The organism is Neobacillus sp. SRL179 (genome assembly GCF_984799095.1).
Genome location: NZ_OZ481792.1, coordinates 92,672 through 149,686, shown reverse-complemented (window position 1 = coordinate 149,686; position 57,015 = coordinate 92,672). Strand labels below are relative to the sequence as shown.

Genomic DNA, 57,015 nt, shown 5'->3' with positions numbered 1-57,015 from the left:
CAATTGGCTGATCTTCCCTTTTGTTCTGTTCAGCTGGTGTATACCCACGACCGCGTCTTGCTGTTAATCGCATGCGAAGATGACCATTTGAAGCCAATGTAGCGATATGAAGGTCTGGATTTAGAATCTCAACATCACTGTCGTGTGTAATGTTACCTGCTTTAACAGGACCTTCACCCTGAACATCAATTTCAAGTGTTTTCTCTTCATCAGAGTAGATTTTTAAAGCTAATTTCTTAATGTTTAAAATGATGGATGTTACATCCTCTACGACGCCTTCAATTGTTGAGAACTCATGAAGCACCCCATCGATTTGAATCGATGTAACAGCGGCACCTGGGAGTGAAGATAGTAGGATACGACGTAAGGAGTTACCCAAAGTGGTACCATATCCACGCTCAAGTGGCTCTACGACGAATTTCCCGTACTTGGAATCATCGTTGATCTCAATCGTTTCGATTTTTGGTTTTTCTATTTCGATCATCAAATAACCCTCCTTCAAAACGTCGAAACCTCAATTAGATTTAGTCACTAATTGAAATTCCCCCATGTTTACGTTCCCGTTTTGTGCACAACAACTGGAATAAATCTTCTGTAATAGTGCAAAAAATTAATATCATATCCCATTATAGACATATGATACAAAATCTATACAGAAAAAATTAAACGCGACGACGTTTTGGTGGACGGCATCCATTATGAGGAACAGGTGTAACGTCTTTAATAGCAGTTACTTCAAGACCAGCAGCTTGAAGAGCACGGATTGCAGCTTCACGGCCTGCACCAGGTCCTTTAACAGTAACTTCTAAAGTTTTCATACCGTGTTCAATGGATGTTTTAGCAGCAGTTTCAGCAGCCATTTGGGCAGCGAATGGAGTAGATTTACGAGAACCTTTAAATCCAAGCGCACCAGCACTTGACCAAGAAATTGCATTACCATGAACATCAGTGATAGTTACAATCGTATTGTTAAAAGTTGAACGAATATGTGCGATACCTGATTCAATATTCTTTTTAACACGACGTTTACGTGTATTAGTTTTACGTGCCATTTAAATTAACCTCCTTTGCCGATTACTTCTTCTTGTTCGCAACAGTCTTACGAGGACCTTTGCGTGTACGAGCGTTGTTTTTCGTATTTTGTCCACGAACCGGTAAACCACGACGATGACGTAATCCGCGGTAGCAGCCGATTTCCATTAAACGCTTAATGTTAAGAGAAATTTCACGGCGAAGATCACCTTCGACTTTTAACTTGTCGATGATGTCACGGATTTTGTTTAATTCGTCTTCTGTTAAATCACGTACACGTGTTTCTTCAGAAACGCCTGCTTCTGCTAAAACTTTTTGTGCAGTAGCTTTACCAATACCATAAATGTAAGTCAAAGAGATAACTACACGCTTTTCACGTGGAATATCTACACCAGCAATACGTGCCATAATGAGCGCACCTCCTTAAAATTAACCTTGTTTTTGTTTATGTTTAGGGTTTTCACAGATAACCATAACTTTTCCGCGTCTACGGATAACTTTGCACTTTTCGCAGATCGGTTTAACAGATGGTCTTACTTTCATTATCCTAACCTCCTTAATAGTACGGAGTGCAAGCAAGCAGTTTATTTGAAGCGGTAGGTAATTCTGCCGCGAGTTAAGTCATATGGAGAAAGCTCAACAGTTACCTTGTCGCCAGGAAGAATTCGAATAAAATGCATACGAATTTTACCAGAAACATGAGCTAGCACAGTATGACCATTTTCTAATTCTACCTTAAACATGGCGTTTGGCAAAGTTTCAAGTACTTTACCTTCAATTTCAATTACATCGTCTTTGGCCATCGTCTCGTCTCCCTTCTCTTTCAAAAATAGTGTTGGAAAATACAAATACATCTTCAATCGTACAACAATAGCAACCTTATAATAGTAACATATTGTTTGTCTTCTGTCCGCAAGTAATTTCTACATAACTTGGAATAACCAATTCATCATGTAAGTCTTGCCCAACTCTCGGCCCTACATACTCAGTACAATAGAAAAGCTATTTTCTTCCACATACTTTTGACTTCTTTTGAAGAGTTGTTCGAGAGTCGCTCGCACGATTTGTACTAATGACCATTAATGTAAGTCCTCAAGTAATTGTTCGATATCAGCAAATACCTTTTTTATATCTTGCTGGCCATCAATCGTACGAAGATAGCCTTTTATTTCATAAAAAGTTAATAATGGTTCTTGTTGTTTGATATTAACGTCTAATCGTGTTTGAACGGTTTCAGCGTTATCATCTGCACGTTGGTATAGCTCTCCGCCACACTTATCACAGACACCCTCTTTTGCAGGAGGATTAAAAACTAAATGATAGGTTGATCCACATTCCTTACAGATTCGACGACCTGTCAAACGTTCCATTAAAATACTTTTATCAACATTGATATTAATGACATAATCAATCTTTTTATTTAAATCAGCTAAAAGATTTTCCAAAGCATCTGCTTGAGGTACAGTTCTAGGGAAACCATCTAGTAAGAAGCCTTTTTGACAGTCTTCCTTGCTTAACCGCTCACGAACAATACCGATTGTTACTTCATCCGGAACAAGTTCGCCTTTATCCATGAATGATTTAGCTTGTAATCCTAGTTCTGTTCCTTCTTTCATCGCTGCACGGAACATATCTCCAGTTGAGATATGAGGGATGCCGTATTGTTCGACGATTCTTTCAGCTTGGGTGCCTTTACCTGCACCTGGAAGCCCCATTAATACTAAATTCACACGTGTTCCCCCCTCGTGCTATTAATGGTTTCAGGGGCCAAAAAGGTCCCTAAAACCTTTTATTTTATAAAGCCTTTATAGTGACGCTTAACAAGTTGGGCCTCAAGTTGTTTATAGGTGTCAAGCGCAACGCCGACAACGATCAACAAACTTGTTCCTCCAATTTGAGCAGATTGCGGTAAATTCGCTATTTTAATAAAAATAGTTGGAAGTACAGCAATAATAGTAAGGAAGATTGCACCTACAAAAGTTAATCGATATAAAACGCGAGTTAAGTATTCCTGTGTGCTCTTACCTGGACGTATTCCAGGAATATAGCCGCTTTGCTTCTGTAAGTTCTCCGCTGCTTGTTCAGGGTTAACTTGGATAAAAGCATAGAAATAAGTGAACGCGATAATTAAAGCCGCATAAAGCGTCATCCCAATTGGATGAGAGTAATCTAAATTCTTAGTAATCCATAGCGTTACATCATTTGTTGGAAAGAATGAAGCAATCGTTCTTGGTGTTACAATAAACGAAACCGCGAAGATAACTGGAATTACACCTGCAGCATTAACTTTTAACGGCATGTGTGTAGACTGTCCACCAACAGGATTACGGCCTGCTACCATACGCTTTGCATATTGAATAGGGATCTTACGATTGGCTTGTTGAATGAAAATAACACCAACAACAATCGCAATCACCGCAATAGCGATGAGCAATACTGTTACAATACGTAAAAATAATGCTTCGCCAGCATTTTCAAACTGCTGTACATAGATTTGATTAATCGTACTAGGCATACCGGCAACAATACCTGCAAAGATAATGATAGAAATACCATTTCCCACACCTTTTTCAGTAATTTGCTCGCCAAGCCACATCAAAAATGAAGTACCTGCAGTTAAAGTTACTGCAATCAACAAATACGTACCAATACCAGGGTTTTCAATTAATTGGCCACTAGCTAGGTTGTTAAAACCATATGACATACCTAATGCTTGGATAAATCCAAGCACAACTGTGAAATAACGTGTGAATTGAGCAATCTTACGACGGCCTGATTCACCTTGCTTAGACCATTCCGTAAATTTCGGTACGACATCCATTTGTAAAAGCTGAATAATAATCGAAGCAGTGATATACGGCATAATACCCATTGCAAAGATGGAGAATTGTTTTAATGCTCCACCTCCAAAGGTATTTAAGATCCCAAACACACTTAGCTTATCTTGGCTTGCAAGAACATCGGCATTTACATTTGGTACCGGAATAAACGTACCTAGTCGAAATACTACTAACATTAAAAGGGTGAATATGATTTTACGTCTAATCTCACCCACGCGCATAAAATTGGAGATTGTCTGGAACATTAGATCACCTCAGTAGTTCCACCAGCAGCTTCGATCGCTTCCTTAGCAGCAGAGGAGAATTTGTTAGCTTTTACAGTCAACTTTTTCTCTAACGTACCTTTAGCAAGAATCTTGATTCCTGCTTTTTCATTACTAACCACTCCTGTTTCGATAAGAAGTTCTGGAGTAACTTCTGTACCTTCTTCAAAGCGGTTTAAAGCATCAAGATTCACAATAGCGAACTCTTTGCGGCTAATGTTGGTAAAACCACGTTTTGGTAAACGACGATATAAAGGTGTTTGTCCACCTTCAAATCCAAGGCGTACACCGCCACCAGAACGAGCGTTTTGACCTTTATGACCTTTACCAGCTGTTTTACCTTGTCCTGAACCGATTCCACGACCTAAACGTTTGCGTTCGTGACGAGAACCTTCTGCAGGTTTTAATTCATGAAGTTTCATATTGGCACCTCCTTATGAAAGAAAAGAATCAATTATTGTTCTTTAACTGTTACAAGGTGAGCAACTTTATTAACCATACCGCGAATAGCAGCGTTATCTTGATGCTCAACTGTTTGATTTAATTTGCGTAATCCTAAAGCTTTAACTGTTTCACGTTGGTCCTCAGGGCGACCAATTACGCTGCGGTTGAGGGTAATTAATAGTTTCGCCATTTGATTTCCCTCCTTATCCTAACAGTTCTTCTACTGATTTACCACGTAATTTCGCTACGTCCTCAGCACGTTTTAATTGTTTTAATCCATCAATTGTTGCACGAACCATATTAATCGGAGTGTTTGTTCCAAGTGATTTAGAAAGGATATCAGCTACCCCGCCTAATTCAAGTACGGCACGAACTGGTCCACCAGCGATTACTCCAGTACCTTCAGAAGCAGGTTTTAAGAGAATTTCACCAGCACCAAAGCGTCCAATTACTTGGTGTGGAATACTAGTTCCAACCATTGGTACTTCGACTAAGTTTTTCTTTGCATCTTCGATGGCTTTACGGATTGCATCTGGTACTTCTTGTGCTTTACCAGTGCCGAACCCGACATGACCGTTTTTATCCCCAACTACTACAAGAGCAGAGAAACGGAAACGACGTCCACCTTTAACAACTTTCGCAACACGGTTAACCGTAACTACGCGTTCTTCAAGTTCAAGTTTGTTTGGATCAATACGACGCATCTTTTTGTGTCCCTCCTTTGTCTATTAAAATTGTAAGCCGTTTTCGCGTGCTGCATCAGCTAATGCTTGCACACGTCCATGATAAAGGTATCCTCCACGGTCGAATACAACAGCAGAAATCCCTTTTTCAACAGCACGTTTTGCAACTAATTCTCCGACCTTTTGTGCAGCTTCAACGTTACTTGTAGATTCAAGACCGAAATCTTTTTCCATTGTAGAAGCACTTGCTAAAGTGACTCCATTCAAGTCATCGATCACCTGCGCATAAATGTGCTTGTTTGAACGGAACACATTTAGACGTGGACGAGCAGAAGTACCGCTAAGTTTCGCACGAACACGAGCGTGTCTTTTCTTGCGAGTAGCGTTCTTATCTTGCTTCGTAATCATTTACGTCACTCCTTTCGTTTACTTATGCGGCATTACTTACCAGTTTTACCTTCTTTACGACGAACAAATTCGCCTTCGTAACGGATACCTTTTCCTTTATAAGGCTCTGGAGGACGAACTCCGCGGATATTGGCAGCTAATGCACCAACACGTTCTTTATCAGTACCTTTAATAACAATCTTTGTATTTGCGGGTACTTCGATTTCAAGTCCAGCTTCTGGTTCAATTTCAACTGGATGTGAGTAACCTACGTTTAATACAAGTTTGTTACCTTGCTTTTGAGCACGGTATCCAACCCCGATTAACTCTAAGCCTCTTGTGAAGCCTGTAGATACGCCTTCAATCATGTTCGCGATTACTGCGCGAGTTGTACCGTGCAATGCGCGGTGTTCCTTCACGTCAGATGGACGAGTGATTGTTACTAGGTTTTCTTCAATGTTAATTGTGATATCAGGATTAAAAGTACGAGTTAATTCGCCTTTAGGCCCTTTAACTGTTACAGTACTACCGTTTAAAGTAACAGTAACTCCTGCTGGAATTTCAATTGGTTTTTTTCCTACGCGTGACATTTAAGTAGCACCTCCATTCATTCAAAAACTCGATTACCAAACGTATGCTAAAACTTCTCCGCCGATTTGTTTTGCACGAGCTTCTTTATCAGTAATAACACCAGTTGATGTTGAGACTAATGCGATACCAAGACCGTTAAGTACGCGTGGCACCTCATTTGATTTTGCATAAACTCGAAGTCCAGGCTTGCTTATGCGCTTAAGACCAGTAATAACACGTTCGTTATTTGCACCGTATTTTAAGAAGATACGGATGATTCCTTGTTTGTTGTCTTCGATATACTCAACATCACGAACGAAACCTTCGCGCTTTAAAATTTCAGCAATTTCTTTTTTCAAATTAGAAGCAGGCACTTCTAATTTTTCGTGACGCACCATGTTCGCATTTCTAATGCGAGTAAGCATATCAGCAATAGGATCTGTCATGACCATTATTTTTACCTCCTTCCCAAACTTCTAGTTTTACCAGCTAGCTTTTTTGACACCAGGAATTTGTCCTTTGTATGCTAATTCACGGAAACAAATACGGCAAAGCTTAAATTTACGGTATACAGAGTGTGGACGTCCGCAACGTTCGCAGCGTGTGTACTCTTGTACTTTGAATTTAGGCGTGCGTTGTTGTTTCGCAATCATTGACTTTTTAGCCACGTTTTCGCCTCCCTTTTATTTAACGATTACTTTTGGAATGGCATTCCAAATTGAGTTAAAAGTTCACGTGATTCTTCATCAGTGTTTGCAGTCGTTACGATAACGATATCCATACCACGAACTTTGCTTACTTTATCGTAATCAATTTCAGGGAAGATTAATTGTTCTTTAATACCCAATGTATAGTTACCGCGACCATCGAATGCTTTTTTAGAAACACCACGGAAGTCACGAACACGAGGTAAAGATACGGAAACTAATTTATCCAAGAATTCGTACATGCGCTCACCGCGAAGTGTAACCTTTGCACCGATTGGCATACCTTCACGTAGACGGAAGCCAGCGATAGATTTTTTCGCACGTGTTACAACAGGCTTTTGACCTGTAATAGTTGCTAATTCCTCAACTGCATTATCAAGTGCTTTAGCGTTTGCTACTGCATCGCCGACACCCATGTTGATAACGATCTTTTCAAGTTTTGGAACTTCCATAATTGATTTATAGTTGAACTTGCTCATTAGAGCAGGAGTAACTTCTTTAACAAATTTTTCTTTTAGGCGGTTCATGTAATTAGTACCTCCCTTCTTTTATAAACTATTTATCTAATACTTCACCGGATTTTGCTACGCGTACTTTTTTGCCATCAACCGTTGTGTAACCTACACGAGTTGGGTTACCTGATTTAGGGTCGATAGGCATAACGTTTGACACATGAATAGGAGCCTCAAAGCTGATAATTCCGCCTTGTGGATTCACTTGAGAAGGTTTAGAGTGTTTTTTCACAATATTAACACCTTCCACTAGTACACGGCTGTCTTTAGGATAAGCTGCTAGGATCACTCCTGTTTTACCTTTATCCTTGCCAGAAATAACTCTGACCTTGTCGCCTTTTTTCACATGCATCAGTAAGCACCTCCTTAAAGGCAATTGATTTTAAAATTATAATACTTCTGGAGCTAAAGATACAATTTTCATAAAGTTGTTGTCACGAAGTTCACGAGCAACTGGTCCGAAGATACGAGTTCCACGCGGGCTCTTATCGTCTTTGATAATAACACATGCGTTTTCATCAAAACGAATGTAAGAACCATCAGGACGACGAGCACCTGTTTTTGTACGGACAATAACAGCTTTAACAACGTCACCTTTTTTAACAACGCCACCTGGTGTTGCTTGTTTAACTGTAGCAACGATCACATCACCAATATTAGCAGTTTTGCGACCAGAACCACCAAGAACTTTTATCGTAAGTACTTCACGAGCACCAGAGTTATCAGCAACTTTTAAACGTGATTCTTGTTGAATCATGTGTGTAACCTCCCTTCGGAATGAACATAATCCGAACCATTAAATAATAACTGCTTTTTCTACTACTTCAACTAAACGGAAACGTTTAGTCGCTGAAAGCGGACGAGTTTCCATAATACGTACTACATCGCCGGTTTTCGCTGTATTTTGCTCATCATGAGCTTTAAACTTTTTAGAGTATTTAACGCGTTTACCGTATAACGGATGCTTTTTGTATGTTTCAACAAGAACAGTAATGGTTTTATCCATTTTGTCAGAAACTACGCGTCCAGTGTAAACTTTGCGCTGGTTGCGTTCACTCATAGTGTGAACCTCCTCTCAGGTAATTACTTATTAACGCTGATTTCTCTTTCACGAACAACAGTCTTCATGCGAGCAATCGATTTGCGTACTTCACGAATACGTGCTGTGTTTTCAAGTTGTCCTGTCGCCAATTGAAAGCGAAGGTTGAAAAGCTCTTCTTTTAATGATTTAACTTTTTGTTCAATTTCAGCAGTGGTAAGTTCACGTAGTTCATTAGCTTTCACTTGATTCACCACCAATTTCTTCTCGTTTTACAAACTTACATTTAACAGGAAGTTTGTGCATTGCAAGTCTAAGTGCTTCACGAGCTACTTCTTCAGGAACGCCCGCAATTTCAAACATAATTTTCCCTGGTTTAACAACAGCTACCCAGCCTTCAGGTGCCCCTTTACCGGAACCCATCCGTACTTCTAGAGGTTTAGCAGTGTAAGGTTTATGTGGGAATATTTTAATCCAAACTTTACCGCCACGTTTCATGTAACGTGTCATCGCAATACGAGCAGCCTCGATTTGACGGTTTGTGATCCAAGAAGCTTCTAAAGCTTGTAGGCCGTATTCACCGAAAGTTACTTCAGTACCGCCTTTAGCTTGACCACGCATGTTTCCGCGGTGTTGACGGCGATATTTTACGCGTTTTGGCAATAACATGATTATTTGCCTCCTTCCGCATTTTTCTTCTTAGTAGGAAGGACTTCTCCCTTATAGATCCATACTTTAACGCCTAGCTTACCATAAGTAGTATCAGCTTCAGCAGTAGCATAGTCGATATCCGCACGTAATGTGTGAAGTGGAACAGTTCCCTCACTGTAATGTTCAGCACGAGCAATGTCTGCGCCGCCAAGACGACCAGATACTTGTGTTTTGATACCTTTCGCACCAGCACGCATAGCACGTTGAATAACTTGCTTTTGAGCACGACGGAAAGATACACGGTTTTCTAATTGACGAGCAACATTTTCAGCAACTAGTTTCGCATCAAGATCAGCTCTCTTGATTTCAAGGATGTTGATATGAACTCGTTTGCCAGTTAATTGATTTAAAGCTTTACGAAGTGCTTCAACTTCAGTACCGCCCTTACCGATAACCATACCAGGCTTTGCTGTATGAATTGTAACATTCACACGGTTAGCAGCACGTTCGATTTCTACTTTAGAAACAGAAGCATCTTTTAAACGCTTCGTGATATACTCACGAACTTTAAGGTCTTCGTGTAAAAGTGTAGCGAAGTCTTTGCCTGCGTACCATTTAGATTCCCAATCACGAATGATTCCGATACGCATACCGACTGGATTTACTTTTTGACCCACGGCTTATCCCTCCTTCTTTTCTGTTAAAACGATTGTAATGTGGCTTGTGCGTTTGTTAATTTGGCTTGCACGGCCCATAGCGCGAGGACGGAAACGTTTCAATGTTGGTCCTTCGTCAACGAATGCTTGTGCTACAACTAGATTGTTAACGTCCATTTCGTAGTTGTGCTCAGCATTTGCCATAGCAGATTTTAATACTTTTTCCACGATTGGAGAAGCAAACTTAGGCGTAAGATTTAAAATAGCCACCGCTTCACCAACTTGCTTACCTCGGATTAAATCAACGACTAAACGTGCTTTACGAGGAGCAATACGAACTGTTCTTGCAACAGCTTTAGCTTGCATTTGGATGCCCTCCTCTCTTAACGTCTTGTTTTCTTGTCATCATTACCATGGCCTTTGTAAGCACGTGTTGGAGCAAATTCTCCAAGTTTGTGTCCTACCATGTCTTCAGTAACATATACAGGCACATGTTTGCGACCATCATAAACTGCGATAGTGTGGCCAATAAATTGTGGGAAAATCGTAGAACGGCGTGACCAAGTTTTAATAACTTGTTTGCCTTCCGTTTCATTTAATTTTTCGACCTTAACCATTAAATGATCATCAACAAATGGTCCTTTTTTCAAGCTGCGACCCATGAAGGAACCTCCCTTCGTGACTGTTCTACGGTTCTACTCGTGAACCGTAGCAAAGTCCCGTTATTTTTTACGACGACGTACGATAAATTTATCAGACTTATTTTTCTTTTTACGAGTCTTGAATCCAAGAGTTGGTTTGCCCCATGGAGACATAGGTGACTTACGTCCGATTGGTGAACGTCCTTCACCACCACCGTGTGGGTGATCGTTAGGGTTCATTACAGATCCACGTACTGTTGGGCGTTTGCCTAACCAACGAGAACGACCTGCTTTACCAATGTTGATAAGTTCGTGTTGTTCGTTACCTACTTGACCGATAGATGCACGGCACTCAGCAAGAATCATACGAGTTTCACCAGAAGTTAAACGTACTAATACGTATTTACCTTCTTTACCAAGTACTTGTGCGCTTGTTCCAGCAGAACGTACTAACTGGCCGCCTTTTCCTGGTTTTAATTCGATGTTGTGTACAACTGTACCAACAGGAATATTAGCTAGTGGAAGTGCATTACCCACTTTAATATCAGCCTCTGGGCCTGACATAACTTCCATACCAACTTCTAAGTTTTTAGGAGCTAAGATATAACGCTTTTCTCCATCAACATAATTAATTAATGCAATATTTGCAGAACGATTTGGATCGTACTCAATAGTAGCAACGCGTCCTGGAATGCCATCTTTATTACGTTTAAAGTCAATTAAACGATATTGACGCTTATGGCCGCCACCTTGATGACGAACAGTTAACTTACCTTGGTTATTACGGCCGCCTTTGCTCTTTAATGGAGCTAATAGAGACTTTTCTGGAGTGCTAGTTGTGATTTCTGCGAAATCAGAAGTAGTCATTCCGCGACGACCATTGGAGGTAGGTTTGTACTTTTTAATCGCCATTTTATTTCCCTCCTCTTCTTGTTAGCTTTTTACGCTTCAAAGATTTCGATTTCTTTGCTGTCAGCAGTTAATTTTACAATTGCTTTACGACGTTTGTTTGTGTAACCGCCGAATTTACCCATACGCTTGAATTTACCTTTGTAGTTCATGATGTTAACTTTTTCAACATCAACGCCGAAGATTTCTTCAACAGCATCTTTGACTTGAGTTTTGTTAGCTCTAACATCAACTTCAAACGTATATTTCTTTTCAGACATTAAGTCAGTAGAACGTTCAGTGATAACGGGGCGCTTAAGAATATCGCGTGCATCCATTATGCAAGCACCTCCTCTACTTTTTCAACCGCTGCTTTAGTCATGATCAATTTCTCATGATTTACAACGTCTAATACGTTAATTCCATCAGCAGTTACAACTGTTACACCAGGAATGTTACGTGCAGATAATGCTACGTTTTCATCTAGGTCAGCAGTAACGATAAGTGCTTTCTTCTCAACAGAAAGACCACCTAATACTGTTTTGAATTCTTTTGTTTTTGGTGCTTCAAAAGCTAGGCTTTCAAGTACCAAGATGTTTTCTTCTAACACTTTACTTGAAAGTGCAGATTTGATCGCTAAGCGACGAACTTTTTTCGGTAATTTATAGCTGTAGCTGCGTGGTGTTGGACCGAATACAGTACCACCCCCGCGCCATTGTGGTGAACGAATTGACCCTTGACGTGCACGGCCAGTTCCTTTTTGACGCCATGGCTTACGGCCACCGCCTGCTACTTCAGAACGAATTTTTGTTTTATGAGTACCTTGACGTAATGAAGCTCTTTGCATAATGATTGCTTCAAATAAAACGTGTTGGTTAGGCTCAATACCAAAAACTGCTTCATTAAGTTCGATATCACCAACTTGTGAACCGTTTTGGTTTAATAATGCTACTTTAGGCATTCCTTTGTTCCTCCTTTCTTACAAAGTTACTTATGCTTTAACCGCACCTTTGATTTTTAATAAAGCTTTTTTAGCTCCTGGAACGTTACCTTTAATTAAAATAAGATTGCGTTCAGCATCCACTTTAATTACTTCAAGGTTTTGAACAGTGATTTGGTCCCCACCAGTACGTCCAGGTAAGTTTTTACCTTTAAATACACGGTTTGGAGCAACAGGTCCCATTGAACCAGGACGACGATGATAACGTGAACCGTGAGCCATTGGGCCGCGTGATTGTCCGTGGCGTTTGATAACACCTTGGAAACCTTTACCCTTTGAGATTCCTGTTACATCTACGATATCGCCTGCAGCGAAAATATCAACTTTGACTTCTTGACCAACTTCATATGCTGCTAAGTCATCTCCGCGGAATTCGCGAACGAAGCGCTTAGGAGCAGTATTTGCTTTTGCAACATGTCCCTTTTCAGGTTTGTTTGATAACTTTTCACGTTTATCTTCAAAACCAACTTGAACTGCCACATATCCGTCGCTATCAACTGATTTCTTTTGAAGAACAACGTTTGGAGCTACCTCAACTACAGTTACAGGAATTAAGTTTCCGTTTTCTGCAAATACTTGAGTCATACCAATCTTTCTTCCTAAGATTCCTTTGGTCATGTAAGTCACACCTCCTAATTTTATAATTGTTTATTTGATTAAAGTTTAATTTCAATATCAACGCCAGATGGTAAATCTAAACGCATTAACGCATCAACCGTTTGTGGTGTTGGGTTAACGATGTCGATTAGACGCTTATGTGTCCGCATTTCAAATTGTTCACGAGAATCTTTGTACTTATGAACCGCACGTAGAATCGTGTAAACAGACTTTTCAGTTGGAAGCGGGATTGGACCCGAAACTGCCGCACCTGAACGTTTTGCTGTTTCAACAATCTTTTCAGCAGATTGATCAAGAATCCTGTGATCATATGCTTTTAAACGGATACGAATTTTTTGTTTTGCCATTATTTTCCCTCCTTTATTCGCCTATTTTCAAAATAGACATACTCTGTGGAAATTTCCCACACACGCGCCATGGCAAAGCGGCCGGGTGTGTCAGCAACCTCCCACATCATCGCAGTCAAAGACCAACATTGTCTATTATACATAAAACATAGAGCAAACGCAACACTTAATATGTTTTTTCTTTATGCTTTAGTTTTGAACACTTTTACTATTATAGCGGCTGTTACCGTCTTTTTCAACTGTTATTCATAATCTCCAATAATAACCTAAAGATAGCTTTGTTTATTTAATAAATAGAATTAATTTTATATAGAAGAAACTCGTCTTAATTAGGAGGGGAAAATTTCTATCAGTTATGTTGGGATTTTATAATGGGGTCGGTTTGAGGATCTATATGGAATTCTATTTTTAGGATTTTTGGACATTGGGTCGATTAGCGGTCCTATATGCAACTCTTGTCTGTGGTTTAATCATTTTTCGGTCGGTTAGAAGTTCTATATGCGACTCTTCTCTTTCGTTCAATCACTTTTCGGTCGATTAGCTGCCCTATATGCGACTCTTCTCTTTCGTTCCACCACTTTTCGGTCGATTAGCTACCCTATATGCGACTCTTCTCTTTCGTTCCATCACTTTTCGGTCGATTAGCAGCCCTATATGCGACTCTTCTCTTTCGTTCACCCACTTTTCGGTCGATTAGCAGCCCTATAATGCGACTCTTCTCTTTCGATCCATCACTTTTCGGTCGATTAGAAGCCCTATATGCATTTCTTCTCTTTCGTTCCACCACTTTTCGGTCGATTAGAAGCCCTATATGCGACTCTTCTCTTTCGTTCCATCACTTTTCGGTCGATTAGAAGCCCTATATGCGACTCTCCTCTTACAATTCATCACTACTCGGTCGATTAGCGGTCCTATATACTACTCATCTCTGTGGATCCCTTCCTACTCAGTCGCTTACAAGCCCTATATGCGACTCTCCTCTTACAATTCATCACTACTTGGTCGAGTAGACATCTTCTATCAACTCAATTCCAACTTCTATTCAAATCAATCACCCAGAGACATTAATAAAGCAAAAAAAAAGCAGATGGATCGTCACCCATCTGCTTTTTCATATATTAATTACTCAACGATAGTTGTAATTGAACCTGAACCAACTGTACGTCCGCCTTCACGAATAGAAAACTTAGTTTCTTTTTCGATCGCAACTGGAGCGATTAGTTCAACATCCATTTCGATGTGGTCGCCAGGCATAACCATTTCAGTACCTTCTGGAAGGTGAACAACACCAGTGATATCAGAAGTACGGAAATAGAATTGTGGACGGTAGTTTGAGAAGAATGGAGTATGACGTCCACCTTCTTCTTTTGATAATACATAAACTTGTGCTTTGAACTTTGTGTGTGGAGTGATTGATTTTGGTTTAGCCAAAACTTGTCCACGCTCGATTTCTTCACGAGCTACACCACGAAGAAGGGCACCGATGTTGTCGCCAGCTTCAGCAAAGTCAAGAAGCTTACGGAACATTTCTACACCTGTTACAGTAGTAGATTTTGGCTCTTCAGTGAAACCGATGATTTCAACTACGTCACCAACTTTAACTACACCACGCTCAACACGTCCTGTAGCAACAGTACCACGACCTGTAATTGAGAATACATCCTCAACAGGCATCATGAAAGGTTTGTCAGTGTCACGAGTTGGAGTTGGGATGAACTCATCAACTGCGTTCATTAATTCAAAGATTTTTTCTTCCCATTCTGCTTCGCCTTCTAATGCTTTAAGAGCAGAACCTTTGATAACTGGAGTGTCATCACCAGGGAAGTCGTATTCTGTTAATAGATCACGAATTTCCATTTCTACTAATTCAAGAAGTTCTTCGTCATCAACCATGTCACATTTGTTCATGAATACAACAAGGTATGGTACACCTACTTGACGAGAAAGAAGAATGTGCTCACGAGTTTGTGGCATTGGACCGTCAGTAGCAGATACTACTAAGATACCGCCGTCCATTTGTGCAGCACCAGTGATCATGTTTTTAACATAGTCAGCGTGTCCTGGGCAGTCTACGTGTGCATAGTGACGTGCATCTGTTTCATACTCAACGTGTGCAGTTGAGATTGTGATACCACGTTCTTTTTCTTCTGGAGCACCGTCGATTTGATCGTATGCACGAGCTTCTGCTTTACCAGATTTAGCAAGAACAGAAGTGATTGCAGCAGTTAAAGTAGTTTTACCATGGTCAACGTGTCCGATTGTACCAATGTTAACGTGTGGCTTTGAACGGTCGAATTTAGCTTTTGCCATTTGGAAAATCCTCCTTTGGATTATAAAAATTTAAGTATAGTTAAGAGGAAACTATGCCGAGGTGTCCCGGATTCACAGTTTCCATTCTTACATAAGTAGTTATACTTTAAAGAAAGGTGAAAATCAATTATTCACCTTTATTTTTTTTGATAATTTCTTCAGAAATTGATTTTGGAACTTCTTCGTAGTGATCAAAGTGCATAGAGAAAACTCCACGGCCTTGTGTACTTGAACGAAGTGCTGTAGCATAACCAAACATTTCTGAAAGTGGAACCATTGAACGTACCACTTGAGCATTACCACGTGCTTCCATACCTTCAACACGGCCACGGCGAGCAGTGATTTGTCCCATGATATCACCAAGATATTCTTCTGGGATAACCACTTCAACTCTCATAACAGGTTCAAGGATAACTGGTTGACATTTTGAAGCAGCATTCTTAAGTGCCATTGATGCAGCAATTTTAAACGCCATTTCAGAGGAGTCAACATCATGGTAAGATCCGTCGAATAATCTTGCTTTAATATCAACTAATGGATATCCAGCAAGTACACCACGTTGTAGGGCATCTTCAAGGCCAGCTTGTACAGCAGGGATGTATTCACGAGGAACAACACCACCGACGATACCATTTTCAAACTCAAAGCCTTTACCAGCTTCATTAGGTGAGAATTCAATCCAAACGTGACCGTATTGTCCACGACCACCAGATTGACGTGCAAACTTACCTTCAACTTGTGCTGAGCCTTTGAATGTTTCACGGTAGGCTACCTGTGGAGCACCTACGTTTGCTTCAACCTTGAATTCACGACGCATACGATCAACAATAATATCAAGGTGAAGTTCACCCATACCTGCGATAATAACCTGGCCAGTTTCCTGATCAGTATGCGCACGGAAAGTAGGATCTTCTTCTTGAAGTTTTTGTAATGCAGTTGTCATTTTATCTTGGTCTGCTTTTGATTTTGGTTCAACTGAAAGTTCAATTACTGGCTCAGGGAATTGCATTGACTCTAGAATAACAAGAGATTTCTCGTCACAAAGAGTATCACCAGTAGTTGTATCTTTCAAACCTACAGCAGCAGCAATGTCACCGGCATAAACCTTAGAGATTTCTTTACGGCTGTTTGCATGCATTTGCAGGATACGACCGATACGTTCACGCTTGCCTTTTGTTGAGTTTTGGACATATGATCCAGACTCTAAAGTACCAGAGTAAACACGGAAGAAAGTTAATTTACCAACATAAGGGTCAGTCATAACTTTGAATGCTAGGGCCGAGAATGGCTCTTCATCATCAGAATGACGTTCAATTACTTCTTCTTCATCATCGATTGCGTGACCTTTGATAGAAGGTACATCAAGTGGTGATGGAAGGTAATCGATAACTGCATCCAACATTAGCTGAACACCTTTGTTTTTAAATGCTGATCCACAGATAACAGGGTAGAATTCAACGTTAACAGTACCTTTACGAATCGCTGCTTTTAGCTCTTCTTTAGTGATTTCTTCACCGCCAAGGTATTTTTCCATTAACTCTTCATCAAGTTCTGCTACTGCTTCAACAAGTTTTTCGTGATATTCTTCAGCTTGAGCACGGAATTCTTCCGGAATTTCACGGACTTCAATATCTGTACCTAAGTCATTGCTGTAGAATACTGCGTTCATTTCGACAAGGTCGATGATCGCTTCGAATTGATCTTCAGCACCAATTGGTAACTGAATTGGGTGTGCATTCGCTTGTAAACGGTCATGGATTGTACCAACAGAATATAAGAAATCTGCGCCAATTTTGTCCATTTTGTTTACGAATACAACACGTGGTACACCGTAAGTTGTTGCTTGACGCCAAACTGTTTCAGTTTGAGGTTCAACACCTGACTGTGCATCAAGAACGGCAACCGCACCATCAAGCACACGAAGTGAACGTTCAACTTCAACTGTGAAGTCTACGTGTCCTGGGGTGTCAATGATATTTACACGGTGGCCTTTCCATGATGCTGTTGTTGCTGCGGAAGTAATTGTGATTCCGCGTTCTTGTTCCTGCTCCATCCAGTCCATCTGAGATGCACCTTCATGTGTTTCACCGATCTTATGAATACGACCTGTGTAATAAAGGACACGCTCAGTGGTGGTCGTTTTACCGGCATCAATGTGTGCCATGATACCGATATTACGAGTGTTTTCTAAGGAGAACTCTCTTGCCATTGGGTCTTTCTCCTTCCTAGTATGAAAGTTTTTATATTGAAGGTTAAATTACCAACGATAGTGAGCAAACGCTTTGTTTGCTTCTGCCATTTTGTGTGTATCTTCACGTTTCTTAACAGATGCACCAGTGTTATTAGCTGCATCCATGATTTCGTTAGCTAAACGCTCTTCCATCGTTTTTTCACCACGAAGACGTGCATAGTTAACTAACCAGCGAAGACCTAATGTAGTGCGGCGGTCAGGACGCACCTCAACTGGTACTTGGTAGTTTGCACCACCAACACGACGAGCACGAACTTCTAGTACAGGCATGATATTTTTCATAGCTGCATCAAAAGTTTCCATTGGCTCTTTACCAGTGCGTTCACGAATCGTTTCAAATGCAGAGTAAAGAATTTCTTGCGACTTACCTCTTTTACCGTCAACCATCATTTTGTTGATTAAACGAGTAACTAGTTTAGAATTATATAGCGGATCTGGCAAAACATCTCTCTTTGCTACAGGACCTTTACGAGGCATGTATGTTCCTCCTTTCAACGAAGCTTTTATTTAGTGTGATTATTTTTTTGCTGCTTTTGGTCTCTTAGTACCATATTTTGAGCGGCCTTGCATACGGTTGTTTACACCAGCAGTATCAAGTGCTCCACGTACGATATGATAACGTACCCCTGGTAAGTCTTTTACACGTCCTCCACGGATAAGAACAACACTGTGTTCTTGAAGGTTGTGGCCAATACCAGGAATGTATGCAGTCACCTCAATACCATTCGTCAAACGTACACGAGCATATTTACGTAACGCTGAGTTTGGTTTCTTTGGTGTCATTGTACCAACACGAGTACATACACCGCGTTTTTGTGGTGAAGATACATTAGTTTGTGATTTCTTGAAGCTGTTATAACCTTTATTTAGCGCAGGAGATTTTGACTTCTCTGTCAGTGATTGACGTGGCTTGCGCACTAGTTGGTTAATAGTAGGCATGTTTTGTTTCCTCCCTTCATTATTTGTAAGCCCACACATCCAGGTGGTTCATTTTTTTGCAAAAACAAAGTTTTTGCAGACTCTCTATCTACAAAAACAGTTTTTAACGGATAATGGCTACAGCTGCCGCACCCACTTCAATTCCACATGCTTTTCCGAGTTTTTTCATCGAATCTACATACAGAATCGGTACTTTATACAAAATCGCTTCTTCAACAACCTTTGCCGTAACCTTTGGTTCAGCATCGCTTGCGATAATCAATTCTTGTACATTTCCTTCTTTAAGTGCTTTGACTGTTTGTTTTGTTCCTATAACAACATTTTGTGCCTGAGATACTTTTTCATAAGACATAAATCATATCCTCCAAAGTATTCGTTGAATAGAAGCACCTTTGATATAATAACACCTTACCAAAAAGATGTCAACTAAGGATTTCAATTTTTATTCAATTGATCCTTTGGTAAATAATCTTAAAATAGGGTACTTGCCCTAAGGCAAGTACCTCACTATTTTTGTTAGTCAATTGTAACTGTTTCTTCGGAAGTAGTATCGCGAAGAATTGGCTCTGCCTTACGGTAACGCTGCATACCTGTACCAGCAGGGACAAGCTTACCGATAATTACATTTTCCTTCAAACCAAGCAACTCGTCACGTTTACCCTTGATTGCTGCATCCGTAAGAACTCTTGTGGTTTCTTGGAAGGATGCTGCTGATAAGAATGAATCTGTTTCGAGTGATGCTTTGGTAATTCCAAGTAATACCGGACGTCCTGTTGCCGGTAATTTACCCTCAAGCAATGCCTTTTCGTTTGCATCAGTAAACTGGTGAATATCAAGAAGTGTTCCTGGAAGAACATCTGTTTCACCTGCATCGCTGACACGAATTTTACGAAGCATTTGACGTACCATTACTTCGACGTGTTTATCGCCAATTTCTACCCCTTGCATACGGTAAACCTTTTGAACCTCACGCAATAGGTATTCTTGAACAGACGTAACGTCTTTTACTTTAATTAATTCTTTTGGATCAATTGATCCTTCTGTTAATTCTTGACCACGTTCAACATGGTCATTAACAGCTACTTTTAAGCGGGCTGTATATGGAGCATTGTAGGTACGAGTTTCAACCTCGCCTTGAACGACGATTTCATGTTGACGATCGCGGCCTTCATTAATACCAACAACAACACCTTCAATTTCGGTAATGTGTGCTTGACCTTTAGGATTACGTGCTTCAAAAATTTCTTGAATACGCGGTAAACCTTGGGTAATATCGTCCCCAGCAACACCACCGGTATGGAAAGTACGCATGGTTAACTGCGTTCCTGGTTCACCGATTGATTGAGCAGCGATAATACCAACCGCTTCCCCAACTTCAACCTCTTGACCAGTTGCCAAGTTACGTCCATAACACTTCTTACATACACCATGACGGGTGTTACATGTAAATGCAGATCGAATTTTCACTTCTTCAATACCGGCATTCACAATTACTTCAGCTAAATCTTCTGTTATTAAGCCGTTTTCAGGTACAATAACTTCTTTTGTTTCAGGATGGCGAATAGGCGTACGAGCATATCTTCCGACAAGACGTTCGTCTAGGCCTTCAATAATTTCAGTACCGTCTTTTAGGGCACGGATTAAGAATCCACGATCGGTTCCACAATCATCCTCACGGACAATTACATCCTGAGCCACGTCAACAAGACGACGAGTTAAGTAACCTGAGTCAGCTGTTTTAAGGGCTGTATCGGCAAGACCTTTACGAGCACCATGTGTAGAGATAAAGTATTCTAATACCGTTAAACCTTCACGGAAACTTGATTTGATTGGTAATTCAATAATCCGTCCAGCCGGGTTGGCCATCAGACCACGCATACCAGCAAGCTGCGTAAAGTTAGAGGCATTACCACGGGCACCAGAATCACTCATCATAAAGATTGGATTCGTTTTATTCAAGGACTTCATCAATTTTCCTTGGATGGTGTCTTTCGCAGCACTCCAAATTGCAATAACACGATCATAGCGCTCATCTTCTGTAATAAGACCACGTCTGAATTGCTTCATAACGTTATCTACTTTTTCTTGAGCTTCATGAAGTATTTGTTGTTTCTCAGGAAGTACGACGATATCAGCTACACCAACAGTAATACCTGCCTTAGTTGAATGTTTAAAACCTAAATCCTTCATACGGTCAAGCATCTTAGACGTTTCGGTAATTTTGAAACGCTTAAAGACTTCCGCGATGATATTACCGAGAATTTTCTTTTTAAACGGATCAATCAATGGCATTTCTTTAATTCTAGCTTTAATGTCTTCACCTTTTTCAACAAAATACTTAGCAGGTGTTTCGACTTCTAAGTTTTGTCTAGTTGGTTCATTGATATATGGGAATGATTTTGGCAGAATCTCGTTAAAAATAAGTTTACCAACTGTTGTAATTAATAACTTATTATTTTGTTCTTCTGTAAATGTCTCATTTTTCAATGACCCTGCATGAACAGCCACACGGGTGTGGTAATGAACAAAACCGTTCTGATAGGCAAGGATGGCCTCGTTTGTATCTTTGAAAATCATCCCTTCACCAATTGCATTTTCACGTTCTAAGGTTAAGTAATAGTTTCCTAATACCATGTCCTGTGAAGGTGTAACAACTGGTTTACCATCTTTAGGGTTTAGGATATTTTGCGCTGCCAGCATTAACAAGCGTGCCTCTGCCTGAGCTTCTGCTGATAATGGTACGTGAACCGCCATTTGGTCACCGTCAAAGTCAGCATTATATGCCGTACATACAAGTGGATGCAAGCGAATTGCACGTCCTTCAACAAGTGTTGGTTCGAATGCCTGAATTCCTAATCTATGCAATGTAGGGGCACGGTTTAGTAAAACCGGATGCTCTCTAATTACATCTTCAAGGACATCCCAAACATCTGGAGATACTCTTTCGATTTTCCGCTTAGCAGACTTAATATTGTGAGCCAGACCTTTTTCAACTAGTTCCTTCATAACAAACGGCTTAAACAGTTCAAGCGCCATTTCTTTAGGAAGACCACATTGATACATTTTTAGGTTAGGACCTACAACGATAACAGAACGACCAGAGTAGTCAACACGTTTTCCAAGCAAGTTTTGACGGAAACGACCTTGTTTCCCTTTTAACATATGAGAAAGCGATTTTAACGGACGGTTACCAGGACCTGTAACAGGGCGGCCGCGACGGCCGTTGTCGATTAATGCATCTACTGCTTCTTGAAGCATACGTTTTTCATTTTGCACGATAATACTTGGTGCGCCAAGATCTAATAAACGCTTTAAGCGATTGTTACGGTTAATAACACGACGATAAAGATCGTTTAAATCAGAAGTTGCAAATCTTCCTCCATCCAATTGAACCATCGGACGAAGTTCAGGAGGAATAACAGGAAGCACATCAAGAATCATCCATGAAGGCTCATTTCCAGAGTTACGGAATGCTTCTAACACTTCAAGGCGTTTAATGGCTCTTGTGCGTCGTTGACCTTGTGCTGTTTTTAATTCTTCCTTCAAAGTGTCTACTTCTTTATCAAGATCAATATCAGAAAGAAGCTTTTTAATAGCTTCAGCACCCATTGCAGCATGGAATTTATTTCCGTACTTTTCACGATAGGCACGATATTCTTTTTCAGACAATAGCTGCTTCTTATCAAGCGCTGTATCACCTGATTCTGTTACAACATAAGAAGCAAAATAGATAATCTCTTCTAATGCACGAGGGGACATGTCTAATACAAGACCCATTCGGCTAGGTATACCTTTAAAGTACCATATGTGTGAAACAGGTGCAGCTAACTCAATATGACCCATCCGTTCACGACGAACTTTCGCACGTGTTACTTCAACACCACAACGGTCACAAACGACACCTTTATAACGAACTCGCTTATATTTACCGCAATGACATTCCCAGTCCTTTGTTGGACCAAAAATTCGTTCACAGAACAAGCCGTCCTTTTCAGGTTTTAATGTACGATAGTTAATCGTTTCTGGCTTCTTTACTTCTCCGAAAGACCATGAACGGATTTTATCCGGTGAAGCGAGACCAATTTTCATAAACTCAAAATTATTAACGTCTAGCAAGGGGCCTACCTCCCTTTTAATCTCAGGTTTTACCCTTATCACGTACAAAGGTTAAAGCGCACGGCCCTGCGTGCGCTGCACCATAAAAATAGAGAAATTATTCTTTTGAACCTACTTTTTCTGACTCAAAGCTAGGCGCATCTGGAACGATGTTAAGCGTATCAACTTGTTGTAAGTCATCGTCATCTTCCGTATCGCGCATTTCTATTTCCTCTTCATCTCCAGACAGGATTTTAACATCCAATCCAAGACTCTGAAGTTCTTTAATTAATACTTTAAATGACTCAGGAACACCTGGTTCTGGAACATTTTCACCCTTCACGATGGCTTCATATGTCTTCACACGACCAACCACGTCATCTGATTTAACAGTAAGAATTTCTTGAAGTGTGTAAGCTGCACCATATGCTTCAAGTGCCCATACCTCCATCTCACCGAAACGCTGTCCGCCAAATTGAGCTTTACCGCCAAGAGGCTGCTGTGTAACGAGTGAGTAAGGACCTGTCGAACGAGCGTGTAGTTTATCATCAACCATGTGAGCCAGTTTAATCATATACATAATACCAACCGATACACGATTATCAAACGGTTCACCTGAACGGCCATCATAAAGAACCGTTTTGGCATCACGATCCATACCTGCTTCTTGGATTGTTCCCCACACATCTTCTTCACGGGCTCCGTCAAATACTGGCGTTGCCACATGGATGCCTAGGTATCTTGCCGCCATACCTAAGTGAAGCTCAAGCACCTGACCGATATTCATCCGCGATGGTACCCCTAGTGGATTTAACATGATATCAACCGGTGTGCCATCTGGTAAATAAGGCATATCCTCTTCCGGTAAAATCCGAGAAATTACCCCTTTGTTACCGTGACGACCGGCCATCTTGTCACCTTGATGGATTTTACGTTTTTGAACGATATAAACACGGACAAGTTGGTTTACTCCTGGTGGCAGTTCATCGCCATCTTCACGATTGAAGACTTTAACATCATGAACAATACCGCCGCCGCCATGCGGAACTCTTAGGGAAGTATCCCGAACCTCACGAGCCTTTTCACCAAAAATAGCGTGTAAGAGACGTTCTTCAGCAGTTAACTCGGTAACACCCTTAGGAGTAACTTTACCAACTAGAAGATCACCATCTTTAACTTCCGCACCAGTGCGAATAATACCGCGCTCATCCAAATTACGAAGAGCATCTTCACCAACGTTTGGAATATCACGGGTAATTTCCTCAGGTCCAAGTTTTGTATCACGAGACTCTGATTCGTATTCCTCAATATGAATAGAAGTGTATACATCATCTTTTACAAGACGTTCACTCATAATGATGGCATCTTCATAGTTATAACCATCCCACGTCATGAAGGCTACGAGAACATTACGTCCAAGTGCTAATTCACCTAGTTCCATTGATGGACCATCAGCAAGGATTTCTCCTTTCTTCACACGGTCACCAACTGCAACAATCGGGCGCTGGTTATAACAAGTACCTTGGTTAGAGCGAATGAATTTCAATAGACGGTACTTTTTCAAATCGCCTTTAACTTCTTGTCCATCCACTTCTTTTGTTGCACGTACCCATACTTCACGAGCTTCAACGTGCTCGACAATTCCATCTTGCTTACAGATTACAGCTGCACCTGAGTCTTTTCCTGATACATATTCCATACCAGTACCAACTCTTGGAGCTTCCGGCTGCATAAGTGGAACGGCTTGACGCTGCATGTTTGCACCCATCAAGGCACGGTTTGAGTCATCGTTTTCAAGGAACGGAATACATGCAGTTGCTGCAGATACTACCTGTTTTGGTGATACATCCATATAGTCAATGCGTTCACGTTTAACTACTGTGTTTTCACCACGGAAACGAGCGACTACTTCCTCATCAAGGAAGGTTCCATCGTCACCTAAACGGGAGTTTGCTTGTGCCACTACATAGTTATCTTCTTCATCCGCTGTTAAGTAATCGATACGGGCTGTTACTTTACCGGTATCCGGATCAACACGGCGATAAGGTGTTTCAATAAAACCGAAGCGATTTACCTTTGCATAGGAAGACAACGAGTTTATCAAACCAATATTCGGACCCTCAGGTGTTTCAATTGGACACATCCGGCCATAGTGGGAATAGTGAACGTCACGAACTTCCATTCCAGCACGTTCCCTCGTTAAACCACCAGGTCCTAATGCAGAAAGACGGCGTTTGTGTGTTAATTCCGCTAGTGGATTTGTTTGGTCCATGAATTGAGACAATTGTGAGCTTCCAAAGAACTCTTTAATAGAAGCAATAACTGGACGAATATTAATTAATTGCTGTGGTGTAATGGTTGCCGTATCTTGAATGGACATTCTTTCACGAACCACACGTTCCATACGCGATAAACCAATACGGAATTGGTTTTGGAGCAACTCACCAACAGAACGAAGACGTCTGTTACCTAAGTGGTCAATATCATCCGTATCGCCTACTCCATGCAATAAATTAAAGAAGTAGCTAATCGAAGCAATGATATCTGCCGGTGTAATATTTTTAATTGGCTCTGCCACATAGGCATTACCTAATACATTAATAACTTTTTCGCTTTCTTCCCCCGGCGCATAAATCTTAATGCCTTGAAGCGTGATTTCATCTTCTACTACACCGCCAACGGGATTAAAGCCTTTAAAGTTAACATTCTTTTCAAGAGCTGGAATAATTCTATCAAGGTTTCTTCTATCAAGAAGAGTACCCTTTTCAGCAATTATTTCGCCTGTTTCAGGATCAGCAAGTGATTCTGCTAAACGTTGATTAAATAAGCGATTTTTAATATGAAGCTTTTTGTTGATCTTATAGCGACCTACATTAGCAAGGTCATAGCGTTTAGGATCAAAGAAACGAGATACTAATAAACTCTTTGCATTATCAACTGTAGGCGGCTCACCTGGGCGAAGACGCTCATAAATTTCTAAGAGAGCTTTGTCTACACCTTCTGTGTTATCCTTCTCCAGCGTATTGCGGATGTACTCGTTATCTCCAATCAACTCAATGATTTCTTGATCGGATCCGAAGCCTAATGCACGCAAAAGAACCGTAACGGGCAGTTTCCGAGTACGATCTATTCTCACATATACGACATCTTTGGCATCTGTTTCATACTCCAGCCAAGCGCCGCGGTTCGGAATTACAGTAGCTGTAAATCCTTTTTTGCCGTTTTTATCCAATTTTCCACTAAAGTAGACACTTGGTGAACGCACTAATTGGGAAACAATAACACGTTCTGCGCCATTAATGACAAACGTCCCTGTTTCCGTCATGAGTGGGAAATCACCCATAAATACATCTTGGTCTTTTACTTCGCCTGTTTCTTTGTTCACAAGACGTACTTTTACACGTAATGGAGCTGAATATGTAACGTCCCGTTCTTTTGATTCTTCTACAGAATACTTTGGATCGCCAAGGCTATAATCAATGAACTCAAGTGATAGGTTACCAGTAAAGTCTTCAATTGGTGAAATATCTTGAAACATCTCACGCAATCCCTCATCCAGAAACCATTGATATGAAGAGGTCTGAATTTCAATAAGATTTGGTAATTCTAAAACTTCACTGATTCGTGCGTAACTTCTTCGTTGGCGGTGTCGTCCATACTGAACTAGTTGACCTGTCAACTGATTCACCCCTCAAATCAAGCGTTATTTATTAAATCTATTCAAATCTACAGGTGAACCTTTGGCTTACCTAGTAGACAAAAAGAAAAAGGGTTTTTTACTCAAAAACCACAATTTCACATTTGGATTATTATTTTGTCATCATTTCCTACTTATTCCGTTTTTATACTAGAAATTAAGTATTTAAAGGAATAATTCGGTAATTATTATGATGGCATTTTATAATGCTAACACAACCACCAAAAGGAGTCAACTATTTTATTGCTTTAATAATAAAATAACCTTTTGATTTGTCAATCGTCTCAACATTAGAGAATAGAGTGTTTAACTTTTCAATAGCAGAGGGTGCTCCCTGTTTCTTTTGAATAACAATCCACAGTTCACCTTTCTCTACAAGATGTTCGAAGCATTGCTCAAATATTTCATGAACTGTCTTTTTCCCAGCTCTAATGGGCGGGTTTGTTAAAATAGCAGCAAAGTTCATTTCTTTGACATTCAACAATCGATCACTTTCATATATTCGAACATTTTCAACCCGATTTAAAGCTGCGTTTTCTTTCGCTAATTCTAGTGCCCGTTCATTCACATCAATCATATGTACCAGCCGATCAACTTGATCTTTAGCAATAGATAAACCAATGGGACCATAACCGCAGCCTACATCTAAAATCGGACCAAGTGCATCAGGAACCTGAAACGACTCGATTAATAAACGTGAGCCAAAATCTACTTCTCTTTTGGAAAATACTCCATTATCCGTTTTAAAGCGAAAAAGGTTATTTTTTAATGTAAAGTCCCAAAATTTCGGGTCACTCTCAACCTTTTGGGAACGAGAAAAGTAGTGTTCAGTCATTAGACTCACCTCCTATTGGGGAGTGTTTGTAATTGAGGTATTCGAGGGATAACATTCATAAGGCAAAAAAAGCCCGCTTATAAAGCGAGCTTTTTTCAAATGGTTATTACTTAACTTCAACGTTAGCTCCAACTTCAGAAAGTTTAGCTTTAAGTTCTTCAGCTTCTTCTTTAGAAACGCCTTCTTTAACAGCTTTTGGAGTGTTGTCAACAAGGTCTTTTGCTTCTTTAAGTCCAAGACCAGTGATTTCACGAACAACTTTGATAACCTTGATTTTTTGGTCGCCAGGGCTTGCAAGGATTACATCAAATTCAGTTTGCTCTTCAACAGCAGCTGCACCAGCACCACCAGCAACAGCTACAGGAGCTGCAGCAGTTACGCCGAATTCTTCTTCGATTGCTTTTACAAGATCGTTAAGTTCTAAAACAGTCATAGATTTAACTGCTTCAATGATTTGTTCTTTAGTCATGATTAAGTTTCCTCCTTAGTTTTCAATACGTTTTATTTGTTTAGGCTGTTAGTTTTAACTTACGCGCCTTGTTCTTCTTTTTGTTCTGCAACTGCTTTTGTGACAAGAGCAAGATTGCGGATTGGAGCTTGTAGTACGGAAAGTAACATAGATAGTAAACCTTCGCGTGATGGTAGGTCAGCAAGAGCTTTAATTTCTTCAGCTGTTGCAACATTTCCTTCAATTACACCCGCTTTAAGTTCAAGCGCCTCGTGTTTTTTCGCAAAGTCATTCAAGATTCTAGCTGGTGCTACTACATCTTCAGTACTGAACGCGATTGCGTTTGGTCCTGTTAATGCTTCGTTTAAGCTAGAAAGCTCAGCTGCATCAGCTGCACGGCGTACCATTGAGTTTTTGTAAACTTTGAATTCAACGCCTGCTTCACGAAGTTGTTTACGTAGTTCAGTTACTTCCGCAACTGAAAGGCCACGGTAATCAACAACGACAGTTGATACACTTGCTTTTAACTTATCAGTAATTTCGTCAACTAATTGTTTCTTTAGTTCAATTACACTGCTCATCTTTACACCTCCTGTGAATATCTACATTTATACCAGGCAAGTAAAAACCTCCACATCGTTCAAGACATGGAGGCAGCATACAACAGCTGAATGATCAGCCAATTCTATCGCATTACCTCGGCAGGGAATTAAGCGTCGTAACGCACCTGCTGTCTACAGTACAAATGTTTATTATTTAAACAACAAAATAGATTATATAAAATGTAATCTAAAATGTCAATTGGTAAAAAATTACTTAACTGCTACAGAAGAAGGATCTACCTTCACACCAGGTCCCATTGTTGAAGCAACTGTTACGTTCTTCATGTAAGTTCCTTTTGCTGCAGATGGTTTTACTTTCACCATAGTTTCAAATACAGTTGTAAAGTTTTCAATAAGCTTTTCATTTTCGAAAGATGCTTTACCGATAGGAACGTGGATGTTACCAGCTTTATCTACGCGGTATTCAACTTTACCTGCTTTAATTTCATTAATAGCTCTTGTTACATCAAATGTAACAGTACCTGTTTTAGGGTTTGGCATTAAGCCTTTTGGTCCTAAAGTACGTCCAAGTTTACCAACTTCACCCATCATGTCAGGAGTTGCTACGATTACATCAAATTCAAACCAACCTTGTTGGATTTTGTTAATGTATTCAGTATCACCTACATAATCAGCACCAGCTGCTTCTGCTTCCTTCACCTTTTCACCCTTCGCGAATACTAAAACGCGTTGAGTTTTACCAGTTCCGTTTGGAAGTACAACTGCACCACGGATTTGTTGGTCAGCTTTCTTAGGGTCAACGCCTAAACGGAAAGCTACTTCAAGAGTTGCATCAAATTTTGTGAAATTTGTTTTTTTAGCAAGATCAATTGCTTCAGCAATTGGGTATGCTTTTAGGCGATCTACAAGCTTTGCAGCTTCTAAATACTTTTTACCTTTTTTAGCCATTTTAATTTCCTCCTAGAATGTGGTTTTAGCGAATGATTCTCCCACACTGAAAAGCAGAGGCGCCTTATTCTGCCCTATGAGGCTAGGCGCCATAGCTAGACAGCAGAAAGGTTGCGAGTGAATTCTCTCAGCTGCGCAACCCTCTCATTACAACAATAATCTTTACATGGATTAGTCTTCGATAACAATACCCATGCTGCGTGCAGTACCTTCAACCATGCGCATTGCTGCTTCAACGCTAGCTGCGTTAAGGTCAGGCATTTTTTGTTCCGCAATCTCGCGTACTGTATCACGCTTTACTGTTGCTACTTTATTACGGTTAGGTTCACCAGAACCTGACTGAATTCCAGCTGCTACTTTCAAAAGAACTGCAGCAGGAGGAGTTTTCGTAATAAATGTAAATGAACGGTCTTCAAATACCGTAATTTCAACAGGAATGATTAATCCAGCTTGATCTGCTGTACGAGCGTTAAATTCTTTACAGAATCCCATGATGTTAACACCGGCTTGACCTAATGCAGGACCAACTGGCGGCGCTGGGTTTGCTTTACCAGCAGGAATTTGTAATTTAACAACTTTAATTACTTTTTTAGCCACGAGACACACCTCCTTAAAGTCCGTGATGTGGTAATAGGGAACCTTAGGTACCCTCCCACTCAGGCATATGTCTTTATATGATAATCATAAAGAATCTAAACATTGGTCTAGTCTCATATTGGAGACATACTGACCTATGAAATATTAACACTTTTTAAAAATGATTTCAAGTTTTTTTACAATATCAGTTTATTTTTCTTCCATTTCGAAGATTAACTGTTCTACTTACAATTTCTCTATTTGGTTAAAATCAAGCTCTACTGGTGTATCGCGTCCAAACATATTTACAAGAACTTTTAGTTTAGAACGATCTTTATCCATTTCCTCAATAGATCCAGTGAAGTTTGAAAACGGACCTTCCTTGACCCGAACAGTTTCACCGATTTCATAATCGACGTCCACTCGTTTTTCTTCTACACCCATACGCTTCATTAACGCAGTTACCTCTTCCGGCAAGAGCGGTGTTGGTTTTGAACCTGCCCCAGCTGAGCCAACGAATCCGGTCACTCCAGGTGTGTTTCGAACCACATACCAAGAATCATCTGTCATAACAATTTCGACTAGTACGTATCCTGGGAATACCTTTCGTTTTACAACCTTTTTCTTGCCATTTTTAATCTCTGTTTCTTCTTCTTCAGGAACAACTACACGGAAAATCTTATCCGCCATTCCCATTGATTCTACCCGTTTTTCCAAGTTAGCTTTTACTTTATTTTCATAACCTGAGTAAGTATGAACTACATACCAATTCTTTTCCATTTAAGAGGACTAGTGTCCGTCCCTCCCTATTTTTTATATCAAAACTATTTTTTTCAAAATAAAAAACCCGATTATACGGGTTTTTTGCTGAAATTTCCTGTAGTGTTTACCATTATACCATGAATTTAGATTTATTATTCAAGAATTAAGCGAATCAATTTGGAAATTCCTAAATCTAATACCGCAAAGAACACTCCAAAAAAAACAACCGTAGACAAAACCGTAATGGTCATTCGAGTAAGTTCATTACGTTTTGGCCAGCTAACTTTTCTCATTTCGCGGAAAACTTCACTGAAAAACTTCTTTATACGTTGCATATCCTAACCCCCAACTATCTTAAGTAGCCATACGAATATCTATCTAGTATTATTTTGTTTCCCGGTGGATGGTATGGGTTGCGCAAGTCTTACAATATTTTTTCAGTTCTAATCGATCTGTTTGTGTCTGCTTGCTCTCTGTCGAATAATTCCGCGATCCGCAGTCAACACATGCTAATACTACTTTTTTGCTCATATTCGACACCTTCAACCATTTTTCTTGTGTATCTTTAAAAATGTATCATGACCCCTAATTATTGTCAATAACGCCTAAAACAGATTAATAATATAGACACTTATTACAAGGAAAACTCACGGATTTCCAGATATCTTTCTAGTTTTCTTTTCACTCGCTGCAGGGCATTATCAATGGATTTGACATGACGATTAAGCTCCTCAGAAATTTCCTGATAGGATTGTCCATCTAGGTATAACGCCAAAACTTTCCTCTCCAAATCGCTTAATAATTCGGTCATTTTAATTTCGATGTGGTCAAATTCCTCTTGATTAATAATTAACTCTTCCGGGTCCAATACCTTTGCACCTGACAATACATCCATCAAGGTTCTGTCAGACTCTTCATCATAAATAGGCTTGTCCAATGATACATAAGAATTTAGCGGGATATGTTTTTGCCGTGTGGCAGTCTTAATCGCTGTAATAATCTGGCGGGTTATACACAATTCAGCAAACGCTTTAAAGGAAGTGAGCTTGTCCTCACGAAAATCACGAATTGCTTTGTATAAACCGATCATACCCTCTTGAACAATATCTTCTTTATCTGCTCCAATTAAAAAATAGGATCTTGCTTTTGCACGCACAAAATTACGATACTTGTGGATTAAATAATCCAATGCTTCACTATCACCTTGGTGTACCAAATCGACTATTCCCTCGTCATCCATAGCGAAAAAATGCTCGTTAATCTTTGTTCCGAAGTCCGTACTCAAAGTAGATCCCCTCCACCGAACATCCATAGATATTTTTAGTATACAGTACAAATATTTTGAAGTCGAGTGCTCATTTCTCTCCTCTGCGCCATTTTTCAAAAATTTCTGCCATTTCTTCACTAATCGGTATTTTGGAGACTGGTTTTTTCTCTTGGATCTTCTTCACATTTTTTTCTATACCCTTTTCAATGGATGACATCTCAATTAGCAGTTCACGCGCAGAAATACGTAATGCCCCTTGTCCAAAAATGGCCCATTGCTCTGTAAAATCAGAAGTAGCGACATGAATTTGCGTTTTCCGGTTACTTAAACTGATCGCCATTTTTTCAATCCGCTCGTCCGCCGTTTCATTTTCTTTTGTAAAGATGACTTCTACTTTATGGTTTTTATATTTCTTCTCAATTCCTTGCACACCATAGGCATCGAATACAACAATTACACGGAAACCAGAAAAGGCTTGGTACTCTGCCATTCTTTCGACAAGGCGATCCCTTGCCGCAGGTAAATCGCGATCCCTTAATGCTCTTAACTCTGGCCAGGCTCCGATAATGTTATATCCGTCAACAAGCAGAATATCCATATCCTACCTCTCAAGGGGATTACGTTTTCGGTATACCTCGTACATGAGTAATGATGCAGCAACAGAAGCATTTAACGAGGTCACACGCCCGACCATCGGCAATTGAATAAGAAAATCACATTTTTCACGAATTAACCTTCCCATCCCTTTTCCTTCACTGCCTATTACTAAGCCAAGCGGAAGAGTGCCATCGATTTGGCGGTAATCTTCCTTACCTTTGGCATCTGTTCCAGCAATCCAAACGCCCCGTTCCTTTAATTCCTCAATTGTACGTGCCATGTTTGTGACGCGGACAACTGGAATATATTCAATTGCACCTGTTGATGCTTTGGCAACGGTCGCCGTTAAACCTACAGCCCTGCGCTTTGGAATAATAATTCCATGCGCCCCGACTGCATCCGCTGTCCTCATAATCGAACCAAGGTTATGCGGGTCCTCAATTTCATCTAACAATAGAAAGAAGGGTGCCTCGTTCTTCTTCTCTGCCGCAGTAAATAAATCGTCTATTTCTGCATATTGGTAGGCAGCGACATACGCAAGCACACCTTGATGATTTTCACCAGAGATTTGGTCAATTTTCTTCTTAGGAACGAATTGGACAAGAACATTTGATTCTTTTGCTAACTGTGTGATTTGTTGCATTTGGCCGCGCTGTGAACCTTCCGCAATTAATATTTTATTAATGTCTCGTTCAGATTTAAGTGCTTCAATCACTGGATTCTTTCCAACGATATATTCTTGCTCGTGATCTTGATTCATTCTGATGTTCCTCCTTTCGGCTCATCTACATAACTAAATGCCTTCTCTACAAGTTCTTCTAAGCGTTCCTTTTGATCCTCTAAAAATAAATAACCCATTAAAGCCTCAAAGGCCGTACTATAACGATACGTCTGAACATCTGTATTTTTTGGAACTGTGCCGGACTTGGCATTTCTGCCGCGCATAACCACAGCTGTTTCCTCTTCAGTTAAAAGTTGATCATCCATCATTTGAAAAAGAATTTTGCATTGTGCTTTCGCTGACACGTACCTTGTCGCTAAATGGTGCAATTGGTTTGGTCTAACTTTACCACTATACAAAAGGTGCCGTCTTACATACACCTCAAAGATCGCATCTCCCATATAGGCAAGGGCAAGACTATTCAATTGTTTGGCATCAACGTTGTTTTCATAATCAAGCATGAATTAGCCTCTTTTCCATCTTGTACCTTGTGGTGTATCTTCTAAAATTATATTCATTTCCTTAAGCTGATCTCTTATTTGGTCGGACAGTTGGAAATTTCGATCCTTTCGTGCTTGATTGCGCTTTTCAATCAAGGCATCAATTTCCTCATCTAACATTTCTTCTCCGCCAAGTGTTAATCCTAATACCCCGAATAACTCTTCAAATTTATTTGTAAAAGCATCAATAACCTCAACGGCTGTATTTTTCTCTAATAGATAATAGTTGGCAAGCTTGGAGAGTTCGAATAAGACCGAGATCGCTAAGGCTGAATTAAAATCATCATCCATTGCCTCAATAAATTGATTTTGTAAGACAGTAATTTTATCGAGCCATTCTTGATTATTATTCGTTAAATCTGTACTTGCTTCTTTTCGATGCTTTAGATTTTGATAAGATGTCGTTAAACGTTCATAGGCCGCTTTGGTACTCTCCAACAATTCCTCACTGTAGTTAATAGGATTGCGATAATGGACAGACAACATGAAAAAGCGCAGTACCTGTGGGTTATGCCGTTGAATGATGTCATGTACAAGGACAAAGTTCCCGAGTGACTTCGACATTTTTTCATTATCGATATTAATATAACCGTTGTGCATCCAGTACCTAGAAAAAAGTTTTCCCGAAAGGGCCTCAGATTGAGCAATTTCATTCTCATGGTGCGGGAACGTTAAATCCTGGCCGCCGGCATGGATATCAATTGTATCGCCAAGATACTTTTTCGCCATTGCCGAGCATTCAATATGCCAGCCTGGCCGCCCGTGTCCCCAAGGACTTTCCCAATTAATTTCCCCTTCTTTTGCCGCTTTCCATAAAGCAAAGTCTAAGTCATCTTCTTTTTTATCGCCGACTTCAATTCTTGCTCCGACCTGAAGGTCATCAATCGATTGATGGGACAGCTTTCCATATTCATCAAATTTTCTTGTCCTGAAATAAACATCACCTTCTGATTCATAGGCAAAACCTTTTTTCACTAATTGATCAATAAAATCAACGATTATGTCCATATTTTCCATAACACGTGGATGAACATCGGCTTTTTGGCAGCCTAATGCTGAAACATCTTCAAAATAAGCATGAATAAATCGATTGGCAATCGTTGGAACATCTTCACCTAACTGATTGGCCGCACGGATTAATTTATCATCGACATCGGTAAAGTTGGAAACATATTGGACATCGTAGCCCCGATATTCTAAGTAGCGGCGAACGGTATCAAAAACGATCGCTGGTCTTGCATTACCGATATGAATATAATTATAGACGGTTGGACCGCAAACATACATTTTTACCTTTCCTTCTTCGAGCGGTACAAATGTCTCCTTCTTACGTGTAAGGGTATTATAAAGTTGAATGGCCATTGAGTTGTATCCTTTCTTCTTTTAGTTCTTTCAGTTCTTGTCTTAACTGATTTACTTCATTTTGCATTTCCTTTAAGCGGTCAGCAATAGGGTCTGGAAGGTCACAATGGTTTAAATCCTTCGATTGATTAATCCGCTTTCCATCTTGGATGACCACCCTGCCTGGAATCCCTACTACTGTAGAGTTTGGAGGCACCTCTTTTAAAACAACAGAACCGCCGCCAATCTTGGAATTTTCACCGATCGTAATCGATCCCAGCACTTTTGCCCCAGTGGCAATTAAAACATTATCTTTAACGGTAGGATGCCGCTTCCCCTTTTCTTTACCAGTTCCACCCAGCGTTACGCCTTGATAGATAGTTACATTATTCCCAATTTCGCATGTTTCCCCAATCACAACCCCCATGCCATGGTCAATAAAAAATCTTCTGCCTATTTTTGCCCCAGGATGAATTTCAATTCCGGTAAAAAATCGGCTCACTTGTGAAATAAATCGGGCAAGAAAAAATAATTTTCGATTAAAAAGCGCATGTGCTATCCGATGTGCCCAAATGGCATGCAGGCCGGAATAAGTTAAAACTACTTCAAAATAATTTCTCGCCGCTGGATCTTGTTCAAAAACTACCTCGACGTCCTCCTTCATCTTTTTGAACATCGTCAATCCCCCTTGTTATGTGACGATAATCTCGTCAAAAAATGAATTTAAAAAAATAAAAGCGCCCCTGTCATATTGACAGAGACGCTTAATGCGTGGTTCCACTCTGATTAGACCTTCAGGCTCCTACCATACCAATATGGTGTTAGCAGCGCTTTATCAGGTCTCACTCTACCTTGTTAACGGATGAATCCGCCCAAATCTACTTGAAGTTGACTCCTTTCGAAATGGGGCTCAGAGGTGCATTTCAAAAAACGAGAGGCTTAAACCACTTTCAGCCGGTGATGGTTCTCTCTATAAAGCATCTTTTTTTTACTTTTCCTCATCTACGCTTTAGTTATATAAAATTCTTTCTTTTACTATATTACATTTTCGTAATAATGTTAACCAATAATTTTTTCAATTCTTTTTTGAACGGTATGTTTGCCTAAAAGTTCAATTGTCTCTGGCAGGTCTGGTCCATGTGTTTGGCCTGTTACAGCTGCCCGAATTGGCATAAACAGGTTCTTTCCTTTTTGGCCAGTGGACTTCTGGACAGCTTTCATAGCAGCCTTAATTCCATCCGCTTTAAAACGGTCCAATTGGTCAAGTTCCTGAGAAAATGCCTTCAACACTTCTGGAACAGTTTCCCCAGCTAATACTTCCTTAGCTTCTGCTTCATAAACCGCATCTTCTTGGAAGAATAAATCCGATAATTCTACGATTTCCGCACCATAGCTCATTTTTTCTTGTAAAAGTGCCACTAAGCTCCGTGCCCACTGATGCTCTTCGTCCGTCATGCTCTCACTTAAGCGTCCTGCCTTAACTAAGTGTGGAAGGGCGAGCTCCAATGCCCGGTCCACTTCAATCTTTTTCATATATTGATTGTTCATCCATGTCAACTTTTGTTTATCAAAAAGTGCCGGTGATTTTGAGAGGCGATGAGCATCAAAAATCTGAATAAATTCTTCTTTGGTGTATAGCTCCTCTTCACCTGCCGGCGACCAGCCGAGCAAAGTAATAAAGTTAAATAACGCTTCTGGAAGGAAGCCTAGTTCTTCATATTGTTCAATAAACTGAATAATTGATTCATCACGCTTACTTAACTTTTTACGGCTTTCATTGACGATCAAAGTCATATGACCAAAAATTGGCGGCTCCCAGCCTAATGCTTCGTAAACCATCAACTGTTTAGGTGTATTGGAGATATGATCATCACCACGAAGTACATGAGATATCGCCATTAAATGGTCATCGATGGCAACAGCAAAGTTATACGTAGGCGTTCCATCCTTTTTCGCCATTACCCAGTCGCCCATTCCTTCGGATTCAAAAGAGACAGTCCCTTTGACCATATCATCAAACGTATAAGTTTTCCCTTCAGGAACGGCAATACGAATGCTTGGCTGACGCCCTTCTTTTTCATATTGCTGACGTTGTTCATCCGTTAAGTGACGGCATTTACCTGAATAATGAGGTGTTTCACCTCGTGCCATCTGTTCTTCACGTTCTGCTTCAATTTCTTCTTCCGTACAATAACATTTATATGCATGGCCGCTTTCTAATAATTGCTTATAGTAGGTTTGATAAATATCATTTCGCTCTGATTGGCGATACGGGCCATATTCACCGCCGACATCTACTCCTTCATCCCAATCCATGCCAAGCCATTTTAAATATTTTAATTGGCTTTCCTCACCGCCAGCAATGTTACGTTTTTTATCTGTATCCTCAATGCGGAGAATGAATTTTCCACCTTGGTTACGAGCAAATAAATAATTGAATAATGCTGTACGGGCGTTTCCAATATGTAAATGTCCTGTTGGACTTGGAGCATACCTCACACGAACTTCATTTGACATCATAATGCCTCCATTGTAGAAAAGGGAAGCCCAATCCAGTGGGGCTAGACACTCTTCTTAGTTTAAATATTTACCTGATTCATTTTACCATTGTCTATTTCACTGTAAAAGGTTAATTGCTTGTCTTTTTCAACAAGACGACGGCCTGGGAGGCTATACCCTCGCCCCTGCCAGGAAAACCAAGTTTTTCTGTCGTTGTCGCCTTTACATTAATTTGGTCGATGGCAGCTTCGAGTAACTCAGCAATTCGTGCCTGCATTTGTCCGATATAGGGAGCCATTTTCGGTTTTTGAGCAATAATGGTACAGTCGGCATTCACCAGCTCATAACCTTTCTCCTTTACCAGCTTCCAAACATGCTCCATCAGTTTAGCCGAATCAGCATCCTTAAAATTCGGATCGGTATCCGGAAAGTGTTTGCCGATATCGCCTTCGCCAATGGCACCAAGGCAAGCATCGGAAATGGTATGTAATAAAACATCCGCATCAGAATGACCTAATAGGCCCTTTTCATAGGGAATGTTGATACCGCCAATAATGAGCGGGCGCCCCTCTGTTAATTGGTGAACATCAAAGCCTTGTCCGATTCGAAACATCAATAAAACTCCTTTATAATAGACTGGATGTAGTTTCTTGCCTCAGGCACTTCAATCAGTTGGATATCAACCTCGGGAAGCTCAAATTAAAGAAACTTCCGCTTCTCAAGAATAGCCTTTGCAAAGTATAAATCTTCTGGTGTTGTCAGTTTAATATTATCATAATCCCCTTGAACCATAGCCACAGGATAGTCAAGACGTTCCACTAAACTAGCATCATCTGTCCCAAGATAATGATCCTGCTCAGCTTGGTCATAGGCCTTCCTGAGTAAGGAAACGCGAAAAGCTTGTGGGGTTTGAACAGCCCACAAGCTTGAACGGTCGACAGTTTCCACTACTACACCATCTAGTACCTTTTTCATTGTGTCTTTTGCTGGGACCCCAATAATGGCAGCACCGGTTTCCTCTGCCTTTTTGATTAAGCGGTGAATCTGTTCCGTTCGAATAAACGGCCGAGCTGCATCATGGACAAGAATAATGCCATCGGTTTTGACTGTTTTAAGGGCATTATAGATACTATGCTGGCGCTCTTCTCCACCTGGCACTAAACTGATTACTTTCGTTACATTATACTGTTTTAGAATGGCCATAATCTCAGTCTCATCCTGAGGATTTGCTGCTAAAATAATGCCGAGACATGCATCATCCTCCTCAAATACCTTTAAGGTATGAATGAGCACGGGCACTCCATTGAGTTCTAATAACAGCTTATTTTTTCCCGCCTGCATTCTTTTTCCCAACCCAGCCGCCGGGAGAATGACTTGGTAAGTCATAAAAAAACCCCATTCTATCTACTTTGCTACTGAACAATTCTCTATATGAGAATTGTCCAGTCCCAGCCATATGGGCTTATCCGAGCATTTTTTATTTTTTATCTAGAGCGCTTTTTCTAGCAATTTCGGTTTCGCGAAAATCATTCGGCCTGCTGATGTTTGCAGGACACTGGTGACAAGCACTTCAATTCTTTTTCCAATATACTCTCTGCCTTCTTCAACGACGATCATTGTACCATCATCTAAATAAGCCACACCTTGATGATATTCTTTCCCGTCTTTGATTACTTGTACCGTTAATTCTTCACCTGGAAGGACAACCGGCTTAACGGCATTGGCTAAGTCATTGATATTTAGTACGGATACCTTCTGCAGTTCACATACTTTATTTAAGTTAAAATCATTTGTTACGAGCATACCATTCGTTAACTTAGCTAGTTTCACTAGTTTTGAATCTACTTCGCTGATTTCTTCAAAGTCACCCTCATAAATTTCCACCTTGATGGCGAGTTCCTTCTGAATTCTATTTAAAATATCCAAGCCTCTGCGGCCGCGGTTTCGTTTCAAAACATCAGAGGAATCCGCAATATGCTGTAACTCCTCTAGCACAAATTGTGGAATGACAATCGTCCCTTCCAAAAATCCTGTCTGACAAATATCAGCCACACGTCCATCAATAATAACGCTTGTATCTAAAATTTTCAGTGCTTTTCCAGCTGCTTTTTCTGTTTCCTCATCGCTATGCTTTTTCTTACTTCCGCGATTACCAAAAAGTCCTAACAGTTCATCACGTTTTTTAAAACCAACTTGAAAACCTAGATAACCAAATAATAGGGTTAGTAAAATAGGTGCAACCGCATTTAAGATTGGAACTTGAACAGCATTAAGGGCAAAACCAATCAAAAAGGCTACAAATAAACCAAAAATCAAGCCTACACTACCAAAAAGCACATCCGTTACGGGGATTTTCACTAAGGAATCTTCCGTCCATTTAATGAAATTAAAGACATAATCTACTGCCCAAAAGGTAATAAGATAAAAAATAATAGCCCCTAAAATAGCAGTAACATATGAATTATTGATTAATGGAATGTCATTAATCTGAAGTAAGTTAAACAATTCCGGTAATAATAGGATCCCCAGCGTACCACCCATAATGAGGAAGCATGCTTGCACAATTCGTTTTAACATTCCTTCACCTCCTCTAATTCATTATAAACATATTCCCAAAATTGAAACGTTGATTTTGTGATTATTTTTCCAAAATGTAAACTAGCTGCAATAAATTTGTATTGTAAAAATCTTACTCCTCATAGGGTAGCATTGGAAAATTTCTGTGTCAAACAAATTGAGGCCGCACATTTTAGCACACGTGCCTTGCTTTTTCAATGTTTTTATAAGTGCCTGTCGGTATAAAGCCGCTCTTTAATTAATTTAAAGCCTTCTTTAATCTTCTTCGCCCGAACTTCCCCAATTCCTTCGATTTCATCGAGTTCTTCTACTGACGCGGCAATAATTTTCGCTAACTCTCCAAAGCCATTAATTAGATTTTCAATGATAATCAGAGGGAGTCTAGGAATTTTATGAAGAATTCGATACCCCCGCGGTTTTTTATTTTCATCGAGGTGAACATAGCCGAGATAGCCCAATAATTTCAGCAAGACAATATCCTCAATCACTCCGCTAGCGGCCATGGACTGCATTCGGTGGAGGACATCCCGTGCTTGGACATCCCTGTCGAAGGCATAATCCTTAATAATAAGGATTACCTCTTCTTCTAGTTCAGTTAATATTTCATTCATTTGCAGTCGGATTAACCGTCCTTCTGTCCCTAGCTCGTGTAACAGCGTTAATAGTTCGGTTTTAATCTTTAACACCATTTCAAAACGGTGCAGAACTAGTAAAAAGTCATTATAGGTAACCGATTCCTCAAATTCTAAAATACTCAAATTGGTGATGCTTTGCTCAAGGACTACCTTGTACTTCTCAAGCGTCTGTATGGCTTGATTAGCTTTGGTTAAAATGACAGCAATATCTTTTAATGCATACCGGAAATTCCCTTGATACAAGGTAATGACATTTCTTCTCTGTGAAATCGCTATGACCAAGGCCTTGGTTTGTTTAGCTACACGCTCAGCCGTTCGGTGCCGCATCCCTGTTTCCGAAGAAGGGATGTCTGAGTTAGGTGCGAGCTGTGCATTCGCAAATAGAATTTTATTCCCTACATCATTTAAAATAATGGCGCCGTCCATCTTGGCCAATTCATATAAGAAGCTCGGTGAAAAGGAACAATTGATTTCGAAACCGCCGTCCACGATGCTTTTCACTTTCTCATTATAGCCAACAACAATGAGCCCGCCTGTGTTTGCCCTGAGGACATTATCAATACCCTCGCGAATTGGTGTACCTGGAGCAAGGAATTGCAGCACATCGCTTACCGATAGTTCAGGAATTTTTTTATTCTCTGCCACCCTCTACCCTCCTAACGCTGCTTTTAATGCCTCACTTACGGAGTTGACACCAATTAGCTGAATTCCATTGGGTCCACTCCAGCCGCTTAAATTATTTGCTGGTAAAATGACACGTTCAAAGCCTAATTTTGCCGCCTCTTGAACACGCTGTTCAATTCTTGACACCCTTCTGACCTCACCCGTTAAGCCTACCTCACCAATAATACAGTCCGTTGGTCTGGTTGGCTTATCGCGGAAACTTGACGCAATACTGACAGCAATGGCTAAATCGATGGCTGGTTCATCTAATTTTACTCCGCCAGCTACTTTTAAATAAGCATCTTGGTTGGCAAGGAGCATACCGACCCGCTTTTCCAAAACGGCCATTAACAGGGGCACCCGGTTATGATCGATTCCAGTTGCCATCCTTCTGGGATTTCCAAAGCTGGTTGGTGAAATTAATGCCTGAATTTCCACTAGAACAGGCCGTGTTCCTTCCATAGATGCAACGACAGTCGAACCTGCGGCACCACGCGATCTTTCTTCTAAGAAGATTTCCGACGGATTTTCCACTTCTTCAAGGCCAAATTCCTTCATTTCAAAAATACCCATTTCATTGGTGGAGCCAAAACGGTTTTTCACCGCTCTTAAAATTCGATAGGTGTGATGTCGTTCTCCTTCAAAATATAGAACAGTATCAACCATATGCTCCAACAGCCTTGGACCAGCAATCGATCCTTCTTTGGTTACATGACCGACGATAAAAATAGCGATCCCTTTTGTTTTTCCAATTCTCATTAATTCTGACGTACATTCCCGGACTTGGGATACACTCCCCGGTGCACTTGTCACATCCGGATGGAACACCGTTTGAATAGAGTCGATGATCACGAAACTAGGATTAGCTTGTTCAATTGTCCGATTGATTTCCTCCAGATTTGTCTCTGAGTAAACGAGTAAGTTCTCAGAAGAAATCCCTAATCGTTCGGCGCGAAGCTTTGTCTGTCTTAATGACTCTTCCCCAGATATGTATAAGACCTGATTCCCTTTATTAGCTAACTGTGAAGATACTTGCAATAGAAGAGTAGATTTCCCAATCCCTGGATCTCCGCCAATTAAGACCAACGAGCCTTTTACAACACCACCGCCAAGGACACGATTTAATTCGTTTAAGTCCGTCATTATTCGTGGTTCATTTTCCATTTCAATTGAATTGATCGGCATCGGTTTTGTTAAAATATTAGAACCGCTTGGAGAATGGGCAAACGCTCCTCTTCTATTAGCCCCGGTTATTTCAACTTCCTCTGTCATGGTATTCCATTGTCCGCAGCCAGGGCACTTCCCCATCCACTTGGCAGATTCGTACCCGCACTCCTGACACATAAATTTTGTTTTTCGTTTAGCCATTATCTGTTCAACCTTTCTTACAAAAACTCTAATGGACGTTACGCTAGTTCGCCTTTATTTTAAAGCACTTCCGAGATAAATGAAAAAGAGGTACACGGGTTGACTTTATTCACGTGTACCTCTTGCATTTGTTAATAAGCTGTAAACTATTTAATCAAACATGGTTTACTTTGCTAAGCTTGTATTCTCGGCCACTTTAACGACAAACTCGCCATCAGCAACATCTATCACAGCATGTTGACCGGTTAATAATGTTCCTTTTAATAATTCTTCAGAAAGCCGGTCTTCAATATGCTTTTGAATAGCACGACGAAGCGGTCTTGCCCCGTACTCAGGATCATAACCTTCCTGAGAGATTTTCTCCTTAGCAGCGGCTGTTAATTCTAATGAAATATTATGCTCTTTTAACCGTTTTACTAATTGGTCTGATAGCAAGGTAACAATTTCTTCGAGATGTTTTTTCTCTAATGCATGGAAAACAATAATCTCGTCGATCCGATTGAGGAATTCAGGACGGAAGGCTTTCTTTAGCTCTTCCATTACTTTCCCCTTCATATCCTTGTAATCCTGCTGACCATCTTGAATATTGAAGCCTACGTATTTGTTCCGTTTCAGGGCTTCTGCACCCACATTGGATGTCATGATGAGAACAGTATTGCGGAAATCGACTGTTCTTCCTTTTGAATCTGTTAGACGGCCATCCTCAAGGACTTGAAGCAAGATATTAAAGACGTCTGGATGTGCTTTTTCAATTTCATCCAGCAATATAACAGAATACGGTTTTCTGCGGACTTTTTCCGTTAATTGTCCGCCTTCTTCATAACCGACATATCCTGGAGGTGAGCCGACAAGACGGGAAGTAGAATGTTTCTCCATATACTCTGACATATCAATTCGAATGATTGAATCCTCATCACCGAACATTGCTTCAGCTAGAGCGCGGGCTAATTCGGTTTTCCCTACCCCTGTTGGTCCTAGGAAGATAAATGAGCCAATTGGCCGTTTTGGATCTTTTAATCCTGCTCTTGCCCGGCGAACAGCCTTTGAAACGGCGACAACAGCTTCCTCCTGCCCAATGACACGGGAGTGTAAAACTTCCTCTAAGTTAAGTAACTTAGCGGTCTCTGTATCGGCAAGCCTGGAGACAGGTACTCCCGTCCAGCTTGACACAACACTTGCAATATCTTCAACCGTTACTTCATTATTTTCTTTTCCTTGCTTTTCTTTCCACGTTTTCTTGGTTTCCTCTAACTGTTCACGCAGACGCTGCTCGGTATCTCTTAATGAAGCGGCTTTCTCAAATTCTTGACTTTGGACAGCTGCATCTTTTTCTTTTCTTACTTCCTCAAGCTTTACCTCTAATTCTTTTAAATTAGGCGGTGTTGTATACGAGCGCAGTCTAACTTTTGAGCCTGCCTCATCGATCAAATCAATTGCTTTATCAGGCAGGAAGCGGTCTGAGATATAGCGGTCTGATAGCTTTACAGCTGCTTCAATGGCTTCATCCGTAATCGAAACACGGTGGTGGGCCTCATAGCGATCGCGTAACCCCGCCAGAATTTGAATAGATTCCTCAGCCGTTGGTTCATCCACACGAATTGGCTGGAAGCGGCGCTCGAGTGCAGCATCTTTTTCGATATATTTACGATATTCATCTAATGTCGTTGCACCGATACATTGAAGTTCTCCGCGGGCAAGTGAGGGTTTTAGGATATTGGAAGCATCGATGGCGCCCTCTGCTCCGCCAGCCCCAATTAATGTGTGAAGCTCATCAATAAAAAGAATAATATTTCCGGCTTGACGGATTTCATCCATTACCTTTTTCAAACGATCCTCAAATTCACCGCGGTATTTTGTTCCTGCTACAACCGTTCCCATATCAAGTGTCATCACCCGTTTGTCACGGAGAATCTCAGGCACTTCGTTATTTACAATTTGTTGGGCCAGCCCTTCAGCAATTGCCGTCTTTCCGACACCAGGTTCACCAATTAACACGGGGTTATTCTTCGTACGCCGGCTTAACACCTCAATGACCCGTTGAATTTCTTTACTACGGCCAATAACTGGGTCCAAGCTGCCTTCACGGGCAATCGCTGTTAAATCTCTAGCAAGGCTGTCAAGTGTTGGTGTATTAGCACTAACTGACGCCCCTTGATGGCCGCCTGATTCATTGCTTCCTAATAATTGAAGCACCTGCTGGCGTGCCTTGTTTAAGCTGACACCAAGGTTATTTAATACCCGGGCAGCAACCCCTTCTCCTTCACGAATTAAGCCAAGGAGAATATGTTCTGTTCCTACATACGAATGTCCTAATTTTCGTGCCTCGTCCATTGATAATTCAATAACCTTTTTTGCTCTAGGAGTATAGTGAATAGTTTGAGAGGTTTCTTGTCCTTTACCAATTAAATTCTCTACTTCTTTTTGAATTTTATCAGAACCTAAACCAAGCCCATAAAGTGCTTTAGCTGCAATCCCTTCACCTTCACGAACCAACCCTAATAAAACGTGTTCAGTTCCAATGTTGTTATGTCCAAGGCGAATGGCTTCCTCTTGTGCCAAAGCAAGAACCTTTTGTGCTCTTTCTGTAAAACGTCCAAACATCATATTCTATTCCTCCTCACCTATTTTTCCATGCTCCATGTTAATTCGATCCCTAATTAACGTTGCTCTGCGAATATCCCTTTCATGCGGTCTTAATGGACCACCGGCATATTGCTGTAAAAATCCCGGCTGGGTTAGGATCATTAATTCATTTAAGATTGTCTTCGGCATTTTCTTTATATACCCCATATCTATTCCAAGCCGAACATCGGATAAACAGCGTGCTGCTTCTTTTGATTCAATAATTCGGCTATTAGATAATACTCCTAATGAGCGAAACACTCTGTCTTCTAATTGTATGTTAGAAGTTTTCCGTAATGCTTCCCGAGCTGACCTTTCTTGGGAAATTAACTGACTGACAACTCCTTTTAAATCACGGCTAATATCAACTTCAGACTTTCCTAGCGTGATTTGATTGGAAATTTGAAAGATATTTCCCTGCGCCTCACTGCCTTCACCATAAATTCCTCTTACAACAAGACCTAATTGGTGAATAGCCGGAATGATGCGGTTTATTTGCTGGGTAAGTATTAATCCAGGTAAATGCATCATAACGGAGGCCCGAAGTCCCGTTCCAACATTTGTGGGACAACTTGTTAAATAACCGTGTTTTTCGTCAAAGGCATAATGAATGTTACTTTCAAGCCAATCATCTATTTCGTTGGCCGCCGCCAATGCCTCTGCAATTTGTAAGCCGGGAAACAAACATTGAATTCTGATATGGTCTTCTTCATTAATCATAATACTAACTTCTTCGTTTTCTGTTAAAAGAACAGCACCATAAGGTGAATCTTCAGCCAATAGGGGACTAACCAAGTGCTTTTCTACTAAGACCCTTTTCTGAAGCGGCTGCATTTCATCAATTTTTAATAATTCCATCCTTCCATACTTTTGAAGATCGGATTGGTTAAGGATTTCCTCCATATTGACAATAACCGCTTTTGCCTCTTCTGGTGAAAATACAGTCGGAAAGTTGTAAGCCTCAAAGTTTCTAGCTAGACGGATTCGAGAACTAAGGACAATATCCGAATCCGGTCCCTCTTCGCTCATCCAGGAGCTGACGGCTTGATTAAAGAAATGTTCAAGCGACACGTTATTCTCCTCCCTCTTCGTTTCCAGCTAATTGTTTTTCTAACGTACGTATTTCATCGCGAATCTCCGCAGCCTTCTCAAATTCCTCATTGGAAATGGCATTTCGGAGTCCTAGTTTTAATTCTTCGATTTGTTTACGAAGATGGAGGCTGCCGCCAATTCTTTTCGGTATTTTACCATTATGTGACCAATTTCCACCATGCAAACGCCTTAATACAGGCTGTAACTGGTCTTGAAATGTTTCATAACAATGGGCACAGCCAAACCGTCCTACCTTTAAAAACTGTGGAAAAGTCATCGAGCAATGATCACATTGAAGGATTTCCTCCTGTTGAAATGGACTTTCACTCGACTTTTGAAATGTTGGGTCAATATTTAATAATCCTGCTAATAGATTATTAAAAGCAAAACCAGATTCCCCATTAAAGATAAACATTTCGCCTTTTTCCTGGGCACATTTCTCACAAAGATGTACTTCTGTTTTTTCACCATTAATAATTTTTGTAAAATGAAGAGCAGCTGGCCTTTGATTGCATTCTTGACAGATCATATTTATCACCTCTCTGGCTGCACTAGTTATTTATATTTTAAGGATGTTAACATTGCTTTTAACATTCTTGCTCGTAATTCATCACGATATGGAAGATCAATATATAAGACAGAACGATCGATGACACTTAGCATAATTTTTGCCTCTCGTTTTGTAATGACCTCCTCATGAACCAGTCTTACAATTACATCTTCAGCACTTGTTTGACTAATTCGATTTTGGATGATTGCTAGCAACTGATCAATTAAATGGGCTAAATCGTGGGATTGAACCTTCATAATCCGAATATATCCACCGCCGCCCCGTTTACTTTCTACAATATATCCTCGTTCAATGGTGAAACGAGTATTAATGACATAATTGATTTGTGAAGGGACGCACTGAAACTTGTCAGCAATTTCATTTCGCTTAATTTCAACAAGGTCTTCTTCACTTAACTCCAAAACCTGCTTTAGATATTTTTCAATAATATCGGAGATGTTTCTCATCTTCCCACCTCCCATCATCTGACTTTGACTATATTTGACTTTTATTATACTGAAATTTTGGGGGAGATGCAACGATTCACTACTACTGATTTTCTCCAAATTTCCCCGCCCTGAAACCTATGATTTCTAAGAAATACCGACTAAAATAGATTCTTCTCCATAGAGCAGGGTTAGATATCATTCTAGTTTTGACACAGAGATGCGTTTTTCCTGTTTTTGTATATAAATACTTTCTAATATTTCCTCCTGCCTGTAAAATGTAATTGTAAAAATTATGAAATAAGAAAGTCTATGAGTGAAAAGGAAAGACGGTATGACATCGATTGGCTTAGGAATTTTGGGATTTTCTTATTATTTCCTTTCCATGCGGCACGATTTTTTGATTATTGGGATCCTTTTTATGTAAAAAATGAAACATTGAGCTGGGGGTTAAGCTGGTTCATTTCAGTTGCTAATTTATGGTTTATGCCCCTGCTATTTTGGTTAGCCGGTTCTGCCAGCTGGTACGTACGCATTACAGATAAAATCCAAATCCTTTTTTCTAAAATAAAGATGCAGCCGCCTGTTAATACCGCTCTTAGTTGGCCTATTACTCATTGTTCCACCTAAAAGGGTATTTTGCGATTATGGACCATACCGGAAAATCATCAGGTTCCTATTTCATGTTTTTAAAAGAATTTTCCTCAAACTTTAGCGATTTATCAGGTTGTTTTGGTACATTTACCCCTGCTCACCTGTGGTTTATCCTTTATCTTTTTGTTCTTTCAATATTGGCTTTACCCGTTTTTCATTTTTTACGAACAGAAAAACCAAAACATTTTATCCATTACACTATGAGTAAGCCATCCATGTTTATCCTGTTTTTTATAGTGTTAGCACTAACAACTAAACTGCCAGCTCCAGGCGGGCAAAATCCATTCTTTTACTTCGTTCTTTTTATTATGGGGTATATAACTAGCAGTGATCAACGATTCCAAGAGATGTTTAATCGTTTACGCCTTAGGGGTTTATTAGTAATACTTATCTCTGTACCAATCTGGGTTTTCCTCGTTGCCCAAAACGATGACATAAAAAGTCTTTTAATGGACAGCTTCTTAACGTTGTTCAGGATGTTTAATGTATGGATGGGCCTAATCGTCATTCATGGGTATGGTCATAAATATTTAAATAAAAATCATCGACTCCTTCCCTTTTTGAATGAAGCTGCGTTTCCGGTTTATATTATTCATCAAACGGTGTTAGTGGTGATTGGTTATTATGTGATTAGGCTAGACCTAACTGTCCCACTTAAATATGTCTTAATTATGATTTCAACCTTAACAGTCTCTCTTCTTATTTTTGAGTTCGTAATAAAGAGGACTCATCTCACCCGATTCCTATTTGGTGTAAAAGTCAAAAAGGGTAATAGTGGGGCTGGGCACTCTAATAATAAAAGTATGTAGGGGTATCTTTTTATGATTGATTGTCCTTATATGCTGGGTCTTAAAGACATTTAGGGCAATCTTTCGGGGGGTTTTGTCTTTTAGACGGTTTCTTAAAGACATTTTTGACAGGGCTTCGATGAGTTTTGTCTTTTAGACGGTTTCTTAAAGACATTTTTGACAGGGCTTCGATGAGTTTTGTCCTTTAGACGGCTTCTTAAAGACATTTTGAGCAGGACTTCGGGGAGTTTTGTCCTTTAGACGGCTTCTTAAAGACATTTTGAGCAGGACTTCGGGGAGTTTTGTCCTTTAGACGGCTTCTTAAAGACATTTTTGGCAGGACTTCGATGAGTTTTGTCCTCTAGACGGCTTCTTAAAGACATTTTGATTGACTGAGACACAAATTTTGTCTTTAAGAGAGATGCTACATTTAAATAACAGCATCCTCTTAAATTTTTAGACTATTTTATAATGCAAAAAAAGACAACCCAATACAGGTTGTCTTTTGTGTGCCTGGCAACGTCCTACTCTCACAGGGACGCGTGTCCCAACTACCATCGGCGCTGAGAAGCTTAACTTCCGTGTTCGGTATGGGAACGGGTGTGACCTTCTCGCCTTAATTACCAGACTATTTAATTAGAGGTTCATTCCCTCAAAACTAGATAATGCAGAAGAAGTTTTAAAAACTCAAGTTCACCTAATATAAATGGTTAAGTCCTCGAACGATTAGTATCAGTCAGCTCCACATGTCGCCACGCTTCCACCTCTGACCTATCAACCTGATCATCTTTCAGGGTTCTTACTAGCTTGACGCTATGGGAAATCTCATCTTGAGGGGGGCTTCATGCTTAGATGCTTTCAGCACTTATCCCGTCCGCACATAGCTACCCAGCGATGCCTTTGGCAAGACAACTGGTACACCAGCGGTGCGTCCATCCCGGTCCTCTCGTACTAAGGACAGCTCCTCTCAAATTTCCTGCGCCCACGACGGATAGGGACCGAACTGTCTCACGACGTTCTGAACCCAGCTCGCGTACCGCTTTAATGGGCGAACAGCCCAACCCTTGGGACCGACTACAGCCCCAGGATGCGATGAGCCGACATCGAGGTGCCAAACCTCCCCGTCGATGTGGACTCTTGGGGGAGATAAGCCTGTTATCCCCGGGGTAGCTTTTATCCGTTGAGCGATGGCCCTTCCATGCGGAACCACCGGATCACTAAGCCCGACTTTCGTCCCTGCTCGACTTGTAGGTCTCGCAGTCAAGCTCCCTTGTGCCTTTACACTCTACGAATGATTTCCAACCATTCTGAGGGAACCTTTGGGCGCCTCCGTTACTCTTTAGGAGGCGACCGCCCCAGTCAAACTGCCCACCTGACACTGTCTCCCACCCCGATAAGGGGTGCGGGTTAGAATTTCAATACAGCCAGGGTAGTATCCCACCGACGCCTCCACCGAAGCTAGCGCTCCGGCTTCTCAGGCTCCTACCTATCCTGTACAAGCTGTACCAAAATTCAATATCAGGCTACAGTAAAGCTCCACGGGGTCTTTCCGTCCTGTCGCGGGTAACCTGCATCTTCACAGGTACTATAATTTCACCGAGTCTCTCGTTGAGACAGTGCCCAGATCGTTACGCCTTTCGTGCGGGTCGGAACTTACCCGACAAGGAATTTCGCTACCTTAGGACCGTTATAGTTACGGCCGCCGTTTACTGGGGCTTCGATTCAGAGCTTCGCTTGCGCTAACCCCTCCTCTTAACCTTCCAGCACCGGGCAGGCGTCAGCCCCTATACTTCGCCTTGCGGCTTCGCAGAGACCTGTGTTTTTGCTAAACAGTCGCCTGGGCCTATTCACTGCGGCTCTTCGAGGCTATGAACCTCAAAGAGCACCCCTTCTCCCGAAGTTACGGGGTCATTTTGCCGAGTTCCTTAACGAGAGTTCTCTCGCTCACCTTAGGATTCTCTCCTCGCCTACCTGTGTCGGTTTGCGGTACGGGCACCTTTTATCTCGCTAGAGGCTTTTCTTGGCAGTGTGGAATCAGGAACTTCGGTACTAAATTTCCCTCGCTGTCACAGCTCAGCCTTCACGGTGAACGGATTTTCCTATTCACCAGCCTAACTGCTTAGACGCGCATATCCAACAGCGCGCTTACCCTATCCTCCTGCGTCCCCCCATCACTCAAACGATAAAGAGGTGGTACAGGAATATCAACCTGTTGTCCATCGCCTACGCCTTTCGGCCTCGGCTTAGGTCCCGACTAACCCTGAGCGGACGAGCCTTCCTCAGGAAACCTTAGGCATTCGGTGGATGAGATTCTCACTCATCTTTCGCTACTCATACCGGCATTCTCACTTCTAAGCGCTCCACCAGTCCTTACGGTCTAGCTTCAACGCCCTTAGAACGCTCTCCTACCACTGACACCTGATGGTGTCAATCCACAGCTTCGGTGATACGTTTAGCCCCGGTACATTTTCGGCGCAGAGTCACTCGACCAGTGAGCTATTACGCACTCTTTAAATGGTGGCTGCTTCTAAGCCAACATCCTGGTTGTCTAAGCAACTCCACATCCTTTTCCACTTAACGTATACTTTGGGACCTTAGCTGGTGGTCTGGGCTGTTTCCCTTTTGACTACGGATCTTATCACTCGCAGTCTGACTCCCACGGATAAGTCTTTGGCATTCGGAGTTTGTCTGAATTCGGTAACCCGATGAGGGCCCCTAGTCCAAACAGTGCTCTACCTCCAAGACTCTTACTACGTGAGGCTAGCCCTAAAGCTATTTCGGAGAGAACCAGCTATCTCCAAGTTCGATTGGAATTTCTCCGCTACCCACACCTCATCCCCGCACTTTTCAACGTGCGTGGGTTCGGGCCTCCATCCAGTGTTACCTGGACTTCACCCTGGACATGGGTAGATCACCTGGTTTCGGGTCTACGACCACATACTCATTCGCCCTATTCAGACTCGCTTTCGCTGCGGCTCCGTCTTTTCAACTTAACCTTGCATGGGATCGTAACTCGCCGGTTCATTCTACAAAAGGCACGCTATCACCCATTAACGGGCTCTAACTACTTGTAGGCACACGGTTTCAGGAACTATTTCACTCCCCTTCCGGGGTGCTTTTCACCTTTCCCTCACGGTACTGGTTCACTATCGGTCACTAGGGAGTATTTAGCCTTGGGAGATGGTCCTCCCTGCTTCCGACCGGATTTCTCGTGTCCGGCCGTACTCAGGATCCACTCAGGAGGGAACGAAGTTTCAACTACAGGGTTTTTACCTTCTATGACGGACCTTTCCAGATCGCTTCATTTACCCCGTTCCTTTGTAACTCCATGTTGAGTGTCCTACAACCCCAAGAGGCAAGCCTCTTGGTTTGGGCTATGTCCCGTTTCGCTCGCCGCTACTCAGGGAATCGCGTTTGCTTTCTCTTCCTCCGGGTACTTAGATGTTTCAGTTCCCCGGGTATGCCATCAATACCCTATGTATTCAGGTAAAGATACTGCTCCATTACGAGCAGTGGGTTCCCCCATTCGGAAATCTCCGGATCAAAGCTTACTTACAGCTCCCCGAAGCATATCGGTGTTAGTCCCGTCCTTCATCGGCTCCTAGTGCCAAGGCATTCACCGTGCGCCCTTTCTAACTTAACCTAAAAGGTTATTTCTCTTAATTACTTAAGAGAGAAAACTAAAATGGCGATTACTCGATGTTTTCTTGCTTCTTCTTACGATTATCTAGTTTTCAAAGAACGATTAAAAAAAGCTTTGAGAGAATTGCTCCCTCAAAACTAAACAAACAAAAAACGTCAAACAATTTATCAGTCCACAAGGACTGCATATTCCTTAGAAAGGAGGTGATCCAGCCGCACCTTCCGATACGGCTACCTTGTTACGACTTCACCCCAATCATCTGTCCCACCTTAGGCGGCTGGCTCCTTACGGTTACCCCACCGACTTCGGGTGTTACAAACTCTCGTGGTGTGACGGGCGGTGTGTACAAGGCCCGGGAACGTATTCACCGCGGCATGCTGATCCGCGATTACTAGCGATTCCGGCTTCATGTAGGCGAGTTGCAGCCTACAATCCGAACTGAGAATGGTTTTATGGGATTGGCTAGGCCTCGCGGCTTTGCTGCCCTTTGTACCATCCATTGTAGCACGTGTGTAGCCCAGGTCATAAGGGGCATGATGATTTGACGTCATCCCCACCTTCCTCCGGTTTGTCACCGGCAGTCTCCTTAGAGTGCCCAACTGAATGCTGGCAACTAAGAACAAGGGTTGCGCTCGTTGCGGGACTTAACCCAACATCTCACGACACGAGCTGACGACAACCATGCACCACCTGTCACTCTGTCCCCCGAAGGGGAAATTCCTATCTCTAGGAGTGTCAGAGGATGTCAAGACCTGGTAAGGTTCTTCGCGTTGCTTCGAATTAAACCACATGCTCCACCGCTTGTGCGGGCCCCCGTCAATTCCTTTGAGTTTCAGCCTTGCGGCCGTACTCCCCAGGCGGAGTGCTTAATGCGTTAGCTGCAGCACTAAGGGGCGGAAACCCCCTAACACTTAGCACTCATCGTTTACGGCGTGGACTACCAGGGTATCTAATCCTGTTTGCTCCCCACGCTTTCGCGCCTCAGCGTCAGTTACAGACCAGAAAGCCGCCTTCGCCACTGGTGTTCCTCCACATCTCTACGCATTTCACCGCTACACGTGGAATTCCGCTTTCCTCTTCTGCACTCAAGTCCCCCAGTTTCCAATGACCCTCCACGGTTGAGCCGTGGGCTTTCACATCAGACTTAAAGGACCGCCTGCGCGCGCTTTACGCCCAATAATTCCGGACAACGCTTGCCACCTACGTATTACCGCGGCTGCTGGCACGTAGTTAGCCGTGGCTTTCTGGTTAGGTACCGTCAAGGTACCGGCAGTTACTCCGGTACTTGTTCTTCCCTAACAACAGAGCTTTACGACCCGAAGGCCTTCATCGCTCACGCGGCGTTGCTCCATCAGACTTTCGTCCATTGTGGAAGATTCCCTACTGCTGCCTCCCGTAGGAGTCTGGGCCGTGTCTCAGTCCCAGTGTGGCCGATCACCCTCTCAGGTCGGCTACGCATCGTCGCCTTGGTGAGCCGTTACCTCACCAACTAGCTAATGCGCCGCGGGCCCATCTGTAAGTGTCAGCGTAAACCGACTTTCAGCTTTTTCTCATGAGAGAAAAAGGATTATCCGGTATTAGCATCGGTTTCCCGATGTTATCCCAGTCTTACAGGCAGGTTGCCCACGTGTTACTCACCCGTCCGCCGCTAACTTTCAAAAGCAAGCTTTTGAAAGTCCGCTCGACTTGCATGTATTAGGCACGCCGCCAGCGTTCGTCCTGAGCCAGGATCAAACTCTCCGAGAAAGTTGATTTAGCTCATTTTGTTACGTTGGCTTAGTTTCATACGAAACTAATATTATTGTTTGTTGACGTTTTGTTTGTTTAGTTTTCAAAGAACAATCATTTGTGCGACTTTTATATATTAACAAATAAAATTTACATTGTCAACATATTAAATAAAATTGGTGGAGTCTAGGGGGATCGAACCCCTGACCTCCTGCGTGCAAAGCAGGCGCTCTCCCAGCTGAGCTAAGACCCCGTAAAAGATAAGAAATATGGTCGGGAAGACAGGATTCGAACCTGCGACCCCTTGGTCCCAAACCAAGTGCTCTACCAAGCTGAGCTACTTCCCGAAATAATGCGCCCTGAGAGATTCGAACTCCCGACCTTTTGATTCGTAGTCAAACACTCTATCCAGCTGAGCTAAGGGCGCATATGAATTTGTTGTGATGGTGCCGAGGACCGGAATCGAACCGGTACGGTAGTCACCTACCGCAGGATTTTAAGTCCTGTGCGTCTGCCAGTTCCGCCACCCCGGCATTATTGGAGCGGAAGACGGGATTCGAACCCGCGACCCCCACCTTGGCAAGGTGATGTTCTACCACTGAACTACTTCCGCATATAAAATTAAATGGTGCGGGTGAAGGGAGTCGAACCCCCACGCCTTGCGGCGCCAGATCCTAAGTCTGGTGCGTCTGCCAATTCCGCCACACCCGCATATTAAAATGGTGAGCCATGAAGGACTTGAACCTTCGACCCTCTGATTAAAAGTCAGATGCTCTACCGACTGAGCTAATGGCTCATTACAGGGATAAGATTTAATAGTGGGCTATGAAGGGCTCGAACCTTCGACCCTCTGATTAAGAGTCAGATGCTCTACCAACTGAGCTAATAGCCCGTTAAAAATAGAACCTCGCTAATAATCTCTTATCTGAGTAATCAAACAAATGGTGCCGGCGAGAGGAATTGAACCCCCAACCTACTGATTACAAGTCAGTTGCTCTACCAATTGAGCTACCCCGGCAAATAATAGTTTAGAAAAATAAATGGTGGAGGATGACGGGATCGAACCGCCGACCCTCTGCTTGTAAGGCAGATGCTCTCCCAGCTGAGCTAATCCTCCATGTAGATAAACAGCCTGGCAACGTCCTACTCTCACAGGGACGCGTGTCCCAACTACCATCGGCGCTGAGAAGCTTAACTTCCGTGTTCGGTATGGGAACGGGTGTGACCTTCTCGCCTTAATTACCAGACTATTTAATTAGAGGTTCATTCCCTCAAAACTAGATAATGCAGAAGAAGTTTTAAAAACTCAAGTTCACCTAATATAAATGGTTAAGTCCTCGAACGATTAGTATCAGTCAGCTCCACATGTCGCCACGCTTCCACCTCTGACCTATCAACCTGATCATCTTTCAGGGTTCTTACTAGCTTGACGCTATGGGAAATCTCATCTTGAGGGGGGCTTCATGCTTAGATGCTTTCAGCACTTATCCCGTCCGCACATAGCTACCCAGCGATGCCTTTGGCAAGACAACTGGTACACCAGCGGTGCGTCCATCCCGGTCCTCTCGTACTAAGGACAGCTCCTCTCAAATTTCCTGCGCCCACGACGGATAGGGACCGAACTGTCTCACGACGTTCTGAACCCAGCTCGCGTACCGCTTTAATGGGCGAACAGCCCAACCCTTGGGACCGACTACAGCCCCAGGATGCGATGAGCCGACATCGAGGTGCCAAACCTCCCCGTCGATGTGGACTCTTGGGGGAGATAAGCCTGTTATCCCCGGGGTAGCTTTTATCCGTTGAGCGATGGCCCTTCCATGCGGAACCACCGGATCACTAAGCCCGACTTTCGTCCCTGCTCGACTTGTAGGTCTCGCAGTCAAGCTCCCTTGTGCCTTTACACTCTACGAATGATTTCCAACCATTCTGAGGGAACCTTTGGGCGCCTCCGTTACTCTTTAGGAGGCGACCGCCCCAGTCAAACTGCCCACCTGACACTGTCTCCCACCCCGATAAGGGGTGCGGGTTAGAATTTCAATACAGCCAGGGTAGTATCCCACCGACGCCTCCACCGAAGCTAGCGCTCCGGCTTCTCAGGCTCCTACCTATCCTGTACAAGCTGTACCAAAATTCAATATCAGGCTACAGTAAAGCTCCACGGGGTCTTTCCGTCCTGTCGCGGGTAACCTGCATCTTCACAGGTACTATAATTTCACCGAGTCTCTCGTTGAGACAGTGCCCAGATCGTTACGCCTTTCGTGCGGGTCGGAACTTACCCGACAAGGAATTTCGCTACCTTAGGACCGTTATAGTTACGGCCGCCGTTTACTGGGGCTTCGATTCAGAGCTTCGCTTGCGCTAACCCCTCCTCTTAACCTTCCAGCACCGGGCAGGCGTCAGCCCCTATACTTCGCCTTGCGGCTTCGCAGAGACCTGTGTTTTTGCTAAACAGTCGCCTGGGCCTATTCACTGCGGCTCTTCGAGGCTATGAACCTCAAAGAGCACCCCTTCTCCCGAAGTTACGGGGTCATTTTGCCGAGTTCCTTAACGAGAGTTCTCTCGCTCACCTTAGGATTCTCTCCTCGCCTACCTGTGTCGGTTTGCGGTACGGGCACCTTTTAT

61 protein-coding genes, 10 tRNA genes, 5 rRNA genes and 2 other annotated features (2 of these 78 only partly in view) are annotated in these 57,015 nt (G+C 41.7%); of the genes, 2 read left to right on the top strand and 74 right to left on the bottom strand.

The window, feature by feature from the left end; genetic code table 11:
• The 59 genes from AC4E8C_RS00825 to AC4E8C_RS00535 all read right to left on the bottom strand — a co-directional run.
• A protein-coding gene (locus AC4E8C_RS00825) for a DNA-directed RNA polymerase subunit alpha (protein WP_490209507.1) crosses the window boundary here: on the bottom strand, positions 1-484 show its 5' portion. The gene continues 461 nt to the left of window position 1, outside the view; only the first 484 of its 945 coding nucleotides appear in the window; its start codon is at positions 482-484; its stop codon lies off the left edge, out of view.
• 178 nt (positions 485-662) lie between these two features.
• Complete coding sequence (gene rpsK, locus AC4E8C_RS00820) at positions 663-1,052, bottom strand: 30S ribosomal protein S11 (RefSeq protein ID WP_026574109.1); 390 nt, start codon at positions 1,050-1,052, stop codon at positions 663-665.
• Positions 1,053-1,074: 22 nt separating this feature from the next.
• Positions 1,075-1,440 (bottom strand): 30S ribosomal protein S13, encoded by a 366-nt coding sequence (rpsM, locus tag AC4E8C_RS00815; RefSeq protein ID WP_490209505.1) that lies wholly within the window; start codon positions 1,438-1,440, stop codon positions 1,075-1,077.
• A gap of 21 nt (positions 1,441-1,461) precedes the next feature.
• Complete coding sequence (gene rpmJ, locus AC4E8C_RS00810; RefSeq protein ID WP_000868344.1) at positions 1,462-1,575, bottom strand: 50S ribosomal protein L36; 114 nt, start codon at positions 1,573-1,575, stop codon at positions 1,462-1,464.
• Between the two features lie 41 nt (positions 1,576-1,616).
• On the bottom strand, positions 1,617-1,835 hold the full coding sequence (gene infA, locus AC4E8C_RS00805) for a translation initiation factor IF-1 (RefSeq protein ID WP_034676129.1): 219 nt from the start codon (positions 1,833-1,835) through the stop codon (positions 1,617-1,619).
• Between the two features lie 276 nt (positions 1,836-2,111).
• Complete coding sequence (locus AC4E8C_RS00800) at positions 2,112-2,762, bottom strand: adenylate kinase (RefSeq protein WP_490209502.1); 651 nt, start codon at positions 2,760-2,762, stop codon at positions 2,112-2,114.
• Between the two features lie 59 nt (positions 2,763-2,821).
• Positions 2,822-4,117: a preprotein translocase subunit SecY gene (gene secY / locus AC4E8C_RS00795; RefSeq protein WP_490209500.1), complete on the bottom strand. Its 1,296-nt coding sequence runs from the start codon at positions 4,115-4,117 to the stop codon at positions 2,822-2,824.
• The gene (gene rplO / locus AC4E8C_RS00790; RefSeq protein ID WP_490209498.1) at positions 4,117-4,557 is read right to left on the bottom strand and encodes a 50S ribosomal protein L15; all 441 of its coding nucleotides are present in this window, start codon (positions 4,555-4,557) and stop codon (positions 4,117-4,119) included. Before rplO ends, secY begins: the two co-directional genes overlap by 1 nt.
• 32 nt (positions 4,558-4,589) lie before the next feature.
• Positions 4,590-4,769: a 50S ribosomal protein L30 gene (gene rpmD / locus AC4E8C_RS00785; protein WP_490209497.1), complete on the bottom strand. Its 180-nt coding sequence runs from the start codon at positions 4,767-4,769 to the stop codon at positions 4,590-4,592.
• 13 nt (positions 4,770-4,782) lie between these two features.
• Positions 4,783-5,283: a 30S ribosomal protein S5 gene (rpsE, locus tag AC4E8C_RS00780; protein WP_490209495.1), complete on the bottom strand. Its 501-nt coding sequence runs from the start codon at positions 5,281-5,283 to the stop codon at positions 4,783-4,785.
• Between the two features lie 24 nt (positions 5,284-5,307).
• Complete coding sequence (gene rplR / locus AC4E8C_RS00775; RefSeq protein ID WP_490209493.1) at positions 5,308-5,670, bottom strand: 50S ribosomal protein L18; 363 nt, start codon at positions 5,668-5,670, stop codon at positions 5,308-5,310.
• 32 nt (positions 5,671-5,702) lie between these two features.
• The gene (gene rplF / locus AC4E8C_RS00770) at positions 5,703-6,239 is read right to left on the bottom strand and encodes a 50S ribosomal protein L6 (RefSeq protein ID WP_490209491.1); all 537 of its coding nucleotides are present in this window, start codon (positions 6,237-6,239) and stop codon (positions 5,703-5,705) included.
• Positions 6,240-6,272: 33 nt separating this feature from the next.
• Positions 6,273-6,671 (bottom strand): 30S ribosomal protein S8, encoded by a 399-nt coding sequence (gene rpsH / locus AC4E8C_RS00765; RefSeq protein ID WP_490209490.1) that lies wholly within the window; start codon positions 6,669-6,671, stop codon positions 6,273-6,275.
• 30 nt (positions 6,672-6,701) lie between these two features.
• Positions 6,702-6,887, bottom strand: a complete 186-nt coding sequence (rpsN, locus tag AC4E8C_RS00760) for a 30S ribosomal protein S14 (RefSeq protein ID WP_007085277.1) — start codon at positions 6,885-6,887, stop codon at positions 6,702-6,704.
• 26 nt (positions 6,888-6,913) lie between these two features.
• Entirely contained in the window at positions 6,914-7,453 is a 540-nt protein-coding gene (rplE, locus tag AC4E8C_RS00755; protein WP_160725568.1) for a 50S ribosomal protein L5, read from the bottom strand.
• A 28-nt stretch (positions 7,454-7,481) separates the two neighbouring features.
• A complete protein-coding gene (gene rplX / locus AC4E8C_RS00750; protein ID WP_335513421.1) occupies positions 7,482-7,790 on the bottom strand; it encodes a 50S ribosomal protein L24 in 309 nt (102 codons plus the stop codon).
• A gap of 36 nt (positions 7,791-7,826) precedes the next feature.
• The gene (gene rplN / locus AC4E8C_RS00745; protein WP_490209487.1) at positions 7,827-8,195 is read right to left on the bottom strand and encodes a 50S ribosomal protein L14; all 369 of its coding nucleotides are present in this window, start codon (positions 8,193-8,195) and stop codon (positions 7,827-7,829) included.
• Positions 8,196-8,234: 39 nt separating this feature from the next.
• Positions 8,235-8,498, bottom strand: a complete 264-nt coding sequence (gene rpsQ, locus AC4E8C_RS00740) for a 30S ribosomal protein S17 (protein ID WP_490209485.1) — start codon at positions 8,496-8,498, stop codon at positions 8,235-8,237.
• A gap of 23 nt (positions 8,499-8,521) precedes the next feature.
• Positions 8,522-8,722: a 50S ribosomal protein L29 gene (gene rpmC / locus AC4E8C_RS00735; protein ID WP_098533209.1), complete on the bottom strand. Its 201-nt coding sequence runs from the start codon at positions 8,720-8,722 to the stop codon at positions 8,522-8,524.
• On the bottom strand, positions 8,712-9,146 hold the full coding sequence (gene rplP / locus AC4E8C_RS00730) for a 50S ribosomal protein L16 (protein ID WP_490209483.1): 435 nt from the start codon (positions 9,144-9,146) through the stop codon (positions 8,712-8,714). The genes rpmC and rplP overlap by 11 nt, the downstream gene beginning before the upstream one ends.
• A gap of 2 nt (positions 9,147-9,148) precedes the next feature.
• Entirely contained in the window at positions 9,149-9,805 is a 657-nt protein-coding gene (gene rpsC / locus AC4E8C_RS00725) for a 30S ribosomal protein S3 (RefSeq protein WP_490209482.1), read from the bottom strand.
• A gap of 3 nt (positions 9,806-9,808) precedes the next feature.
• Entirely contained in the window at positions 9,809-10,150 is a 342-nt protein-coding gene (gene rplV, locus AC4E8C_RS00720; protein ID WP_490209480.1) for a 50S ribosomal protein L22, read from the bottom strand.
• A gap of 17 nt (positions 10,151-10,167) precedes the next feature.
• Positions 10,168-10,446 carry a 30S ribosomal protein S19 gene (gene rpsS / locus AC4E8C_RS00715; RefSeq protein WP_090640257.1) on the bottom strand — a complete coding sequence of 93 codons (279 nt, stop codon included), beginning with the start codon at positions 10,444-10,446 and terminating at the stop codon, positions 10,168-10,170.
• Positions 10,447-10,506: 60 nt separating this feature from the next.
• Positions 10,507-11,337, bottom strand: coding sequence for a 50S ribosomal protein L2 (gene rplB / locus AC4E8C_RS00710; protein WP_490209478.1), 831 nt, complete (start codon positions 11,335-11,337; stop codon positions 10,507-10,509).
• Positions 11,338-11,366: 29 nt separating this feature from the next.
• Positions 11,367-11,651: a 50S ribosomal protein L23 gene (gene rplW, locus AC4E8C_RS00705; RefSeq protein WP_490209477.1), complete on the bottom strand. Its 285-nt coding sequence runs from the start codon at positions 11,649-11,651 to the stop codon at positions 11,367-11,369.
• Positions 11,651-12,274: a 50S ribosomal protein L4 gene (rplD, locus tag AC4E8C_RS00700; protein ID WP_490209475.1), complete on the bottom strand. Its 624-nt coding sequence runs from the start codon at positions 12,272-12,274 to the stop codon at positions 11,651-11,653. The genes rplW and rplD overlap by 1 nt, the downstream gene beginning before the upstream one ends.
• Before the next feature lie 30 nt (positions 12,275-12,304).
• On the bottom strand, positions 12,305-12,931 hold the full coding sequence (gene rplC, locus AC4E8C_RS00695) for a 50S ribosomal protein L3 (RefSeq protein ID WP_490209474.1): 627 nt from the start codon (positions 12,929-12,931) through the stop codon (positions 12,305-12,307).
• 38 nt (positions 12,932-12,969) lie between these two features.
• Positions 12,970-13,278 carry a 30S ribosomal protein S10 gene (gene rpsJ / locus AC4E8C_RS00690; protein WP_007085291.1) on the bottom strand — a complete coding sequence of 103 codons (309 nt, stop codon included), beginning with the start codon at positions 13,276-13,278 and terminating at the stop codon, positions 12,970-12,972.
• A gap of 1,122 nt (positions 13,279-14,400) precedes the next feature.
• Positions 14,401-15,588 (bottom strand): elongation factor Tu, encoded by a 1,188-nt coding sequence (gene tuf, locus AC4E8C_RS00685; RefSeq protein ID WP_490209471.1) that lies wholly within the window; start codon positions 15,586-15,588, stop codon positions 14,401-14,403.
• 127 nt (positions 15,589-15,715) lie between these two features.
• Positions 15,716-17,797 carry an elongation factor G gene (gene fusA / locus AC4E8C_RS00680; protein WP_490209470.1) on the bottom strand — a complete coding sequence of 694 codons (2,082 nt, stop codon included), beginning with the start codon at positions 17,795-17,797 and terminating at the stop codon, positions 15,716-15,718.
• Positions 17,798-17,845: 48 nt separating this feature from the next.
• A complete protein-coding gene (gene rpsG, locus AC4E8C_RS00675; protein ID WP_490209468.1) occupies positions 17,846-18,316 on the bottom strand; it encodes a 30S ribosomal protein S7 in 471 nt (156 codons plus the stop codon).
• A gap of 39 nt (positions 18,317-18,355) precedes the next feature.
• Positions 18,356-18,778 carry a 30S ribosomal protein S12 gene (gene rpsL / locus AC4E8C_RS00670; protein ID WP_490209466.1) on the bottom strand — a complete coding sequence of 141 codons (423 nt, stop codon included), beginning with the start codon at positions 18,776-18,778 and terminating at the stop codon, positions 18,356-18,358.
• Positions 18,779-18,881: 103 nt separating this feature from the next.
• The gene (locus AC4E8C_RS00665) at positions 18,882-19,130 is read right to left on the bottom strand and encodes a 50S ribosomal protein L7ae-like protein (RefSeq protein WP_490209465.1); all 249 of its coding nucleotides are present in this window, start codon (positions 19,128-19,130) and stop codon (positions 18,882-18,884) included.
• A 164-nt stretch (positions 19,131-19,294) separates the two neighbouring features.
• Positions 19,295-22,894: a DNA-directed RNA polymerase subunit beta' gene (rpoC, locus tag AC4E8C_RS00660; protein ID WP_490209463.1), complete on the bottom strand. Its 3,600-nt coding sequence runs from the start codon at positions 22,892-22,894 to the stop codon at positions 19,295-19,297.
• Positions 22,895-22,991: 97 nt separating this feature from the next.
• Positions 22,992-26,552, bottom strand: coding sequence for a DNA-directed RNA polymerase subunit beta (gene rpoB, locus AC4E8C_RS00655; RefSeq protein WP_490209461.1), 3,561 nt, complete (start codon positions 26,550-26,552; stop codon positions 22,992-22,994).
• A gap of 253 nt (positions 26,553-26,805) precedes the next feature.
• A complete protein-coding gene (locus AC4E8C_RS00650) occupies positions 26,806-27,405 on the bottom strand; it encodes a class I SAM-dependent methyltransferase (protein ID WP_490209459.1) in 600 nt (199 codons plus the stop codon).
• 106 nt (positions 27,406-27,511) lie between these two features.
• Positions 27,512-27,874 (bottom strand): 50S ribosomal protein L7/L12, encoded by a 363-nt coding sequence (rplL, locus tag AC4E8C_RS00645; protein ID WP_490209457.1) that lies wholly within the window; start codon positions 27,872-27,874, stop codon positions 27,512-27,514.
• Between the two features lie 59 nt (positions 27,875-27,933).
• Positions 27,934-28,434: a 50S ribosomal protein L10 gene (rplJ, locus tag AC4E8C_RS00640; protein WP_490209455.1), complete on the bottom strand. Its 501-nt coding sequence runs from the start codon at positions 28,432-28,434 to the stop codon at positions 27,934-27,936.
• Between the two features lie 32 nt (positions 28,435-28,466).
• Positions 28,467-28,611: a sequence feature (ribosomal protein L10 leader region), on the bottom strand.
• 54 nt (positions 28,612-28,665) lie between these two features.
• Positions 28,666-29,364: a 50S ribosomal protein L1 gene (gene rplA, locus AC4E8C_RS00635; protein WP_490209453.1), complete on the bottom strand. Its 699-nt coding sequence runs from the start codon at positions 29,362-29,364 to the stop codon at positions 28,666-28,668.
• A 171-nt stretch (positions 29,365-29,535) separates the two neighbouring features.
• A complete protein-coding gene (gene rplK, locus AC4E8C_RS00630) occupies positions 29,536-29,961 on the bottom strand; it encodes a 50S ribosomal protein L11 (protein WP_007085303.1) in 426 nt (141 codons plus the stop codon).
• Positions 29,962-30,186: 225 nt separating this feature from the next.
• A complete protein-coding gene (gene nusG, locus AC4E8C_RS00625; RefSeq protein ID WP_490209451.1) occupies positions 30,187-30,720 on the bottom strand; it encodes a transcription termination/antitermination protein NusG in 534 nt (177 codons plus the stop codon).
• Positions 30,721-30,854: 134 nt separating this feature from the next.
• Positions 30,855-31,037, bottom strand: coding sequence for a preprotein translocase subunit SecE (secE, locus tag AC4E8C_RS00620; RefSeq protein WP_490209449.1), 183 nt, complete (start codon positions 31,035-31,037; stop codon positions 30,855-30,857).
• 49 nt (positions 31,038-31,086) lie between these two features.
• Positions 31,087-31,233 (bottom strand): 50S ribosomal protein L33, encoded by a 147-nt coding sequence (gene rpmG, locus AC4E8C_RS00615; RefSeq protein WP_490209447.1) that lies wholly within the window; start codon positions 31,231-31,233, stop codon positions 31,087-31,089.
• Positions 31,234-31,336: 103 nt separating this feature from the next.
• Positions 31,337-31,987 (bottom strand): RNA polymerase sporulation sigma factor SigH, encoded by a 651-nt coding sequence (gene sigH / locus AC4E8C_RS00610; protein WP_490209445.1) that lies wholly within the window; start codon positions 31,985-31,987, stop codon positions 31,337-31,339.
• Positions 31,988-32,057: 70 nt separating this feature from the next.
• Positions 32,058-32,567 (bottom strand): NYN domain-containing protein, encoded by a 510-nt coding sequence (locus tag AC4E8C_RS00605; RefSeq protein ID WP_490209443.1) that lies wholly within the window; start codon positions 32,565-32,567, stop codon positions 32,058-32,060.
• A 3-nt stretch (positions 32,568-32,570) separates the two neighbouring features.
• Positions 32,571-33,326: a 23S rRNA (guanosine(2251)-2'-O)-methyltransferase RlmB gene (rlmB, locus tag AC4E8C_RS00600; RefSeq protein ID WP_490209442.1), complete on the bottom strand. Its 756-nt coding sequence runs from the start codon at positions 33,324-33,326 to the stop codon at positions 32,571-32,573.
• Positions 33,323-33,748, bottom strand: coding sequence for a Mini-ribonuclease 3 (locus tag AC4E8C_RS00595; RefSeq protein ID WP_490209440.1), 426 nt, complete (start codon positions 33,746-33,748; stop codon positions 33,323-33,325). The genes rlmB and AC4E8C_RS00595 overlap by 4 nt, the downstream gene beginning before the upstream one ends.
• A 3-nt stretch (positions 33,749-33,751) precedes the next feature.
• On the bottom strand, positions 33,752-35,149 hold the full coding sequence (gene cysS, locus AC4E8C_RS00590) for a cysteine--tRNA ligase (protein ID WP_490209439.1): 1,398 nt from the start codon (positions 35,147-35,149) through the stop codon (positions 33,752-33,754).
• Entirely contained in the window at positions 35,130-35,804 is a 675-nt protein-coding gene (gene cysE, locus AC4E8C_RS00585; RefSeq protein WP_490209437.1) for a serine O-acetyltransferase, read from the bottom strand. The genes cysS and cysE overlap by 20 nt, the downstream gene beginning before the upstream one ends.
• Before the next feature lie 77 nt (positions 35,805-35,881).
• Positions 35,882-36,142: a binding site (T-box leader), on the bottom strand.
• Between the two features lie 45 nt (positions 36,143-36,187).
• On the bottom strand, positions 36,188-37,645 hold the full coding sequence (gene gltX, locus AC4E8C_RS00580; RefSeq protein WP_490212426.1) for a glutamate--tRNA ligase: 1,458 nt from the start codon (positions 37,643-37,645) through the stop codon (positions 36,188-36,190).
• Between the two features lie 112 nt (positions 37,646-37,757).
• Positions 37,758-38,240 carry a 2-C-methyl-D-erythritol 2,4-cyclodiphosphate synthase gene (gene ispF, locus AC4E8C_RS00575; protein WP_490209436.1) on the bottom strand — a complete coding sequence of 161 codons (483 nt, stop codon included), beginning with the start codon at positions 38,238-38,240 and terminating at the stop codon, positions 37,758-37,760.
• A gap of 86 nt (positions 38,241-38,326) precedes the next feature.
• Complete coding sequence (ispD, locus tag AC4E8C_RS00570) at positions 38,327-39,013, bottom strand: 2-C-methyl-D-erythritol 4-phosphate cytidylyltransferase (RefSeq protein WP_490209435.1); 687 nt, start codon at positions 39,011-39,013, stop codon at positions 38,327-38,329.
• A gap of 102 nt (positions 39,014-39,115) precedes the next feature.
• A complete protein-coding gene (locus AC4E8C_RS00565; RefSeq protein WP_490209433.1) occupies positions 39,116-40,204 on the bottom strand; it encodes a PIN/TRAM domain-containing protein in 1,089 nt (362 codons plus the stop codon).
• A gap of 203 nt (positions 40,205-40,407) precedes the next feature.
• Positions 40,408-41,484: a DNA integrity scanning diadenylate cyclase DisA gene (disA, locus tag AC4E8C_RS00560; protein WP_490209431.1), complete on the bottom strand. Its 1,077-nt coding sequence runs from the start codon at positions 41,482-41,484 to the stop codon at positions 40,408-40,410.
• A gap of 3 nt (positions 41,485-41,487) precedes the next feature.
• On the bottom strand, positions 41,488-42,870 hold the full coding sequence (gene radA, locus AC4E8C_RS00555; protein ID WP_490209430.1) for a DNA repair protein RadA: 1,383 nt from the start codon (positions 42,868-42,870) through the stop codon (positions 41,488-41,490).
• Positions 42,871-43,035: 165 nt separating this feature from the next.
• Positions 43,036-45,474, bottom strand: a complete 2,439-nt coding sequence (gene clpC, locus AC4E8C_RS00550; RefSeq protein WP_490209428.1) for an ATP-dependent protease ATP-binding subunit ClpC — start codon at positions 45,472-45,474, stop codon at positions 43,036-43,038.
• A 3-nt stretch (positions 45,475-45,477) separates the two neighbouring features.
• A complete protein-coding gene (gene mcsB / locus AC4E8C_RS00545) occupies positions 45,478-46,563 on the bottom strand; it encodes a protein-arginine kinase McsB (RefSeq protein WP_490209426.1) in 1,086 nt (361 codons plus the stop codon).
• Position 46,564: 1 nt separating this feature from the next.
• Positions 46,565-47,113 carry a protein-arginine kinase activator protein McsA gene (mcsA, locus tag AC4E8C_RS00540; RefSeq protein WP_490209424.1) on the bottom strand — a complete coding sequence of 183 codons (549 nt, stop codon included), beginning with the start codon at positions 47,111-47,113 and terminating at the stop codon, positions 46,565-46,567.
• Between the two features lie 26 nt (positions 47,114-47,139).
• On the bottom strand, positions 47,140-47,601 hold the full coding sequence (locus AC4E8C_RS00535) for a CtsR family transcriptional regulator (RefSeq protein ID WP_490209422.1): 462 nt from the start codon (positions 47,599-47,601) through the stop codon (positions 47,140-47,142).
• A 291-nt stretch (positions 47,602-47,892) separates the two neighbouring features.
• Here AC4E8C_RS00535 and AC4E8C_RS00530 point away from each other — a divergent pair, with 291 nt between their 5' ends.
• Complete coding sequence (locus tag AC4E8C_RS00530) at positions 47,893-48,210, top strand: hypothetical protein (protein ID WP_490209420.1); 318 nt, start codon at positions 47,893-47,895, stop codon at positions 48,208-48,210.
• A 17-nt stretch (positions 48,211-48,227) separates the two neighbouring features.
• Positions 48,228-49,043 carry an acyltransferase family protein gene (locus tag AC4E8C_RS00525; RefSeq protein WP_490209419.1) on the top strand — a complete coding sequence of 272 codons (816 nt, stop codon included), beginning with the start codon at positions 48,228-48,230 and terminating at the stop codon, positions 49,041-49,043.
• 490 nt (positions 49,044-49,533) lie between these two features.
• Here the strand turns inward: AC4E8C_RS00525 and rrf (AC4E8C_RS00520) are convergent.
• The 15 genes from rrf (AC4E8C_RS00520) to AC4E8C_RS00450 all read right to left on the bottom strand — a co-directional run.
• Positions 49,534-49,650 (bottom strand): 5S ribosomal RNA (gene rrf, locus AC4E8C_RS00520).
• Between the two features lie 78 nt (positions 49,651-49,728).
• Positions 49,729-52,665: ribosomal RNA gene (locus tag AC4E8C_RS00515) — 23S ribosomal RNA — on the bottom strand.
• Positions 52,666-52,861: 196 nt separating this feature from the next.
• A 16S ribosomal RNA gene (locus AC4E8C_RS00510) occupies positions 52,862-54,411 on the bottom strand.
• A gap of 159 nt (positions 54,412-54,570) precedes the next feature.
• Positions 54,571-54,646, bottom strand: a tRNA-Ala gene (locus AC4E8C_RS00505).
• Positions 54,647-54,663: 17 nt separating this feature from the next.
• Positions 54,664-54,740: transfer RNA gene (locus AC4E8C_RS00500), tRNA-Pro, on the bottom strand.
• 6 nt (positions 54,741-54,746) lie between these two features.
• A tRNA-Arg gene (locus AC4E8C_RS00495) sits at positions 54,747-54,820 on the bottom strand.
• Positions 54,821-54,837: 17 nt separating this feature from the next.
• Positions 54,838-54,926 (bottom strand) — tRNA-Leu (locus AC4E8C_RS00490).
• A 5-nt stretch (positions 54,927-54,931) separates the two neighbouring features.
• Positions 54,932-55,006: transfer RNA gene (locus AC4E8C_RS00485), tRNA-Gly, on the bottom strand.
• A gap of 13 nt (positions 55,007-55,019) precedes the next feature.
• A tRNA-Leu gene (locus AC4E8C_RS00480) sits at positions 55,020-55,104 on the bottom strand.
• A gap of 9 nt (positions 55,105-55,113) precedes the next feature.
• A tRNA-Lys gene (locus AC4E8C_RS00475) sits at positions 55,114-55,189 on the bottom strand.
• Positions 55,190-55,212: 23 nt separating this feature from the next.
• Positions 55,213-55,285: transfer RNA gene (locus AC4E8C_RS00470), tRNA-Lys, on the bottom strand.
• A gap of 50 nt (positions 55,286-55,335) precedes the next feature.
• Positions 55,336-55,411, bottom strand: a tRNA-Thr gene (locus AC4E8C_RS00465).
• A gap of 23 nt (positions 55,412-55,434) precedes the next feature.
• A tRNA-Val gene (locus tag AC4E8C_RS00460) sits at positions 55,435-55,510 on the bottom strand.
• Between the two features lie 13 nt (positions 55,511-55,523).
• Positions 55,524-55,640, bottom strand: a 5S ribosomal RNA gene (gene rrf, locus AC4E8C_RS00455).
• Between the two features lie 78 nt (positions 55,641-55,718).
• Positions 55,719-57,015: ribosomal RNA gene (locus AC4E8C_RS00450) — 23S ribosomal RNA — on the bottom strand; it runs 1,640 nt beyond the window's last position.
• Together the 16S, 23S and 5S rRNA genes with 10 tRNA genes alongside form the textbook arrangement of a ribosomal RNA operon.

Excerpts from the sequence above, each read along its gene's own strand:
- rpsK (WP_026574109.1), bottom strand. The coding sequence starts at position 1,052 with ATGGCACGTAAAACTAATACACGTAAACGTCGTGTTAAAAAGAATATT.
- rpsM (WP_490209505.1), bottom strand. The coding sequence starts at position 1,440 with ATGGCACGTATTGCTGGTGTAGATATTCCACGTGAAAAGCGTGTAGTT.
- rpmJ (WP_000868344.1), bottom strand. The coding sequence starts at position 1,575 with ATGAAAGTAAGACCATCTGTTAAACCGATCTGCGAAAAGTGCAAAGTT.
- infA (WP_034676129.1), bottom strand. The coding sequence starts at position 1,835 with ATGGCCAAAGACGATGTAATTGAAATTGAAGGTAAAGTACTTGAAACT.
- secY (WP_490209500.1), bottom strand. The coding sequence starts at position 4,117 with ATGTTCCAGACAATCTCCAATTTTATGCGCGTGGGTGAGATTAGACGT.
- rplO (WP_490209498.1), bottom strand. The coding sequence starts at position 4,557 with ATGAAACTTCATGAATTAAAACCTGCAGAAGGTTCTCGTCACGAACGC.
- rpmD (WP_490209497.1), bottom strand. The coding sequence starts at position 4,769 with ATGGCGAAACTATTAATTACCCTCAACCGCAGCGTAATTGGTCGCCCT.
- rpsE (WP_490209495.1), bottom strand. The coding sequence starts at position 5,283 with ATGCGTCGTATTGATCCAAACAAACTTGAACTTGAAGAACGCGTAGTT.
- rplR (WP_490209493.1), bottom strand. The coding sequence starts at position 5,670 with ATGATTACGAAGCAAGATAAGAACGCTACTCGCAAGAAAAGACACGCT.
- rplF (WP_490209491.1), bottom strand. The coding sequence starts at position 6,239 with ATGTCACGCGTAGGAAAAAAACCAATTGAAATTCCAGCAGGAGTTACT.
- rpsH (WP_490209490.1), bottom strand. The coding sequence starts at position 6,671 with ATGGTCATGACAGATCCTATTGCTGATATGCTTACTCGCATTAGAAAT.
- rplE (WP_160725568.1), bottom strand. The coding sequence starts at position 7,453 with ATGAACCGCCTAAAAGAAAAATTTGTTAAAGAAGTTACTCCTGCTCTA.
- rplX (WP_335513421.1), bottom strand. The coding sequence starts at position 7,790 with ATGCATGTGAAAAAAGGCGACAAGGTCAGAGTTATTTCTGGCAAGGAT.
- rplN (WP_490209487.1), bottom strand. The coding sequence starts at position 8,195 with ATGATTCAACAAGAATCACGTTTAAAAGTTGCTGATAACTCTGGTGCT.
- rpsQ (WP_490209485.1), bottom strand. The coding sequence starts at position 8,498 with ATGAGTGAACGCAACCAGCGCAAAGTTTACACTGGACGCGTAGTTTCT.
- rplP (WP_490209483.1), bottom strand. The coding sequence starts at position 9,146 with ATGTTATTGCCAAAACGCGTAAAATATCGCCGTCAACACCGCGGAAAC.
- rplV (WP_490209480.1), bottom strand. The coding sequence starts at position 10,150 with ATGCAAGCTAAAGCTGTTGCAAGAACAGTTCGTATTGCTCCTCGTAAA.
- rpsS (WP_090640257.1), bottom strand. The coding sequence starts at position 10,446 with ATGGGTCGCAGCTTGAAAAAAGGACCATTTGTTGATGATCATTTAATG.
- rplB (WP_490209478.1), bottom strand. The coding sequence starts at position 11,337 with ATGGCGATTAAAAAGTACAAACCTACCTCCAATGGTCGTCGCGGAATG.
- rplW (WP_490209477.1), bottom strand. The coding sequence starts at position 11,651 with ATGGATGCACGCGATATTCTTAAGCGCCCCGTTATCACTGAACGTTCT.
- rplD (WP_490209475.1), bottom strand. The coding sequence starts at position 12,274 with ATGCCTAAAGTAGCATTATTAAACCAAAACGGTTCACAAGTTGGTGAT.
- rplC (WP_490209474.1), bottom strand. The coding sequence starts at position 12,931 with ATGACCAAAGGAATCTTAGGAAGAAAGATTGGTATGACTCAAGTATTT.
- rpsJ (WP_007085291.1), bottom strand. The coding sequence starts at position 13,278 with ATGGCAAAACAAAAAATTCGTATCCGTTTAAAAGCATATGATCACAGG.
- tuf (WP_490209471.1), bottom strand. The coding sequence starts at position 15,588 with ATGGCAAAAGCTAAATTCGACCGTTCAAAGCCACACGTTAACATTGGT.
- fusA (WP_490209470.1), bottom strand. The coding sequence starts at position 17,797 with ATGGCAAGAGAGTTCTCCTTAGAAAACACTCGTAATATCGGTATCATG.
- rpsG (WP_490209468.1), bottom strand. The coding sequence starts at position 18,316 with ATGCCTCGTAAAGGTCCTGTAGCAAAGAGAGATGTTTTGCCAGATCCG.
- rpsL (WP_490209466.1), bottom strand. The coding sequence starts at position 18,778 with ATGCCTACTATTAACCAACTAGTGCGCAAGCCACGTCAATCACTGACA.
- AC4E8C_RS00665 (WP_490209465.1), bottom strand. The coding sequence starts at position 19,130 with ATGTCTTATGAAAAAGTATCTCAGGCACAAAATGTTGTTATAGGAACA.
- AC4E8C_RS00650 (WP_490209459.1), bottom strand. The coding sequence starts at position 27,405 with ATGACTGAACACTACTTTTCTCGTTCCCAAAAGGTTGAGAGTGACCCG.
- rplL (WP_490209457.1), bottom strand. The coding sequence starts at position 27,874 with ATGACTAAAGAACAAATCATTGAAGCAGTTAAATCTATGACTGTTTTA.
- rplJ (WP_490209455.1), bottom strand. The coding sequence starts at position 28,434 with ATGAGCAGTGTAATTGAACTAAAGAAACAATTAGTTGACGAAATTACT.
- rplA (WP_490209453.1), bottom strand. The coding sequence starts at position 29,364 with ATGGCTAAAAAAGGTAAAAAGTATTTAGAAGCTGCAAAGCTTGTAGAT.
- nusG (WP_490209451.1), bottom strand. The coding sequence starts at position 30,720 with ATGGAAAAGAATTGGTATGTAGTTCATACTTACTCAGGTTATGAAAAT.
- secE (WP_490209449.1), bottom strand. The coding sequence starts at position 31,037 with ATGCAACGTATAAAGAAGTTTTTCAGTGAAGTTTTCCGCGAAATGAGA.
- rpmG (WP_490209447.1), bottom strand. The coding sequence starts at position 31,233 with ATGAGCAAAAAAGTAGTATTAGCATGTGTTGACTGCGGATCGCGGAAT.
- AC4E8C_RS00605 (WP_490209443.1), bottom strand. The coding sequence starts at position 32,567 with ATGGATATTCTGCTTGTTGACGGATATAACATTATCGGAGCCTGGCCA.
- rlmB (WP_490209442.1), bottom strand. The coding sequence starts at position 33,326 with ATGAATCAAGATCACGAGCAAGAATATATCGTTGGAAAGAATCCAGTG.
- AC4E8C_RS00595 (WP_490209440.1), bottom strand. The coding sequence starts at position 33,748 with ATGCTTGATTATGAAAACAACGTTGATGCCAAACAATTGAATAGTCTT.
- cysS (WP_490209439.1), bottom strand. The coding sequence starts at position 35,149 with ATGGCCATTCAACTTTATAATACCCTTACACGTAAGAAGGAGACATTT.
- cysE (WP_490209437.1), bottom strand. The coding sequence starts at position 35,804 with ATGTTCAAAAAGATGAAGGAGGACGTCGAGGTAGTTTTTGAACAAGAT.
- gltX (WP_490212426.1), bottom strand. The coding sequence starts at position 37,645 with ATGTCAAATGAAGTTCGTGTGAGGTATGCTCCAAGTCCAACAGGACAT.
- ispF (WP_490209436.1), bottom strand. The coding sequence starts at position 38,240 with ATGTTTCGAATCGGACAAGGCTTTGATGTTCACCAATTAACAGAGGGG.
- ispD (WP_490209435.1), bottom strand. The coding sequence starts at position 39,013 with ATGACTTACCAAGTCATTCTCCCGGCGGCTGGGTTGGGAAAAAGAATG.
- AC4E8C_RS00565 (WP_490209433.1), bottom strand. The coding sequence starts at position 40,204 with ATGTTAAAACGAATTGTGCAAGCATGCTTCCTCATTATGGGTGGTACG.
- radA (WP_490209430.1), bottom strand. The coding sequence starts at position 42,870 with ATGGCTAAACGAAAAACAAAATTTATGTGTCAGGAGTGCGGGTACGAA.
- clpC (WP_490209428.1), bottom strand. The coding sequence starts at position 45,474 with ATGATGTTTGGACGTTTTACAGAAAGAGCACAAAAGGTTCTTGCTTTG.
- mcsA (WP_490209424.1), bottom strand. The coding sequence starts at position 47,113 with ATGATCTGTCAAGAATGCAATCAAAGGCCAGCTGCTCTTCATTTTACA.
- AC4E8C_RS00535 (WP_490209422.1), bottom strand. The coding sequence starts at position 47,601 with ATGAGAAACATCTCCGATATTATTGAAAAATATCTAAAGCAGGTTTTG.
- AC4E8C_RS00530 (WP_490209420.1), top strand. The coding sequence starts at position 47,893 with ATGAGTGAAAAGGAAAGACGGTATGACATCGATTGGCTTAGGAATTTT.
- AC4E8C_RS00525 (WP_490209419.1), top strand. The coding sequence starts at position 48,228 with ATGGACCATACCGGAAAATCATCAGGTTCCTATTTCATGTTTTTAAAA.